A 55,789-nucleotide genomic window follows, 5' to 3' on the forward strand; every position below is an offset into this window, starting at 1 on the left:
TCGATACCGATCTTATCCGGCGTCTCGGCAACGAGGTCGTCAGTGAGATGATTGGGGCCAGTCCGCTCAAGCGGCTTGGGGCGGCGGAGGAGGTCGCGGCGCTGGTCCTCTGGCTCTGTTGCGATGCCTCGAGCTTCAATACCGGCGCGGTGTTCGACATGTCGGGCGGCAGGGCGCGGTATTGACGCACGCGCCTCAGGTGCTGACGGAGTTCGCCGCCCGCAAGCTGCAGCCGGTGATCTTGAAGCTGCCGTCCGGCTGCTGCTCCAGCGTGTAGACCGCCACGTAGTCCTTGCCGTCGGGTCCGACGATCAGCACCTGCTGGATGATCGAGACCGGCCCGGTCTGCTCGACCTTGCCGAAGGAATAGCTCTGCGGCTTGCGCACCGGCGCGTAGCCGTTGGTGACCATGTTCATGAAGGTGTCGACGGTCGGGAATATCCGTTTCACGTTCGGCGCCGCGAAACTGTAGGCGGTGGCGCCGTCATCGGCGAGGAAGGCTTTCAACTGGCTGTCTATGACTGTCTGCGCCGCCTTGACCTCAGCGTCGCCGGCAAATGCCGAAGAGGCCAGGAGCAGTGGAACGATTGCGAATGCGAATAACGCGCTGCGCATGGTCTGCCTCCGTTGTCCCTCAAAAATCGCTATCCGAAGACGCATCATACCATACGCCTCGAGACGCCTCGCGGTTTCAGCGATCGCAAACATTCGCCTGTCTGGCGAGACCGAGCCGAATTCCAACGCTTGAAAGCCCGCTCTCAGTCTGCGAGAAGGGCCGCTCATTCGAGCTGAGGCTAGGCAGGACCAGGCAATGAAGGCATTTTTCGTGCAGATAAAGTGCGATCTGGGCAAGGCCTACGACGTTGCCAGCGCCCTGGCCGATGCCGAGATCGCTTCGGAAATCTACTCGACAGCCGGAAATTACGACTTGCTCGCCAAATTCTATGTCGACGACGAGGAAGACATCGGCCACTTCGTCAACGAGAAAGTGCAGATTCTTCCCGGCATCAAGGACACGTTCACGGTCGTCACCTTTCGCGCGTTTTGATCCGCATCCGGCATCTGCCCGGACAGGAAGCAAAGCCTGACCACGGCCCTATCGGTACTGCCTTAATTTTAGGCAAGAGCGATATACTGATCGCCGGCGCCCACCAAATCACCGATTGCGCTTGATTTTCTCCAGCGAGGCCAGTGAAATGGCGTCACAGGGGAGTATGCGATTGGCAGCGTTCGACGAAATGCTACCGGAAGTTTCCGGGCTGAGAAAACCGTATTCGGCTTACGATCGCTGGCTGAAGGAACAGGACCCGGCCAGGCTTACCGAGAAGATGCAGGACGCCGAACGCGTCTTTCGCAAGACCGGCATCACTTTCGCCGTCTATGGCGAGCAGGAAGCATCGGAGCGGCTGATACCCTTCGACATCGTTCCGCGCATCATTTCGGGCAATGAATGGCGACGGCTAACGCAAGGCATCGAGCAGCGCGTTCAGGCGCTGAACGCCTTTCTCGATGACATCTACCATCGCCAGGAGATCTTGCGCGCCGGCCGGGTGCCGAAGGAGTTGATCGCCAAGAACGAGGCGTTCCTGCCCGAGATGATCGGGGTGCGGCCGCCGGCCGGCGTCTATACCCATATTATCGGCGTCGACATAGTGCGCATCAGCGAGAACGAGTTCTACGTGCTGGAGGACAACGCGCGCACGCCGTCCGGCGTCTCCTACATGCTGGAGAACCGCGAGACGATGATGCAGCTCTTTCCCGAGTTGTTCCAGCAGATCAAGGTGCGGCCGGTTGAGAATTATCCGCAGCTCTTGCGCCAGTCGCTGGCCGCAGTGCGGCCGCAAAGCACCAAGGGCGCGCCGACCATTGCCGTGCTGACGCCGGGCAGCTTCAACTCGGCCTATTTCGAACATGCTTTCCTTGCCGACCAGATGGGGGTGCAACTCGTCGAAGGGCAGGATCTGCGCGTCGTCGATGGCCATGTCGCGATGCGCACTACCGAGGGCTACAAGCAGATCGATGTGCTCTACCGGCGTGTCGACGACTCGTTCCTCGATCCGTTGACCTTCCGCCCCGATTCGGCACTTGGCGTGCCGGGCATTATGGACGTCTACCGCGCCGGCAATATCACGATCGCCAATGCGCCGGGAACCGGCATCGCCGACGACAAGGCGATCTATTCCTACATGCCCGAGATCGTCGAATTCTACACCGGCCGCAAGGCGATGCTCGGCAACATCCCGACCTGGCGCTGCTCGGAGCCGGACAGCCTGAAATATGTGCTCGAACACATCGACGAATTGGTGATCAAGGAAGTCCACGGGTCCGGCGGTTACGGCATGCTGGTCGGCCCGGCGGCGACCAAGAAGGAATGCGAAGAGTTTTCCAAAAAGCTCGCGACAAAACCGTCGAACTACATCGCCCAGCCGACGCTGGCGCTGTCGACCTGCCCGATCCTGACGGACAAGGGGCTGGCGCCGCGCCACGTCGATCTGCGCCCCTATGTGCTGGTTTCCGACCGTATCCAGATCGTGCCCGGCGGGCTGACCCGAGTAGCGCTCAAGGAAGGCTCGCTGGTCGTCAATTCCTCGCAAGGCGGCGGCACGAAGGATACGTGGGTGTTGGATGATTAGAGAGTGAATAGTGAATAGTGAATAGTAAGGATATGTGTCGTTGATGTTGGTGAAATGCCCTGAAGTGAAGCACGCAGCATCGTGGCCCGGAATCTGGACAGTCACCAATCACTATTCACCATTCACTATTCACCGCAGGACCGCCTGACATGCTTCTCGGCCGCACCGCCAACGGGCTTTACTGGATGAACCGCTATATCGAGCGGGCGGAAAACATGGCGCGGCTGGTGGATGCCGGCCTGCGCATGGCGCTGACTCGTACTCAGAACGCTTCGGAGGAGTGGAATTCGGTGCTGCTCAGCGCCGGTTCGGACGCCGCCTTCACGCAGAAATATTCCGACTACACCGCAGCCAATGTCGCCGATTATCTGCTGCGCGATACATCGAACCCGTCGAGCACGATGTCGTCTATCGAAACGGCCCGTAACAATGCCCGCATGGTGCGTACCGCGTTGACGCGTGAAACCTGGGAAAGCATCAACGAAGCCTGGATGTCGCTGAAGCGGATGCTGGCCAAGCCGATCGACGAGCGCGACCTGCCCAACGCGCTCGACGCAATCAAACGCGAGACGGCGCTGATTCGCGGATCGTTCTACGGCACGATGCTGCGCAACGAGATTTTCGATTTTTCGCAACTCGGCACGTATGTCGAACGCGCCGACAACACCGCGCGCATCCTGGATGTGAAATACTACGTGCTGTTGCCGTCGATCTCCTGGGTCGGCTCGACGCTGGACAACTACCAGTGGGAATCGATCCTGCGCTCGGTGTCGGCGCATCGTTCCTATCGCTGGGTTTATGACGCCGACTACAAGCCGAGCAACATCGCCGATTATCTGATCCTCAACGTGCGCATGCCGCGCTCGCTGACCTTTTGCTACCGCTTCCTGACGGAGCATCTCAAATTCCTGGGTGACGACTATGGGGAGCGCCACGCCTGTCATGCGACGGCTGCCAAGACCCAGGCCATGCTGACGGCCGGGTCGATCAAGGATATTTTCGACGCCGGCCTGCATGAATTCCTGGCCAATTTCATCCGCGACAACACCAGGCTCGGCGACGAGATCGCGCAGGATTACAGGTTCTATTGAGCATGACGCCAAAAAGCGGAGACCGGTTTTCGGAAAAGCTCATGCTCCAGGGACGTGTGCGATGCGGCTGAAGATCACCCACCGGACCGAATACCGCTACGATGCGCCGGTGCATTATTTGTTGCAGCGTTTGCGGCTGCTCCCGGTGAACGGGCGCACCCAGACGGTACTGTCCTGGGCGCTGAAGATTGAAGGCGCACGCGAGGAAGTGCGTTTCACCGACCATTTCGGCAATGATACCCGGCTGTTGAGCGTCGAGGGCGAGCGCGACTTCATCACCGTCGAAGCTGCCGGCGAAGTGGTGACGCGCGACACTGCCGGCGTCTGCGGACCGCACCAGGGTTTCGCGCCGCTCTGGCTGTTCGGCCATGAAACGCCGCTGACGACGATCGGCAGCGGCATTCGCGAGCTTGCTGCCTCGGTCGGCAAGGGCACCGACATTGAGAGGCTGCACCGGCTAATGGCCGTAATCGGCGAGCGTGTCGCTTATACACCCGGCACCACCAACGCGACGACGCCGGCCGAAGAGGCCCTGGCGCTCAAGACCGGCGTTTGCCAGGACCACAGCCACATCTTCGTTGCCGCGGCGCGCGCCATGGATTTTCCGGCGCGCTACGTCAGCGGCTATCTGATGATGGATGCGGCGATCGAGCAGGCGGCAAGCCACGCCTGGGCCGAGGCGCATGTCTCGGGCCTCGGCTGGGTCGCCTTCGACGTAGCCAACGGCATTTCTCCAGACGAGCGCTATGTGAAGGTGGCGACCGGCCGCGATTATCGCGACGCCACGCCGGTGTCGGGAATTCGGCAGGGACAGGCGGAAGAACAGCTTGCGGTCACCGTCACCGTGGAGCAGTAATCCCCGGCAAGATTGTTGCCAAAGAGATTCGATGACCTATTGCGTCGGCCTGAAGATCGATCGCGGGCTCGTGTTCATGTCGGACACGCGCACCAATGCCGGCATGGATTCGATCTCGACCTTCAGGAAGATGCATGTCTGGGAAGAGCCGGGCGAGCGCGTCATCGTTTTGATGTCGGCCGGCAATCTGGCGACGACCCAGGCCGTGGTCAGCCTGCTCGACGAACGCACCAAGGCAGTGGCCGAGCGCCGTGCCACGCTGCTCGAAACGCCTTCCATGTACCAGACAGTGCGGTTGGTCGGAGACACCGTCAAGGAGGTCATCGCCAGCTCGTCGCCGGCTGGCGAAAAGGCGGATTCCTACTTCAACGCCTCCTTCATCCTCGGTGGTCAGATCAAGGGCAGCGCGCCGCGCCTGTTCATGATCTATCCGGAAGGCAATTTCATCGAATCCACCGACGACACGCCGTTCTTCCAGATCGGTGAGACCAAATACGGCAAGCCGATCATTATCCGCGCTTATGAAAAGACGATGAGTTTCGCCGAGACGGTGAAGTTGCTGTTGGTGTCGTTCGACTCGACGCTGAAGTCCAACCTGTCGGTCGGCCTGCCGCTCGACCTGCTGTTCTATGAAAAGGACACTTTCAAGGTCGGCCTCAAAAAGCGAATAACCCAGGACGATCAATATTATCGCACGATCTCGGATAGCTGGTCGAACGCGCTGAAGACCGCCTTTGCCAGTTTGCCTGATTTTCCCGAATGAAAACCTACGTTTTTCGTGCTCTTTGATGGCGGCTCGATGAGGCGCTACGGAGGCGAAGATGAATAGGGACGAATTCCGCGAATGGTCGCTGCGAGCGGCTGAATGGGGCGTCGACTACAGAAACAGCCTTCGGGAGAGACCGGTGCGGCCGCTTGTCGAGCCCGGCGAAATCTTCAAAAGCATCGATACCGCGCCGCCGGAAGACGGTGAAACGATGCAGGCAATCTTCGCCGATTTCGAGCAAAAGATCCTGCCTGGCATGACGCACTGGCAGCATCCGCGTTTCTTCGCCTATTTTCCGGCTAACGCGGCACCGGCATCCGTCGTGGCCGAGTATCTGGTTTCCGCGATGGCCGCGCAATGCATGCTCTGGCAGACCTCGCCGGCGGCAACCGAGCTCGAGATGCGGGTCGTCGACTGGATGCGGCAGGCGCTTGGTTTGCCGGAGGGATTTTCCGGCGTCATGCAGGATTCGGCTTCATCGGCGACGCTTGCCGCCGTGCTGACCATGCGCGAGCGCGCGCTCGACTGGCAAGGCAACAAGAGCGGCCTGCAGGGCCAGCCGGTCGTGCGGGTCTATTCTTCCGACCAGGTCCATACTTCCATCGACCGGGCGATCTGGGTGTCGGGCATCGGCGAGGCGAACCTCGTGCGCATTCCGGTCGCCGGACGCTTCCGCACCATGCGGACGGCGGCTCTGGAAGCAGCTATCGTCACCGACCGCGAAAACGGCATGCTGCCGGCCGGCATTATCGCCAGCGTCGGCGGCACCAGTACCGGCGGCACCGACGATGTCGCGGCTGTTGCCGCTGTGGCGAAGCGGCACGGGCTCTACCTGCATGTCGATGCCGCATGGGCCGGCTCGGCCATGATCTGCCCCGAGTTCCGGCATTTCTGGGCCGGCGCCGAAAGTGCCGATTCCATCGTCTTCAACCCGCATAAATGGCTGGGCGCACAGTTCGATTGCTCGATGCAGTTCATCCGCCAGCCGGAGGACCTCGTGCGCACGCTGGCGATCAAGCCCGAATTCCTCAAGACGCATGGCCGCGACGGGGTCATCAACTACTCCGAATGGTCGGTGCCGCTCGGCCGAAGGTTCCGCGCGCTGAAACTTTGGTTCCTGCTGCGTGCGCATGGCTTGGAAAATCTGCGGAACATGATCCGCAACCATGTCGCCTGGAGCGAGCGCCTCGTCGCCTGGCTGTCTCGGGAGCCGGATTTCGAGATCGTCACGGAACCGATGCTGTCGCTGTTCTCATTCCGCCATCTCGCGGCTGCGGGAATCGACCTTGACGAGCACAATTTGCGGCTGGTCAACGCGATCAACGATGACGGCCGCATTTACCTGACGCAGACCCGGGTGGACGGGCAGGTGGCGATCCGCTTTCAGGTCGGGCAGTTCGAAACGACTGCGGCGGACGTCGATACTGCTTTCGAGGTCATCACTGAGATCGCGCGGGGCCTGAGTTGATAGCCTCGTCGAGTTTGCGCCGGAGCTTTTCTCTCTGCAGTTGCCCGATTTTCATTAGCCGGCTCATACCTGTTCATGGCTTTCGTTTTCAGCTATAGACGAGAAAAACGAAAATGAGAGGTTGCTAGATGTACCTGTCGCCGCGTCATTCCGAAATCATCCAGATGGCCAAGGACCATGGCCGCGTACTGGTCGAGGAGCTGGCGACGCATTTCAACGTGACGCCGCAAACGATCCGCAAGGATCTCAACGATCTCTGCGACCAGCGGCTTTTGTCCCGCATTCATGGCGGGGCGTTGTTCCCGTCCGGCATCGAGAACATGGAATATGAGGCTCGGCGTAAGATCGCCGCCGAGGAGAAGGAGGCGATCGGCCGCGCAGCAGCCCGGCTGATCCCCGACAACGCGTCTCTGTTCATCAATATCGGGACAACGACGGAAGCTGTCAGCAAGTCGCTGCTCGATCACAGCGGCCTGATGGTCATCACCAATAACATCAATGTTGCCAACAGGATGCGCATATATCCTTCGATCGAGGTGGTGATCGCCGGCGGTGTCGTGCGCGGTTCCGACGGCGGTGTGGTCGGCGAGGCAGCGGTCGATTTCATCAGGCAGTTCAAAGTCGATTTTGCGGTAATCGGCGCCTCGGCCATCGACCATGACGGCGCACTGCTCGACTTCGATTTTCGCGAGGTGAAGGTGGCCCAGGCGATCATCGCCAACGCCCGGCATGTGATCCTGGTGTCGGACCAGACCAAATTCGAGCGCACCGCGCCCGTCCGCATTGGCCATCTGTCGCAGGTCAACACCTTTATCACCGATCGTTGCGACATCCCGTCGGTGCGCAAGATCTGTCAGGAGGCAGAAGTTCAGCTGATCGAAACGTCGCTCTCCTAGAGATGCCGTAGCGGCATCTTCCGCCTATTATTATTTCGTTTGACATTCGTTATCATTTCGAAATAATTCCCCTACGGTTTCGCAAGAACCCAAAAATGCTGCAATGCGAAATCGAGGGAGGATTCTTTTGAGCGCATCACCGATTCATGACATTTTCGTCATCGGTGGCGGCATCAATGGCTGCGGCATCGCCCGCGATGCCGTTGGACGTGGCTTTTCGGTCTTTCTTGCCGAGATGAACGATCTGGCCAGCGGGACCTCTTCCGGCTCGACCAAACTGATCCATGGCGGCTTGCGCTATCTCGAGTTCTACGAATTCCGCCTGGTACGCGAAGCGCTGATGGAACGTGAGGTCCTGTGGAGGAACGCGCCGCACATCATCTGGCCGATGCGCTTCGTGCTGCCATACGCCAAGGGGCTGCGTCCGGCCTGGCTAATCCGGCTCGGGCTTTTCCTCTACGACCATATTGGCGGGCGCAAATTGCTGCCGCCGACGAAAACGCTGGACATGGCCAAGGATCCGGCCGGCAAGCCGCTGAAGCCGCTGTTTCGAAAGGCGTTCGAATATTCGGACGGTTGGGTCAACGATGCCCGGCTGGTTGTGTTGAACGCCCGTGACGCTGCCGAGCGCGGCGCAACCGTTAGAACCCGAACAAAGGTCGTCAGCGCACGCCGCGAAGGCAATCTCTGGACGGTCAGGCTTGAAAATGTGCGGACCGGCGATACCGAGGAGGTCAAGGCGCGGCTGCTGGTCAATGCCGCCGGCCCGTGGGTCGACCAGGTGCTGTCGGCCACCGTCGGCTTGAACGACGTGCACAATGTCCGCCTCGTACAAGGCAGCCACATCGTCGTTGGCAAGAAATTCGACGACCCACGCGCATATTTCTTTCAGAACAAGGACGGGCGCATCATTTTCGCCATCCCTTACGAGGACGAATTCACGCTCATCGGCACCACCGATCGGGACTATCCCGGCGATCCGCACAACGTCAGGATCAGTGACGCCGAGATCGACTATCTCTGCGCTGCGGCAAGCGAATATTTCGCGCAGCCGGTCAAGCCGTCGGATATCGTCTGGACCTATTCCGCGGTGCGGCCGCTCTACGACGATGGCGCCTCAAAGGCGCAGGAAGCCACCCGAGACTATGTGCTGAAGGCCGATGGAGGCGAGGGTGCCGCCCCGATCGTCAACGCCTTTGGCGGCAAGATCACCACCTACCGCAGATTGTCGGAATCGATGCTTGAGAAGATCGAGGGTTTTCTCGGCAAGCGCGGCAAATCATGGACGGCAAACGCGCCGCTGCCCGGCGGTGACTTTGCCGTCACCGGCTTCGATGCCGAGGTGGCGAAACTGAAGACGGCGTACCCGTTCCTCGACGCGCGGCTGGCCCGCCGGTTGACCCGGCTCTACGGCACCCGCGCAAGGAAGCTGCTGGGCCTCGCCAAGTCGAACGTCGATCTTGGCCGCAACTTCGGCGCCGATCTCTTCGAAGCCGAGGTGCGCTACCTCGTCGAAAACGAATGGGCGATGACTGCCGAGGATGTATTGTGGCGCCGGACCAAGCGCGGCCTGCGTCTCAGCCGTGAGCAGGCGGCAGTGCTCGACGAGTTCATGCGCGGAATAAGCCGGCAGCACGTAGCGGCTGCCGAATAGGGACGGCCGACTGATGCAGAAAGCCTGGGAGGAGGCATCATGCTTGAACTGAGAAACGTGACGAAGAAGGTGGGTGCGGCGGAACATATCCGCGACGTCTCGCTGACGTTTCAGCACGGCTCGCTCAACGTCCTGCTCGGGCCGACGCTCTCCGGCAAGACCAGCCTGATGCGGCTGATGGCGGGCCTCGACGTGCCGACCTTCGGCTCGGTCTGGTTCGATGGCAAGGATGTCACTGGCATGCCGGTGCAAAAGCGCAACGTCGCCATGGTCTACCAGCAATTCATCAATTATCCGGCGATGACGGTCTACGAGAACATCGCCTCGCCGCTGCGGGTGGCCGGCACGGATCAGGCAACGGTCGACAGGGAGGTGCGCAATGCCGCCGCCCTTCTCAAACTCACGCCCTATCTCGATCGGACGCCTCTCAGTCTGTCGGGCGGCCAGCAGCAGCGCACCGCGCTGGCCCGCGCCATCGTCAAGAATGCCAGCCTCGTGCTGCTCGACGAGCCGCTCGCCAATCTCGACTACAAGCTGCGCGAAGAATTACGCGCGGAACTGCCGAAGGTCTTCGCGGCCGCCGGCACAATCTTCGTTTATGCCACGACCGAGCCGCACGAGGCCTTGCTGCTCGGCGGCAACACGGCAACGCTTTCCGAGGGCAGCATCACCCAGTTCGGGCCGACCATCGAAGTGTTCCGCAAGCCGGTCGATCTGGTGACGGCGAGAACCTTCGCCGATCCGCCGCTCAACACCATCGTGCTTGCCAAGAAGGGCCTGGATTTCCTGCTCGAGGGCGGCGTGAAATTGCCGGTGCCGGCCGAGCTCTTCGGCATTGCCGATGCGATCTATACGATAGGCTTCCAGCCCCATCATCTTTCCCTCGATCGGCCCAACGCCGCCGCAGTGCCGGTGCGCGCAAAGGTGACGATCACCGAGATCACGGGATCGGAAAGCTTCATCCATCTCGATTTTGCCGATGCGCGCTGGGTCATGCTGACCCACGGCATTCGCGACTTCGAGCCGGACGAGGAGGTCGAGGTGTTCATCGACCCGCGCCACATCATGGTCTTCGACGAGCACGGCCGCGCCGTGGCCGCGCCGAAGCTGGCGGCTTAGGAGGAAGCGATGGCGCGCATCGATGTCAATCATATCCGCCACACCTATCTGCAGAACCCGCGCACGGATGCCGATTTCGCCCTGAAGGAAGTGCACCACACGTTCGAGGATGGCGGCGCTTATGCGCTGCTCGGCCCATCGGGCTGCGGCAAGACCACGCTGCTCAACATCATTTCGGGATTGCTGCATCCCTCGCATGGCCAGCTGCTGTTCAACGGCAGGAACGTGACCAATCTGTCGACCCAAGAGCGCAACATTGCCCAGGTCTTCCAGTTCCCGGTGATCTACGACACGATGACCGTCTACGACAATCTGGCATTCCCGCTGCGCAATCGCGGCGTGCCGGAGGCCGACGTCGACCGCAAGGTGCGCGAGACGCTCGAGATGACCGGGCTGGCCGACATGGCCAAACGAAAGGCGCGCGGACTGACCGCCGACCAGAAGCAGAAAATCTCGCTCGGACGCGGGCTGGTGCGCTCCGACGTCAATGCCATCCTGTTCGACGAGCCGTTGACCGTCATCGACCCGCATATGAAATGGGTGCTGCGCTCGCAGTTGAAGCAGCTTCACCGCCGCTTCGGCTACACCATGGTCTATGTCACGCACGACCAGACCGAGGCGTTGACCTTCGCCGACAGGGTGGTCGTCATGTATGACGGCGAAATCGTGCAGATCGGCACACCGGCGGAGCTGTTCGAGCGCCCGCGCCACACCTTTGTCGGCTATTTCATCGGCTCGCCCGGCATGAATGTCATGCCGGTGGCGATCGACGGCAAGACCGCGAAGCTGGGCTCGCAGCAGATCGAACTGCCGGGCGTGCCCAAGGCGGGTGGCGGCGCCATCGAGCTCGGCATCCGTCCCGAATATGTGCGCCTGGGCAGCCAGGGCATGGCCGTCCGGGTGAGCAAGATCGAGGACGTCGGCCGCCACAAGGTGGTCCGTGCCAATCTCGAAGGGCGCGAGATCGCCGCCGTCATCGGCGAGGACGAGACAGTGCCGGCCGATCCGAAGGTGCAGTTCGACCCGGCCGGCATCAACATCTATGCCGATTCCTGGCGCGTCGAGATGGGAGCCTGAAGTGGAAAAGACCTGGAACAACAGAGCCTGGTTCCTGGTGCTGCCGGTGCTGCTGCTGGTGGCGTTCTCGGCGGTCATACCGCTGATGACGGTCGTCAATTATTCGGTACAGGACACTTTCGGCAACAACGTCTTCTTCTGGGCCGGCACCGAGTGGTTCGAGGAACTGCTTTCCTCCAGCCGCTTCTGGCAGGCAATGATCCGCAACCTTGTCTTCTCCTTCATTATCCTGGCGATCGAAGTGCCGCTCGGCATCTTCATTGCGCTCAATATGCCGAAGAAGGGTTGGGGCGTGCCTGTTTGCCTTGTTTTGATGGCGTTGCCGCTGCTGATCCCGTGGAACGTCGTCGGCACCATCTGGCAGGTGTTCGGGCGCAACGACATTGGCCTGCTCGGCTATTACGTCAACGCGCTCGGCATCGACTATAATTATGTGCAAGACCCTTACGACGCCTGGGTCACGGTTATCATCATGGACGTCTGGCATTGGACCAGCCTCGTCGTTCTGCTCTGCTATGCCGGCCTGGTCTCGATCCCCGATGCCTTTTATCAGGCGGCCAAGATCGACGGTGCCTCGCGCTGGGCGGTGTTCCGTTACATCCAGCTGCCGAAGATGAACCGCGTGCTGCTGATCGCCGTGCTGCTGCGCTTCATGGATAGCTTCATGATCTACACGGAGCCGTTCGTGGTCACCGGTGGCGGCCCCGGCAACTCGACGACTTTTCTTTCGATCGATCTCGTCAAGACCGCGCTCGGCCAGTTCGACCTCGGCCCGGCGGCGGCGATGTCGCTGGTCTACTTCCTTATCGTCCTGCTGTTGTCGTGGGTGTTCTACACCGTGATGACCAATTACGACGCGGAGCGTTGAGATGAGCCGCACCGAAGAGAGAGCCGATAGGGTGAGTGAGACGACAGCTTCGGAAGGGCTCGCCAGCACGCTACGGCAGGACGAGATCGCACGGCTGATGCGCCGTCGCGGCGAGGAGTCGCGCTGGTGGTGGATCGTGCCGACGCTCTACATCGTCGTTCTGCTTTTGCCGATCTACTGGCTCATCAATATGAGCTTCAAGACCAATGGCGAGATCGTCTCGTCGCTGACGCTCTACCCGCACGCGCCGACATTGGCGAATTACCGCACCATCTTCACCGACGCGTCCTGGTATTCGGGCTACATCAACTCGATCACCTATGTGGTTATGAACATGGTGATTTCCGTGGCTGCGGCACTGCCTGCTGCCTATGCCTTTTCGCGCTATCGCTTCCTCGGCGACAAGCATCTGTTCTTCTGGCTGCTGACCAACCGCATGGCGCCGCCGGCGGTGTTCGCGCTGCCATTCTTCCAGCTTTATTCGGCCTTCGGCCTTATCGACACCCATATCGCAGTGGCTCTGGCGCATTGCCTTTTCAACGTGCCGCTGGCGGTGTGGATCCTCGAAGGCTTCATGTCGGGCGTGCCGAAGGAGATCGATGAGACCGCCTATATCGACGGCTATTCGTTCCCGCGCTTCTTCATCAAGATCTTCATGCCGCTGATTGCGAGCGGCATCGGCGTGGCGTGCTTCTTCTGCTTCATGTTCTCGTGGGTCGAGCTGCTGATCGCCCGGACGCTGACGACCACGGACGCCAAGCCGATCGCCGCGACCATGACCCGCACCGTTTCGGCCGCCGGCATGGATTGGGGGCTGCTTGCCGCAGCCGGCGTGCTGACGCTGATCCCTGGCGCGCTCGTCATCTGGTTTGTGCGCAACTACATCGCCAAGGGCTTTGCCCTGGGGAGGGTATGATGGAACAGGTCGATAGAAGGCCGTGGTGGTGGGCCGTGCTGTTTCTCGCCCTGGTCGTTGTGGCCTGGGTGGCCCTTCAAATCGATTTCGTGGCAATAACGGTAGGTTTCAGCGATCCGACAAATATCCGCCTGTGGGGATTTAACCTCTCGTCCAACCTCGATTTTTCGTGGATGGCCTGGACGTGGCCGACCGCGGCCTTCTTTGGAACCATCTTTCTGCTGCTTTGCGGCATGGCGGTGTGGGAATACGTCTCGCCGGGCGGCAATCCGCGCGTCGGCGTGCTGCGCTTCGAAACGACGCGCGGCGACCGCCTGTTCCTGTCGCTGCTTGGCAGCGCCTTTATCCATCTCGCTTGGCTGGGTCTAGTCGGACCCAATCTGTGGTGGGCTCTCGCTCTCTCCGTGGTCTACGCCGTCGGCGTGTTCCGCTACGTATAGAGGGGGAAACTGTTGGAACGGCGGCGTGCCGGCCGCCGATCCAGATCGCACTTTGAACTTTAACAGTGGAGGAAATACATGCGACGGCAATTTTTGACATCAACAACTGCGCTTGTCCTGTTGCTCGGGGCAAGCAATGCCTATGCCGGAATGGACGAAGCCAAGGCCTTCCTCGATAAGGAAATCGGGCCCCTTTCGACGCTTTCGCGCGCCGACCAGGAAGCCGAAATGCAATGGTTCATCGATGCCGCGAAACCTTTCGCCGGCATGGACATCAAGGTAGTTTCCGAAACCATCGCCACGCATCAGTATGAATCGCAGGTGCTGGCGCCGGCCTTTACGGCCATCACAGGCATCAAGGTTACGCATGACGTCATTCAGGAAGGCGACGTCGTCGAGAAGATCCAGACCCAGATGCAGACCGGCCAGAACCTCTATGACGGCTGGGTCAACGATTCCGATCTGATCGGCACGCACTGGCGCTACCAGCAGGTGCGCAACCTGACCGACTGGATGGCAGGCGACGGCAAAGATGTCACCAACCCGAATCTCGACCTGAAGGATTTCATCGGCACCTCGTTCACCACCGCGCCCGACAAGAAGCTCTACCAGCTTCCCGACCAGCAGTTCGCGAACCTCTACTGGTTCCGTTACGACTGGTTCAACGACGAGAAGAACAAGGCGGACTTCAAGGCCAAATACGGCTACGACCTCGGCGTGCCGGTGAATTGGTCGGCCTATGAGGACATTGCAGCCTTCTTCACCGGTCGCGAGATCGACGGCAAGAAGGTCTACGGCCATATGGACTATGGCAAGAAGGACCCGTCGCTCGGCTGGCGGTTCACCGACGCCTGGCTGTCGATGGCCGGCAATGGCGACAAGGGCATTCCGAACGGTCTGCCCGTCGACGAATGGGGCATCAAGGTCGACGAGAATTCGCGTCCGGTCGGTTCCTGCACGGCGCGCGGCGGCGACACCAATGGTCCGGCTTCCGTCTACGCCATCCAGAAGTATCTCGATTGGCTGAAGGCCTATGCACCGGCGGAAGCCCAGGGCATGACCTTCTCCGAATCGGGGCCAGTCCCGGCGCAGGGCGCGGTTGCCCAGCAGATCTTCTGGTACACCGCCTTCACCGCCAGCATGGTCGACGCCAGCGCCAAGGCGGTGCTGAACGACGACGGCACGCCGAAGTGGCGCATGGCGCCGTCGCCGCATGGCGTCTACTGGAAGGACGGCATGAAGCTCGGCTATCAGGACGTCGGTTCCTGGACGCTGATGAAGTCGACGCCGACCGACCGCGCCAAGGCCGCCTGGCTCTACGCGCAGTTCGTCACCTCGAAGACGGTCGACGTGAAGAAGAGCCATGTCGGCCTGACCTTCATCCGCGAGAGCACGATCCACGACAAGAGCTTCACCGAACGTGCGCCAAAGCTCGGCGGCTTGATCGAGTTCTACCGCTCGCCGGCGCGCGTCCAGTGGTCGCCGACCGGCACCAACGTGCCGGACTATCCGAAGCTGGCACAGCTCTGGTGGCAGGCGATCGGCGATGCTTCGTCGGGTGCCAAGAGCGCGCAGGAAGCGATGGACTCGCTCTGCGCCGAGCAGGAAAAGGTGATGAGCCGCATCGAGAAGTCGGGCGTCCAGGGCGATATCGGCCCGAAGATGGCCGAAGAGCATGACCTCGCCCACTGGAACGCGGACGCGGTCAAGAAGGGCAATCTCGCTCCTCAGCTCAAGATCGAGAACGAGAAGGAAAAGCCGGTCACCATCAACTACGACGAGCTGGTGAAGAGCTGGCAGCAATAGGGATATTTGATGCGGGCGTCCGCGCCCGCATCGCCACACTCAGGGGAGGCGGCATGTTGCCGTCTCCCCTGTTTGCGTGAACGGCTCCGCGCCATCTGGCTTCGGGACACCGTAGCACCTTGAATTCGCTTCGACGGGAGAGAGAATGACCGGATATATCCTTGCAATCGACCAGGGGACGACATCGAGCCGGGCGATCCTGTTCGACGACAAGATGAAGGTCGTCGGTAGCGGGCAAAAGGAATTCACCCAATACTATCCGGCCTCCGGCTGGGTCGAGCACGATCCCGAGGAGATCTGGGCAAGCGTGGTGGAAACGGTAAAGGCCGCGCTGAAGACAGCCGGCCGCAACGCGGCGGAAGTCGCCGCGATCGGCATCACCAACCAGCGCGAAACCGTCGTCATCTGGGACAAAGAGACCGGCAAGCCGATCCACAACGCGATTGTCTGGCAGGACCGCCGCACCGCGCCGCTATGCCAGAAACTGAAGAAGCTGGGGCTGGAGAAGAAATTCACGAAAAAGACCGGCCTGCTGCTCGATCCCTATTTCTCCGGCACCAAGATCGCCTGGATGCTGGACAAGGTGAAGGGCGCCAGAAAACGCGCCGAGAAGTGCGAACTGCTGGCCGGCACCATCGACAGCTTTCTGATTTGGCGCCTGACTGGCGGCAAGGTCCACGCCACTGACGCCACCAACGCCTCGCGCACACTGGTCTACAACATCGAACAAAACGCCTGGGACGACGAGCTGCTGGCCATTCTTGGCATACCTGCAAGAATGCTGCCGCAGGTGAAAGATTGTGCCGATGATTTTGGAATCACCGACAAAAGCCTGTTTGGTGCACAGATCAGAATCCTCGGTGTGGCCGGCGACCAGCATGCGGCGGCGATCGGCCAGGCCTGTTTCGAGCCAGGCATGATGAAATCCACCTACGGTACCGGTTGTTTCGCACTGCTCAACACCGGCAGCGATCTAGTGCGTTCGAAGAACCGGCTTTTGACCACCATCGCCTACAGGCTGAACGGCAAGACCACCTATGCACTGGAGGGCTCGATCTTTATCGCCGGCGCCGCCGTGCAGTGGCTGCGGGACGGCATCAAGGTGATCGGCAAGGCCGAGCAGAGCGGCAAATTGGCGGCGGACGCCGATCCGACGCAGAACGTCTATCTGGTGCCGGCTTTCGTCGGGCTCGGCGCACCGCACTGGGATGCCGAGGCGCGCGGCGCCATCTTCGGGCTGACCCGCAATTCGGGGCCGGCGGAATTTGCTCGCGCGGCACTGGAATCCGTTGCGTTCCAAACGCGCGATCTGCTTGACGCCATGCGGAAGGACTGGAAGGGCGCCTCGGTCAAGACCGTGCTCAGGGTCGATGGCGGCATGGTGGCGTCGGACTGGACCATGCAGCGGCTGGCCGACATTCTCGATGCGCCGGTCGACCGGCCGACAATTCTCGAGACGACCGCGCTTGGTGCGGCATGGCTGGCCGGCTCGAAGGCCGGTGTCTGGCCGAAGGCGCGGGAATTTGCCAGGAGTTGGGCGCTCGAGCGCCGGTTCAAGCCAGACATGGATGCTTCGACACGCGCCGCCAAGCTGGCCGGCTGGCGCCACGCTGTGCGCAGGACGCTAAGCGTGCAATAAGCAGGGATGGCAGCGGATTCGCACTCATGAAAAACCCGCGCCGTTTCGGCGCGGGCTTTGCAGCCTCTAATCAAACTCAGTAAGGCGACCGGCACTGCCGACGCGGACCGTAGTTCGGCTGATACGTATTGTCGGAGGCACGATAGCTTCGATAATGGTCGTAGCACCACTGCACGTGTGCATCGCCACGATAGACACGATTCTGGTTGACAATCGCGCCCGTAATCAGCGCTCCGGTGGCGAAGGCGGCCAGCGGGAACCAGTAGTCACCGTGACGGCGATAGCCGCGACGATATTCGCGATAGCCGCGATGGCCACGCCAGTACATGCCGTCGTCACGCGAAAAATTGCGACGGAAATCGCGACGCGAGAAATCGCGATTGAAATTCCGGTGCCTCCGCCACGGCTCGTACTGGACGGTCTGGACATTCGAGGTGAGCCCCAGGGCAGGGGGCGCATAGCTGGGCTGAGCGTTGACTGGCACGATCTCCGCGGCAGCGAATGAGATCGAAAGGGTGGTCGCCAGCAGGCCCGACATGATCCTATTCATGATCTTCTCCTTGAAACGCGTGTCCCTTGTCGCGGAAAAACGGGCAGGCTGCGCAAATTGTTCCGCTAAAAATCCCAAGTTGCTGATCTGCAAAGGTTCTCCCGATTCGCTGCTTGCGCTTATCCCGCAAAGCGCGAGCTTCGGCCTTGCGCGAGAGCGGGCAGTTCCGTCAACGCCGAAGCGCACCGCACGGCATGATGGCACGGCAGGAAAGTCCGGTTTGGGAGCTGTCTTTTTCCGGTTGACCGGCCGAGGCTCTCTCCCTATGTTCCGCGCAATTTCGAGGGCGGCCTTTCTGAGCCCGCGGGAGCGCGTAGCTCAGCCGGTAGAGCAACTGACTTTTAATCAGTAGGTCATGGGTTCGAATCCCATCGCGCTCACCAATCCAGATTTTGTACGGCCCGGAGACATAGGTAACAGTTTGTACCTAAGACATGGGTGACAACCTCGTGCCGAACGCATGCAGTGGCCTTAGCCGCCCGCCCCATCATCCATCATCGTGCCAGTGAGTGCCTCATAGGCTCTGCTGCATAGCTGTGAATGCGGACAATCCTTCACGATAAGCACTGGCAACACGGTGAGAACCGCTGCGGCAAGGATTTGCAGGCAAAGACCGACGGCGCTTACCTTCCTGTCGAACACGCCGGCCAGGAAGAAGTAGAGACCCTGGGCCATGCAGGCTGCCGTCAGAATGCCCAGAAGTGTGCTGGTCGCTCTTGCGAAGGGCGTTATGTAGCCGTCGGGAAAACCCAGCATGCCGAGATCCATCGACCATTGCAGCGCCAGCATGACGCTCAGCGCTGACCAGACAAGGGTCGTCGTACGAGCGAACAGCGTCTGCTTTGGTTTGTTGCTCGGATCGGCCATCGGGATCACAGCGGAATTGCTTGCCGGGACATGCAAAAGCTCTCGTCAAATCAGCGAGACGTTGCCGCCGGCATGGCGTTCGAGCCGGCCGGCTAGGTCGAGCTCCAGCAGCACCATGAACACTTGGGCGGGATGCAGGCCGGTGTGGCGGATGATCTCGTCCACTGCTACTGGCGTCGGGCCGAGCGCCTCAACGACGCGGTCGCGGTCGTCCTCGCGCGGCGGCGGTGTTGCCGAAAAGTCGGGCGGCTCTTCAAGCGGCAATGTCCTTGGCGCCCAGTCGCCGACCAGCGGCGCGATCGCACTGGTGACATCGGCGGCCTCGGTCACAAGGGTGGCGCCATCCTTGAGCAGGCCATTGGTGCCGGCGGCGCGCGGATCGAGCGGCGAACCGGGAACGGCGAAGACCAGGCGGCCCATCTCGCCCGCCAGCCGGGCGCTGATCAGCGAGCCGGAGCGCTGTGCGGCCTCGACCACCACCAATCCCAATGCAGCGCCGGCGACGAGCCGGTTGCGGCGCGGAAAATCCTGTGCGCGCGGCTGCCAGCCAAACGGCATTTCGGAGATGATGGCGCCACCGCGCTCGGCGATCTCGTCGCACAGGCCGGCATTTTCGGGCGGGTAGGGCAAATCGAGGCCGCCGGCGAGCACGCCGATCGTGCCGGTCGAAAGGCTGCCCTGGTGCGCGGCCGTATCGATGCCGCGCGCCAAACCGGAGACGATGCCATAGCCGTCACGGCCAAGGTCCGCCGCCAGCATCCGCGCCATCTTGATGCCGGCCAGCGATGCGTTGCGAGCGCCGACGATGGCGACCGCTGGCAAGCGGAACACCGCGCTATTGCCCTTGACCGCAAGCAGCGGCGGCGGATGATCCATGCTTTTCATCAGCGGCGGATAATCCGCCTCGCCGATGCCGACGAAACGGGCGCCGGCCCGCCGGGCCGTCTCCAGCTCGGCCTCGGCCTCCGCAATGGACGGGATGCGGACGATTTTTTTGGCGCCACCCGAAATCATCAGCTCGGGCAGCATCGATAACGCTGCTTCGGCCGAACCGAACCGGTTGATCAGGTCGCGAAAGGAAGCCGGGCCGACATTCGGCGTGCGGATTAGACGAAGCCAGCTCAGCCGCTGCCGGTCGCTGAGGCGCGGCCCGGCGTCGGGCTCGCTCACTCCTTGGCCCCGATCTTACCCTCGGTGCCGGCAAGCAGCCGAGCAATGTTGGCGCGGTGCTTTACGATGACGATGAGGCTCATCGCCGCGAAAAGCCCGGCAATCTGCTGCGTGCTCAGGAAATACAGGGCTACGGGCACGACCACCGCTGCGGTCAGTGCCGCAAGCGAGGAGAAACGGAACAGGAAGGCCACCGCCAGCCAGACGACGGCGAAGATCAGCGCCACCTGCCAGGCAAGGCCGATCAGCACGCCAAGGTAAGTGGCGACACCCTTGCCGCCCTTGAAGCCGAGCCAGATCGGAAAAAGATGACCTAAAAACGCGCCGAAGCCGGCCCAAAGTCCGAGCTCGGGCGCAAATCGGCCGGCGATCAGCACCGCCGCGGTGCCCTTCAGCGCATCGAGCAGAAGTGTGGCCGCGGCCAAGCTCTTGTTGCCGGTGCGCAGCACGTTGGTGGCGCCGATGTTGCCGGAGCCGATGTTGCGCACGTCGCCGAGGCCGGCGGCACGGGTGATCAGCAGGCCAAACGGGATCGAGCCGAGAAGATAGCCGAACACCAATGCCAAGACGGGACTGTAAGCCATTGTTCCCCCGAACTTTCCTTGGCTGAGCGGATTTTAAGGCGTGACGCCTGTTTTCGTCCTACGCCGAAAACACTGTGCGGCCCGCCACTATCGTTTGCAAGACCTTGCCTTGCAGTCGCGCGCCTTCGAAACAGGTGTTTTTCGAGCGTGAGCGGATGCCGCTCTCGCTGACGACCCATGGTTCGTCCAGATCGACGAGCGCAAGGTCGGCCAATGCCCCCGGTTTCAGCGTGCCGCCGGGCAGGCCGAACAATCTTGCCGGCGCGGTCGACAGTGTCTCGACCAGCCGGAGCAGCGTCACGTCGCCATTGTGATAGAGCCGCAGCGCTGCGCCCAATAATGTTTCCAGCCCGATGGCGCCTGCCGCGGCATCGGCGAAGGGCAGGCGCTTGGTGTCGACGTCCTGCGGGTCGTGCGAGGAGACGATGAGGTCGATGGTGCCGTCCTTGATCGCCTCGATCATCGCCAGCCGGTCTTCCTCGGCGCGCAGCGGCGGCGTCAGCCGGAAGAAGGTGCGGTACTCGCCGACATCGTTCTCGTTGAGCGACAGATTGTGGATCGACACGCCTGAGGTGACGTTGGCGCCATCGGCCTTTGCGCGCGCTACCGCGTTTGCCGCCATAGCCGTCGAAATCTTGGCAGCGTGATAGGCGCCGCCGGTCAGGCGAGCCAACGCGAGATCGCGCTCCAGGGGGATCGATTCGGCTTCGCGCGGAATGCCGGCAAGGCCAAGCCAGCTTGCGTAAAGGCCTTCGTTCATCACACCGGCCGAAGCGAGGTCGGCGTCTTGGGTTTCATGCGCGATGACGCCACCGAAATCGCGCGCATAGGTCAGCGCGCGGCGCATCACCAGCGCGCTGGCGATAGAATGCCGGCCGTCGGTGAAGGCGACCGCGCCGGCCTCGCGCAGCAGGCCGAATTCGGTCATCTCGCGGCCTTCCAGCCCCTTGGTGATCGCTGCTGCCGGAAAGATGTTGACGATTGCGGTGTCCTTGGCGGTGCGCAGCACGAACTCGACCAATGCGACGTTGTCGATCACCGGGTCGGTATCGGGCATCATGACGACTGAGGTGACACCGCCGGCCGCCGCAGCGATGCTCGCCGAAGCGATGGTTTCGCGGTGTTCGCCGCCCGGTTCGCCGATGAAGACACGCGCATCGATCAGGCCGGGGAGGATGGTCTTGCCGGCGCAGTCGATGATCGTGGCGCCTTCGGGCGCGCCCTGGTTCAAGGCCGCCTTGCCGGCCGCAACGATTCTGCGGCCTTCGACGATGACGGTGCCGACCTCATCGATGCCGCGCGACGGGTCGACGATGCGGGCTCGGCTGAAGACCGTTATGCCCATCAGCCGCGGCCCTCGTGGTTTCGACGGGGGTCGAGCAGCGCTTCCATCACCGCCATACGCACGGCGACGCCCATCTCAACCTGTTCCTGGATGACGCTTTGCGGGCCGTCGGCGATCGCCGAGGCGATCTCGACGCCGCGGTTCATCGGGCCGGGATGCATGACCAGCGCACCGTCCTTGGCCGCCTTCAGCTTCTCGGCGTCGAGGCCGAAATAGCGGAAATATTCGCGCACCGACGGTACGAAAGCGCCTTCCATGCGTTCGCGCTGCAGGCGCAGCATCATCACCACGTCGGCGTCCTTCAGACCCTCGGCCATCGAGCGGGTAACGATGACGCCCATCTTCTCGATGCCGGCGGGCAAAAGTGTCGAAGGGGCTACGACCCGGACCTGGGCACCAAGCGCGTTGAGCAGGATGATGTTGGAGCGGGCCACGCGCGAATGCAGGATGTCGCCGCAGATCGCCACGATCAGCTTCGACAGCGGACCCTTGGCGCGGCGGATGGTCAGTGCGTCGAGCAGCGCCTGGGTAGGGTGCTCATGGGCGCCGTCGCCGGCGTTGACCACCGAGCAGCCGACCTTTTGGGCAAGAAGTGCTGCCGCGCCGGCCGATTGATGGCGGATGATCAATATGTCGGGACGCATGGCGTTCAGCGTCATCGCCGTATCGATCAGCGTCTCGCCCTTTTTCACCGAAGAGCTCGCTACGGACATGTTCATGACGTCGGCGCCGAGCCGTTTGCCGGCCAGCTCGAATGACGATTGCGTACGGGTCGAGGCTTCGTAGAAGAGATTGATCTGGGTGCGGCCGCGCAGCGTCGATGTCTTCTTGTCAGACTGCCGCGAGATGGCAACGGCCCGGTCCGCCCGGTCGAGCAGTAGCTCGATATCGGCGGGGGAAAGATCGCGGATGCCCAGAAGATGGCGGTGGGGATAAAGTGGCAGGGACGATGCGTCGGTCATCTCAAGTCGCTGCTATAGGGGGGAGGCCTCGCGGCTGCAAGCACCGGCTTGGGATTGGATTGGTTCTCCCCGGTATTTTCGTCGCGCGCCGCTGGCCATAGGCTATAAACCGCCTTGGCTTTGGATTCGCAGCCTTCAGGTGATAAGGACGAAGCGTGACTGACGACGTGACCAACCAGCCGCCGCCGCTGGCCGGCGGCAACGCCTGGCGGGGCGATCCGTTGCTGATCCAGCTTGCCGAGCGCTTTTCCGATCCGGTCCGCAAGGACCTCGACGGGCTTGGTCGTTTCGTTCTGACCCATGAGGCGCAGGAACTGGCCCGTCTTGCCAATGTCGAGACGCCGAAGCTCAGGACCCATGACCGCCAGGGCCGGCGCATCGACCAGGTCGAGTTCCATCCCGCCTATCACGCGCTCATGCGCCGCTCTGTTGCCAACGGGCTGCATTCATCGGTCTGGGAGAATGGCGACGCCGAGATCGGCCGCCGCCACCAGGTGCGCGCTGCACGCTTTTACCTCACGGCTGAGCTCGAGACCGGACATCTCTGCCCGATCACGATGACCAGCGCTTCGCTGGCAGCGCTGATGGCCAGCCCGAAGCTGTTTCGCGAATGGGCGCCTCGGGTGACGACGCGCAAATACGATCAAAGCCAAAAGCCTCCGGTCGAAAAAGCCGGGCTGACACTCGGCATGGGCATGACCGAGAAGCAAGGCGGCACCGATGTCCGTGCCAACGTCACCAGGGCCGAGCGCGCCGGCAGCGGGTTTTATCGCCTGACCGGCCACAAATGGTTCATGTCGGCGCCGATGTCGGATGCTTTCCTGGTGCTCGGACAGGTGCCGGAGGGACTGTCATGCTTTCTCGTGCCCCGCTTGCTCGGCGACGGATCCGGCAACGGCTTCCGTTTTCAACGGCTGAAGGACAAGCTCGGCAATCGATCCAACGCCTCGTCGGAGGTGGAATTCGTCAATGCCATCGGCGAGATGGTCGGCGAGCCCGGCGCCGGCGTGAAGACGATCATGGACATGGTAACCCTGACGCGGCTCGACTGTGCCATCGCCTCGTCGGCGATCATGCGGGCCGGACTGGCCGAGGCCGTCCACCACACGCGCCACCGCAAGGTGTTTGGAACCAATCTGATCGAGCAGCCGCTGATGCAGCGTGTGCTGGCCGATATGGCGCTCGACGTTGCCGCCGCTACCGCGCTGTCGTTCCGGCTGGCGCGCTCCTTCGACGAGGCGGCCGGCGACCGCGGCGAGGCGGCCTTCGCCCGCGCCATGACGCCGGTGGTCAAATACTGGGTCTGCAAGATTGCGCCGCCGCTGCTCTATGAAGCGATGGAGTGCCTCGGCGGCAATGGCTATGTCGAGGAGGGACCGCTCGCCCGCTACTATCGCGAAGCTCCGGTCAACGCGATCTGGGAAGGTTCAGGCAATGTCATGGCGCTCGACGTGTTGCGCGTGCTCGGCCGCGCGCCAGGCCTGTTCGACGACGTGTTGGCCGGCATCGACCGCGATCTCGGCGCCGGCGGACGCGGCACCGTCGGCGTGCTCAAGGCGGCAATGCAGGTCGCAGCAACCGACGAGGGCTCGGCGCGGCTCTTGACCGAGCAATTGGCATTGTCGGCGGCGGCGGCAGAGCTTCGCAGGCTGGGGGCAGGGCGGATCGCCGACGCCTTCGTCGAAACGCGCCTCGCCGGCCAGTGGCGCAATACCTATGGCATGATCGATTCGCGCCATGATGCGCGCATGATCATCGATACGCTCTACCCGCCGATCAACTAAGGGCCGTCGCCCTATTCGCTGCCGCTCTCGCGACCCTGTGGATGGCCGTTAACCTTAACGAATGGTTTCCATTGCGGCGGCCGGTGGCAAAGCCCACTGTTATGGTTAAGGCAAGGATTGTTCAGCTTGAGCGGCTTTGCCCTGCGAAGCAGGAGCGTCATGCGGCATATTCTGAGCTCTTTTCTGGCATTGCATTGGGCGGCCGTTTTCGCCCTGCTGGCGTTCATCTGCATCGACGGGAATCGAGGCGTGGCGACTGCCCTTGGCGTGCTGGGCGTTCCCGTCCAGAACACTCGATTTGCCGATCTCGAAAACGCCGTCGTCGTGGCGCCGCTCGCCGTGGCACTGCTTGTCGTCGCGGTGCTGTTCTGCTGGGCCTTTGTTGAAGCACTGACCAGCGACACGACCAACTCGGATCCGGCCGACAGCGTCGTGCGGATCGCCTTCATCTCCGCCTTGGGCGTGCTGTCGCTGATAGTCATCGGCGGCGCCGCGCAAGGCATCAATGGGCTGTTCATGGTTGTCGCGGTGCAATTGGCGGCACTTCTGGCGTCCTATGTCGCGATGCTCGCCGAGCGGCGGTCGGCCGTTGCCGCGGCAGTTCCCGGAACCGGCGAAATCCGAGCGGCCGCGCATGTCATGGCCAAGGCAGCGGCGCATAATTCCTCGCTTGCCCGCATTTCCGGCCGGCTGGATTCGAGGGATGACCGCTGATGCGCACCTTGTTCGCGCTGTGGGCGGCTCCGCTCCTCTTGTTTTGGGGCTGGTTCTTTCTGTCGCTCAACGACATCAATTTCGGCTATGTCATGCTGAGCCGCCAATTGCACGATCTCGTCTTCCAACTCTATGGACAGATGTTGGGCGTCGATCCGGCGCTTATTCCGGGCATGGTGGCGCAAGCTTGCGTATTCGACGGGCTGCTGCTGATGGCGTTCTGGGCATTTCGCCGCCGCAAGGCAATTGGCGGCTGGATCACGGCGATGCGCAACCGCTATTTCGACCAGGCATCGACGCCGAGCGCCTGAAGGCGGTCGAGAACGCCCTGCAGGATAAATGCGGCTGCCGCCGAATCGATCTTGCCGGCGCGTTTCTTGCGGGAAAAATCCATCTCGATCAGCGTCCGCTCGGCCGCCACCGTCGACAGCCTTTCGTCCCAAAAGAGGAAGGGCAGATCGGTCAATCCAGCCATGTTGCGGACGAAAGCGCGGGATTTTTGGGCGCGCGGGCCTTCCGAGCCGTCCATGTTGATGGGGAGGCCGATCACCACGGCGCCGGCATTTTCCTTCTGTAGCAGAGCGAGCAGCACTGCGGCATCGAGCGAGAATTTTCTGCGCATGATGACAGGGCGCGGGTGCGCGAAGGACAAGCCGCGGTCGGAAACCGCGACGCCGATCGTCTTGTCGCCGAGGTCGAGACCGGCCAGGGTCTTGCCGCCGCCGAGCCGGGCCGGCAACTCTTCGATGGTGATGATGCCCAACGGCTTTTCCTTTGACCGCGACACCGCACGTCCTATACGCGCAAAGCGTGCGTGGCACTTTAATTTCGCCGTCGGCGTTCTATCCTCTACCGAAGCAAAAATCGAGGAAAGCATTGATGAAACTGACCTGGTACGGACATTCGGCATTCCGAATTGAAATCGAAGGCGCGAAAATCCTCATTGACCCCTATCTGGTCGGCAATCCGTCATGGACAGGCGGCTGGGAAGGGCCGGCCGAAGGGGTCACGCACGTGTTGCTCACCCATGGCCACAGCGACCACATCAGCGGCGCCATCGAAGTGCTCAAGAAGACCGGCGCGATGCTGGTCGCCAATTTCGAGATTTGCATGTACCTGGTCGGCAAGGGCGTCGGTGACAAGCAGATCAATCCCGGCAATATCGGCGGTACGGTCGATTGCGGCGGCTTCACCACCACCTTCGTTCAGGCCCTGCACTCATCGTCCTTTTCGGGCGAGGGCGGCCAGAATACCTATCTCGGCAATCCGGGTGGGCTCGTCCTGCACTTCCCCGAGGACCAGACGCTTTATCATATGGGCGACACCGACATTTTTTCCGACATGGCGCTGATCAACGAATTGCATGAACCGAAGATCGGCATCGTGCCGATCGGCGACCGCTTCACCATGGGTGGGGCGGTAGCAGCCCTTGCCTGCCAGCGTTTCTTCAAGTTCGAGACCGTCGTTCCCGCCCACTTCGGCACGTTTCCGATGATCGACCAGACCGCCGACAAATTCGTGGCCGGGCTGGACGGATCGGGCGTGAAAGTGGCGTTGCCGAAGATCGGCGAGACGATTACGCTGTAAAGAAAGCTGATCCGGAACGATACGATGCGCTTGAGAAATTCTCTTTGCATTTCCATGCTGGTTGCCGCGTCGCCGGCGCTGGCGGCGGAGGATTTCATCGAGGGCATCTATCTGCAATCGGAGGACCTCTGCGCGCAGGCCAAAAAGGATACGCTGCAGACGGTGATCGAGGGCGGCAATATCGTGCTGTCGGCAAATGGCCTGGAAAGCATCGAATATAATTGTGAATTCCTGCAAATCACCAAAGCGACACGTTCACCAAGCTGGGCGGTGACCGCCATATGCCAGGAGCCGGGCTACGTCTTTCCGGATGTGCTCTCACTGACACAGATGAGCCCGAAGCAGATCGACCTGGTATCGGTTCGGCCTGCCACCGACGAAGGCGAGCAGAGCGGCAACGGCGGCAGTTATTTCCTCTGCGATGGCGTCGCGATGCCATAGGGCAGTTGTCGGCACGATGCATGTTGCGCGGCACGCGCTGCGCCGCTATAGCGCTGGTTTTCCCCGAGGCACGAACATGTCCGTTGATATTAAAACCGTGAAGCGCGTCGCGCATCTTGCCCGTATTGCGGTGAGCGAGGAGGATGCAGAGCGCATGACCGGCGAATTGAACGCCATTTTGGGCTTTGTCGAGCAGTTGAACGAGGTCGATGTTTCCGGCGTCGAGCCGATGACCTCGGTCACGCCGATGGCAATGAAAAAGCGCCAGGACGTCGTTACCGACGGCGGCAAGGCAGCCGACATCGTCGCCAACGCGCCGGCGACCGAAGAGAATTTCTTCCTTGTGCCGAAGGTCGTGGAGTAGCTGGCCGATGGCAATCGAGATCGCCGCGGAGACGCCGCTGCAGGACGATGTGCGCGGGCTGGTCGAGGAGCTCAATGCCACATTGCTGGAGCTGACGCCGCCGGAGCATTGCTACCATTTGACAGTCGAGCAGATGGCGGACCGCGACACGACCGTCTTCATCGCCCGCGACAACGGCCTTGCCATCGGTTGCGGCGCACTGAAGCGCCACGATGCCGTCGTAGGCGAGGTCAAGCGCATGTATACGCGACCTTCGCATCGCGGCTGCAAGATCGGCGCGAAGATTGTCGAGCGTATCGAGGCGCTGGCGCGCCAAGAAGGGCTTAAGCGTCTGGTGCTGGAGACGGGCGACCGTCATCCCGCCGCCTGGACCGTCTACGAACGCGCCGGTTTTTCGCGCTGCGGCCCGGTACTGGATTATCCCGATTCCGAGTGGTCGGTGTTTTACGAAAAGAGCCTTGCCTGATGAGCGACCTGACCCAGCTGACGATTTCGCAGGCCCGCGCCAAATTGCGTTCCAGGGAGATCACCGCCACCGAAATCACCGAAGCATATCTATCGGCGATCGAGCGAGCCAATCCGGCGCTCAATGCCTACGTCGTGGTTACCGACGACAAGGCGCGCGACATGGCCAAGGCCTCCGACGCGAAACTGGCCAAGGGCGAGGGCGGGTCGCTCGAGGGTATCCCGCTCGGCATCAAGGATTTGTTCGGCACCGAAGGTGTCCACACCCAAGCCTGCAGCCATGTGCTGGATGGCTTCAAGCCGCGCTATGAATCGACTATCACCGCCAACCTGTGGGCGGATGGCGCCGTCATGCTCGGCAAGCTCAACATGGACGAGTTTGCCATGGGCTCGTCCAACGAGACCTCGTATTACGGGCCCGTCATCAACCCGTGGCGGCGTTCGCGCCTCGACACGGTGGTGATGCCGACGACGCATCAGGGCGAGGGCGGCTTCGTTTCGGCGGGCGGCACCAGGACCGCGCGCACGTTGGACAATGCCCAACTGGTGCCGGGCGGTTCGTCCGGTGGCTCTGCATCAGCGGTCTCGGCCTTCCTGTGCGCAGGCGCCACCGCCACCGACACCGGCGGCTCGATCCGCCAGCCCGCCGCCTTCACCGGCACGGTCGGCATCAAGCCGACCTATGGCCGCTGTTCGCGCTGGGGCATCGTTGCCTTCGCCTCGTCGCTCGACCAGGCCGGGCCGATCGCGCGCGACGTACGCGACGCCGCGATCCTGTTGAAGTCGATGGCTTCGGTCGACCCGAAGGATACGACGTCCGTCGACCTGCGAGTGCCGGACTACGAGGCGGCGATCGGCCGCCCGATCAAAGGCATGAAGGTCGGCATTCCAAAGGAATATCGTGTCGACGACATGCCCGCGGAGATCGAGGCGCTGTGGCAGAAAGGCATTGCCTGGCTGAGGGATGCCGGTGCCGAGATCGTCGATATCTCGCTGCCGCACACGAAATACGCGCTGCCGGCCTATTACATCGTGGCGCCGGCCGAAGCCTCGTCCAACCTCGCCCGTTACGACGGCGTCCGCTATGGCTTGCGCGTGCCCGGCAAGGACATTGTCGACATGTATGAAAAGACCCGCGCTGCCGGCTTCGGGCGCGAGGTCAAGCGCCGCATCATGATCGGCACCTATGTGCTTTCCGCCGGGTACTACGATGCCTACTATCTGCAGGCGCAGAAGGTTCGAACCCTGATCAAGCGTGATTTCGAAAATGTGTTTGCCGCAGGCGTCGACGTCATCCTGACGCCGGCAACTCCGTCCGCCGCCTTCGGCATCGCCGACGAGGACATGGCCGCCGACCCGGTCAAGATGTATCTCAACGACATCTTTACGGTGACGGTGAACATGGCCGGCCTGCCCGGCATAGCGGTTCCGGCCGGGCTCGACGCCAAGGGGCTGCCGCTCGGCCTGCAGCTGATCGGCCGGCCCTTCGACGAGGGAACGCTGTTCCAGACCGCCCATGTCATCGAACAGGCGGCCGGCACATTTCAGCCGGAAAAATGGTGGTAGGATCGTTTCTCATCGGAGGGGGTGAGGGATGTTCTTCTATGTCTCCAAGGTTCTCGGGTTCTTCGTCGAGCCGTTGAATCTCGCGATCTTTCTGCTGCTGGCGGGGCTGGTCGCGGCGATGTTCGGGCGGCGACGGTTGGCGACCGCCGGCAGCACTCTTGCGTTCCTCATCCTTGTTGTTTCGACATGGAGCCCGCTCGGACCCATGATGCTCAATCCGCTGGAGGAGCGCTTCCCCAGGCCGCCGCTGCCGGAAAAGGTTGACGGTATCATCGTGCTTGGCGGCAGTCTGGATGGCGCCGTCAATCTGGTGCGTGGCGGCTATGAAATGAACGCCAGCGGCGACCGGATGGTCGAGGCTGCCGTGCTGGCGCGGCGGTTTCCGACAGCGAAAGTCGTTATCTCCGGTGGCAGCATCGAAACGTTCCGCGGCGGCGAAGGCGATGCAGATACCGCGCCGCGTCTTTTTGCCGCTTTCGGGGTGGCGGCCGATCGGCTGATCCTCGAGAACAAATCCCGCAACACCTACGAGAATGCTGTCTTCACCAGGGAACTGGTGACGCCGAAACCGGGCGAGACCTGGTTGCTGGTGACCTCGGCCTTCCATATGCCACGCGCCAAGGCGCTGTTCGACAAAGCCGGCTTTTCGACCGTTCCGTGGCCGGTCGACTATCGCACCTCCGGCAGGGAAAGCATCGGCACCTTGCCCTATCCCGGCGACTGGCTGGAGGTCACCACTGTTGCGATCCGCGAATGGATTGGGCTCACCGCCTATTGGCTGTCGGGCCGCATCGATCGGCCTTTTCCCGGACCGGGCGGCTGACCGAGCACCGCCTGCCGCGCCGCCGAAAAAAACTGGCGGCGCACCAGTACCGCCAGAAGCAGCAGCGTCGAAAGCACGAAGACAGTGGGATCGACGAACCAACCGAGATAGCCGATCGAGAAGAACACGCCGCGCAGGCCGGAATTGAAATGCTTTCCGGCCAGCATGTTCATCCGCGCGGCACGCCACACCGCCGTTTCGGTGACCGAATTGCGCGACGCCTCGCCATGTGGGATCGGCACGGCGCCGATCAGGATCGAGCAATAGTTGAACAGCCGGTAAGCCCAGCCAAACTTGAAGAAGGAAAAGGCCAGGATCAGCACCAGCCCGAACACCTTCGTCTGGAAGGCCGCGCGTGAGGACGTGGCGCCAAACGGCAGGTCGCTCAGCACGGTCAGAACCTGATCGGAGGCGCCGAGCAGGGCAAAACAGCCGCCGATCGCAATCAGCGAACTGGAGGCAAAGAAGGCGGTCCCCTGTTGCAGGCCGCTCATGATAGCGGTGTCGACGATGCGGATCTCGCGTTCGGCCATGGTCCGCATCCAGGTCTCGCGCTGCGCGTTCATCGCCCTCGTCAGCGACATGCGGCTGACCAGCATTCCGTCGGCGGCGAGCGTATGCAGTACCCACGCGGCAAGGAAGAACCCCAGCGCCGCAAGGTCGGCCGTCGATAGATGAAAGGAATCGCTCATGCATTGCTTTTACCACAGGCGGCGGTAACGCTTCGATGGCCGAAGCTGGAATGTCGCTGCCGGAGCAAACAAGGTCGGCAGGCGCAGCGCCGCGGTCCTTAAAACAGCGGAAAACATCATGGGAATTCCTATATGTAGACCTCAACAGGGTCCCAGGAGAAAACGCCCACGTGTTCCTTTCGGTTTTCGACTTGTTCAAGATCGGCATCGGCCCATCGAGTTCGCACACGATGGGGCCGATGACGGCTGCGCGGCGGTTTCTCGACGAGATTGCGGGAGACGACTGGCCGCGCCCGGCCGGCGCCAAGGTCGACCGGATCGCGGCCAGCCTGCATGGCTCGCTCGCCTATACCGGCATCGGCCATGGCTCCGATCGTGCCGTGGTGCTCGGCCTCGCCGGCCAGACGCCGCAGACGGTGGATCCCGACCAGGCGGACGGCATCGTCGCTCGCATCGCCGCCGAGAAGCGGATTTCGCCGCCCGGCCATCCGTCCTATCGTTTCGACCCGGCAACGGATCTTGTGCTGGATCGCAAGACGCCGCTGCCGGGTCACGCCAACGGCATGGCCTTCTCGGCCTATGATGCCGGCGATCGGTTGCTGCTGAGGCGCGTCTATTATTCGATCGGCGGCGGCTTCGTAGTGTCCGAGGAGGAACTGCAGCGGATGAAAGCAAGGGGCTCGGCGACAACCGAAGGCAAGAAGGTTCCGTATCCGTTCAAGAATGCCGTCGAAATGCTATCGATGGCAGCAAAAAGCGGGCTTTCCATTGCCGAGATGAAGCGCGTCAACGAGGAGAAGCAGATGTCGCGCGAGGAGCTCGACGCCGGCCTCGACGGCATCTGGAGCGCCATGAAGGGCTGCATCGAGCGTGGCCTGTCGCAAGACGGCATCATGCCGGGCGGACTGAAGGTGCGCCGCCGCGCCCGGATGCTGCACGACAAGCTGCAGGAGCAATGGCAGCAGAATCGGCCCAACCCGCTGCTCGCCAATGACTGGCTGTCGATCTATGCGATGGCGGTCAATGAGGAGAACGCCGCCGGCGGCCGTGTGGTCACCGCGCCAACCAATGGGGCGGCCGGCACTCTGCCCGCAGTGCTGCGCTACTGGTTGCATTTCCATCCCGAAGCCGACCAGCCCAGCATTCGCGATTTCCTGCTGACGGCGGCGGCCGTCGGCGGCATCATCAAAACCAATGCTTCGATCTCGGGGGCGGAAGTCGGCTGCCAGGGCGAGGTCGGTTCGGCTTCGGCAATGGCTGCGGCGGGATTGTGCGCCGTCATGGGCGGCACGCCCGAGCAGGTCGAGAACGCTGCCGAGATCGCGTTGGAACATCATCTCGGCATGACCTGCGATCCGGTCGGCGGCCTGGTGCAGGTACCGTGTATCGAGCGCAACGCGCTTGGTGCCGTCAAGGCGGTGACCGCCGCTTCGCTGGCGATCAAGGGCGACGGCGTTCATTTCGTGCCGCTCGATGCCGCGATCGAGACGATGCGCCAGACCGGGCTCGACATGAACGAAAAGTACAAGGAAACCAGCCTTGGCGGATTGGCCGTCAATGTCGTGGAGTGCTGAGCGCCAATCTGGGGCCCGGACCACCACTGTGGAGAAGTCGATCAGGCCGTTGACGCGTTCGCGTGCTGGACTAAACCTTAAACGATGTCTCTCAATCTCATAAAGCTTTGCGTCGGCTGTGACAGCGTCGAGGATCTGGAAGAGTGGATTGCCTTCCGTCTCGACGAGCGGCGCCGCGCCGGCGAACCGGCCGAGCACTACCACACCACCCGCATGGTGCCGACACGCGGCGCCGAGATTACCGACGGCGGCTCGCTCTACTGGGTGATCAAGGGCAATGTCCAATGCCGCCAGCTGATCACCGAAATCCGGCCCTTCACCGATGACGAGGGCATCGGCCGTTGCCATCTGATCCTCGATCCCGAGGTCGTGCGCACTGACTGGCAACCGCGCCGTGCATTCCAGGGGTGGCGCTACCTGAAGCAGGCGGACGCGCCGGCCGATCTCGGCAAGGGCAAAGCCGGGCTGATCGAGATGCCGCCGAAGCTCAGGCGTGAGCTTGCCGATCTCGGCCTGCTCTGACGCCAAGAAACGCAACGCCAAGACCACCAGCCGAAGCGCTTGTCCGCAGTTGCCATCATCACCGGTCCTCCAGGTCGCCTCATCTGGGCTTGCAAGCCGGGGAACAACGCCACATCTTGAATGTCATGAGCGACAAGAAGCAGCCCGTGCCTGCAAAGGCCAATCCTGCGCCGGTCGAGTCTCAATCGAGCACCGGCGAGATCGACGCGTTTCTCCGTCAGGCAAGGACGCTCGCTGCATCCGCCACCGGTTCAGGCAGGCTGATCCTGTCGCTTGACGCGACGATGAGCCGCCAGCCGACCTGGGATCTCGCCTGTGCGCTGCAGGCCGAGATGTTCGACGCCGTCGGCAAGGCCGGGGCGCTCAAGGTTCAACTTGTCTATTTTCGCGGCCTTGGCGAGTGCCGCTCCTCCGCATTCGTTACCGATACCGAAGCTCTGAAACAGTTGATGACGCGCATCGACTGCCGCAGCGGCCATACCCAGATCGGCAAGGTGCTCGCCCATGCGCTGAAACAGACGGCGGCGGCCAAGGTCAACGCGCTGGTCTATATCGGCGACGCGATGGAAGAAAGCATAGATGATCTGGCCGAAAAGGCCGGCAGCCTCGGTCTGCACGGCGTTCCTGTCTTCGTCTTTCAGGAGGGTCATGATGCCGCTGCGGAAAAGGCGTTCAAGGAAATTGCGCGGCTGTCGAAAGGGGCCTGGTTCCGGTTCGATCGACGGGCTGCCGCAACCTTGGCCGGCCTGCTTTCGTCCGTCGCCGTGTTTGCGACCGGCGGGCTGAAAGCACTGGAGGCCCGGGGCAGGCCGGAGGACCGGCTGATGATCGAGCATATGCGGGGCGGCGGAAACTGATGGGCGCAATTATCGCTTTTGTAGCATTGCTTCTAGTGCTTCTCGGCACGCTCACCATCTTCCTGCGCGCCGATCCGGCGAAGCTTGCAGGCGGCATGAGAACGCTTGGACCTGTGCTGCTCGGGCTGGTCGGCGTCGCCGTGCTGCTGGTCGGGCGCGAGGGCATCGGCGGCTTGATCCTGTCGGCTGCGCTCGCCTGGTACGGCTCCATGCGCATGAATCGGCCGGCAGCCAAACTGGCACCAGGCAAGCGTTCGACAGTTCGTACCGCGGCGCTTGAGATGGAACTCGATCACGATACCGGCGGCCTCGAAGGCCTTGTGCTGGCCGGGCGCCATGAAGGCAAGATGCTTGGCTCGATGGGGCTTGCCGAATTGCAGCAACTGTATCGCGAACTCTCCGGCGATCCGGAGAGCCGCCAATTGCTAGAGACGTATCTTGACGGCAGATTTCCCATCTGGCGCAAAGACGCTGATGCGAATGGTGGCGAAGGGCTGGGTGTTGCGCCAGGTTCTGGCGCCATGACTAAGGAGGAGGCCTACAAGATCCTTGGTCTTGAAGCGGGGGCTGCCGCGGCGGATGTCCGCAAGGCGCACCGCCGCCTGATGCAGCGCCTGCACCCCGATATCGGTGGCACGTCTTTCCTGGCGGCGCGGATCAATGAAGCCAAGGACGTCTTGCTCTCCAATCACAACTAGTCTCCTTCGACGCAGAACTTTCGGGAAAGATATCGTTTTTCGCGCGCCGCTTACTGCTGGACGGCGTAGCACTCGATCTTCTTCTTTTTCAAAGCGTTGCAGGCCTTCCAGGCAGCGGTCTTCGAACCGAAACCACCGAACCGGGCGCGGTAGTAGGTGACGCCGTCCTTGTCGAAGGCGACGGTGAAACCGGAGGCATCGGCCAGAACGGAGGGCGCCTGCTTCGTCGCCTTGTCGAGGAAAGCCTTCGCTTCGGCCTGTTTTGGCGAAGAGGCGACCTGTATTGCCCAGCCGGATGGCACCGATGCCGTGCTGACCGGATCGACCTCTGGCGCCGGTTCGGCATAGGCTGCGGCGACCCGGGCTGTCGCCACATCGTCCACTGTCGCCACGGCCGTCGTCTTGACCCTCTTGGCCTGAACGACCGGAGTGGTTTCTTCAACGACGGGCGCATTTTCCTCGACAAGGGAGGCAACGGCATCGTCGTCCGGCTTACTGTCCGGTGTCGGAGCGTCATGCTTCGGTAAAAGCACCTTGGCCAAGGCTGAAATCGGATTGCCGCCGCTAGCCTTGGCAATCAGCACGCCGCCGCCGCGCGACGACGCCTTCGGCATGTAGGCATTGATCAACCCGGCCATCTGGCTGTCGCGGCTGCCGCCGGACCTGCCGCCCATGACCACCGCTACGATGCGCCGATCGCCATCCGAGACCGAGGAGACCAGATTGTAACCGGAGGCGCGGGTGTAACCGGTCTTGATGCCGTCGACGCCCTTGATGCGTCCGAGCAGCCGGTTGTGGCCGTTGATACGCTGCCGCCCATAAAGAAAGGAGCGCTGCGAGAAATAGCCGTAATATTGCGGAAAATGCTCTCTCAGGGCGATGCCGAGCATCGCCATGTCGCGCGCGGTCGTGAACTGGCCGGGATCAGGCAAGCCGTTGGCGTTGCGGAAAACGGTTCCCCTCATGCCCAGCGCCCGCGCCTTGGCGGTCATCATGCGGGCGAAATTGGCTTCGTTGCCGCCGAGCATCTCGCCAAGCGCCGTTGCGGAATCGTTTGCCGATTTGGTCACCATCGACAGGATCGCGGTCTCGACCGTGACCGAGCCGCCCCGCTTGACGCCGAGCTTCGTGGGCGGTTCGGCTGCGGCATTGGCCGAGAACACGACCGGGGAATTCTTGCTGATCCTGCCCTTCGCCAACGCCTCGAACGTCAGATAGAGCGTCATCATCTTAGTAAGCGAAGCCGGATAGCGCCGGCCATCGGCATCCGACGAATAAAGCACCTTGCCGGTCTTGGCATCGATGACAATGGCCGCCGACTTGGCCGCCATGGATGAGGCCGCGTCCGCGATGACGAAGCTCATCGCCAAAGCGAGGACCATGATCGTTTTGAGGGGGGACGCGGATTTGGAAACGAAGCCCGACAACGCCTTACGCACTGATAGTTCCTTTGAATTTCCGTTGCCTGGAGGCGGCAAAGGTCCTGCCTCACCTCCGGCCACGCTAACGCGGGCAGCGTTACCAATCCGTTTATGGTAACCGCCGCGTTCACCATTTTCTGCGGGATTGAGCTTCTCTTTATTCGAATCTTAGCGATTGCCGGCAGCTCACGATGCGCATTGCCGCGGGAATCTTGACTTTTTGTGCACTGCACAATATATTTATACGCATTGCACAACGCGACCCGGACAAGGCGCGTCTATCGTCCAAGGCAACCGTTCAAGGGAATGCGTGAAATGACCCAGACCTATGAAGATTTCAGCAAATACGGCAAGGAATTTGCCGACACCGGATTGAAGAGCTTTGCATCGCTGTCCAAGGGTGCGCAGGCCATCGCCACCGAGGCGGGCGAGTACACCAAGAAAAGTTTCGAGGCCGGCAGCGCCGTTGTCGAGAAGCTCTTCTCCGCCAAGTCGCTGGATAAGGCGATCGAAATCCAGTCCGACTACGCCAAGCAGTCCTATGAGAGCTTCGTTACCGAGGCCACCAAGCTTGGCGATCTCTATGCCGAACTCGCCAAGGAAGCCTACAAGCCGTTCGAATCGATCGTCGCCAAGGCGAAGTAAATTCGACGAACGTTCCGAGCCGGCCCCTGGGCTTGCAAAGACAGACCCGGTCGCGAACGCGCGGCCGGGTTTTTTCATGCCAGCTCGAAATCGGGGGCCTGCGGTCTTCACGATTTGGAAAATCGGTCAAGTTTGGCCACCTAGCCATATTGTCAGCTAAACAGAAGGGCTTAAAATCGTCCATCGAACACCTACATGTCGAGGATGCATGAGGATTCGAAAAAGGCAGGACTACGTGACTACAGGTTTGACTGCCACGAGCTACGTGGTGCGAATGCAGAACGGCAGCAACGGCAATGAGGCCGGTCGCGGCACGGCCGTCATCACGCGCACAAAAACCAAGACCAAGAAGCCCAGTCTGTATCGGGTCCTCATTCTTAACGACGACTACACACCCATGGAATTCGTGGTCCACGTGCTGGAGCGCTTTTTCCAGAAGGACCGCGAAGCCGCCACACGCATAATGCTTCATGTTCACAATCATGGGGTGGGCGAGTGCGGGGTCTATACATTCGAGGTGGCCGAGACCAAAGTGTCTCAGGTCATGGATTTCGCCCGACAGAATCAGCATCCGCTGCAATGCGTGATGGAGAAGAAGTGAGGTAACATGCCGGCTTTCTCCCAAGGCCTGGAAAAGGCGCTTCACCAAGCGCTGACGCTCGCCAATGAGCGACACCATGAATATGCAACCCTTGAACATTTGCTGCTCGCCCTGATCGACGATACCGAGGCGGCCGCCGTCATGCGTGCCTGCAACGTCGATCTCGACGAATTGAAGCATACGGTCCTCACCTATATCGACACCGAGCTCGACAATCTGGTCACCGGCTACGATGAAGATTCCAAGCCGACTGCCGGTTTCCAGCGCGTCATCCAGCGCGCGGTGATCCATGTGCAGTCGTCAGGCCGCGAGGAAGTGTCCGGCGCCAACGTGCTTGTCGCCATCTTCGCTGAGCGTGAGAGCCACGCCGCTTACTTCCTGCAGGAACAGCAGATGACCCGCTACGACGCGGTCAACTACATCTCGCATGGCATCGCCAAGCGCCCCGGCGCTTCCGAGACGCGGACCCCGCGCGGCGCCGACGACGAGCAAGGCAGCCAGAGCGGGGCCGAGCCGCAAGAGGAAGGCGGCAAGAAGAAGCAGCAGCAGGACGCGCTGACTGCCTATTGCGTCAACCTGAACAACAAGGCCAAGGCCGGCAAGATCGATCCATTGATCGGTCGCGAGAGCGAGATCAACCGGACCATCCAGGTGCTGTGCCGCCGCTCCAAGAACAACCCGCTCTATGTCGGTGATCCCGGCGTCGGCAAGACGGCGATCGCCGAGGGCCTCGCCAAGCGCATCGTCGAGGGCGACGTTCCCGAAGTGCTGCACAATGCCACCATCTTCGCGCTCGACATGGGCACGCTGCTGGCCGGCACCCGCTATCGCGGCGATTTCGAGGAGCGGCTGAAGCAGGTCGTCAAGGAGCTCGAGGACTATCCCGGCGCCGTGCTGTTCATCGATGAAATCCACACCGTGATCGGGGCTGGGGCGACCTCCGGCGGCGCCATGGATGCATCGAACCTGTTGAAACCCGCACTGTCGTCAGGCGCCATCCGCTGCATCGGCTCGACCACCTACAAGGAGTTCCGTCAGTTCTTCGAGAAGGACCGCGCGCTGGTGCGGCGCTTCCAGAAGATCGACGTCAACGAGCCGACCGTCGAGGACGCCATCGAGATCATGAAGGGCCTCAAGCCCTATTTCGAGGAGTTCCACAAAGTCCGCTACACGAGCGAGGCGATCAAGGCTTCGGTCGAACTCTCGGCGCGTTACATCAACGACCGCAAGCTGCCGGACAAGGCGATCGACGTGATCGACGAGACCGGCGCCTCGCAGATGCTGGTGCCGGAAGCCAAGCGCAAGAAGACCATCGGCATCAAGGAGATCGAAGCGACGATCGCCACCATGGCGCGCATCCCGCCAAAGACGGTTTCCGCCGACGACGAGAAGGTGCTGCAAGGCCTCGACATCGAGTTGAAGCGCGTCGTTTACGGCCAGGACACCGCGATCACAGCGCTGACCTCGGCCATCAAGCTGGCGCGGGCCGGCCTGCGCGAACCGGAAAAGCCGATCGGCTCGTACCTGTTCTCGGGCCCGACTGGCGTCGGCAAGACGGAAGTGGCCAAGCAGCTCGCCGCCTCGCTCGGCGTGGAACTGATCCGCTTCGACATGTCGGAATATATGGAACGCCACACCGTTTCGCGGCTGATCGGCGCGCCTCCCGGCTATGTCGGCTTCGACCAGGGCGGGCTTCTGACCGATGGCGTCGACCAGCATCCGCATTGCGTGCTGTTGCTGGACGAAGTCGAGAAGGCGCATCCGGACCTGTTCAACATCCTGTTGCAGGTCATGGACCACGGCAAGCTGACCGACCATAACGGCAAGCAGATCGACTTCCGCAATGTCATCCTGATCATGACCACCAATGCGGGCGCGTCCGATGCGCAGCGCGCGGCCATCGGGTTCGGTTCGACCAAGCGCGAAGGCGACGATGTCGAGGCGATCAACCGGCTGTTCACGCCGGAGTTCCGCAACCGCCTCGATGCGATTATTCCGTTCGGCTCGCTGCCGGTGCCGGTCATCCATCAGGTGGTGCAGAAGTTCGTCATGCAGCTGGAAGCGCAGCTTTCCGAGCGTGGCGTGACCTTCGACTTGTCGCAGGATGCAATCGCATGGCTGGCCGACAAAGGCTACGACGAGCGCATGGGCGCCAGGCCGCTTGGCCGTGTCATCCAGGAGCACATCAAGAAGCCGCTGGCCGACGAGGTCCTGTTCGGCAAGCTCAAGAAGGGCGGCACGGTGCGTGTCACCGTCGAGAAGAAGGAAACCGGCGAGACCGGCCTGAAGCTCGAATCGCTCGCCGACGAGGCGCCGGTGAAGCCGAAGAAGGAAGAGCCGGACGACGTGCCGAAGGCCAAGAAGGCCGTGGCGAAGAAGCCCGCCGCGAAAAAGGCGGTGGCGCAGAAGCCGGAGCCGAAAGGCAAGGATGGCGGCAAGCGCAGCCTTGTGCCGCAACTGCCGCGCAAGAACTGACGAACCAGCCAGTAAAAAAAGCCCCGGAAACGGGGCTTTTTTTATGACACCTTCCGGTTATGCACCCGGCGCCCGCCGGAGCGGTTTGCGCCGGTTCAGCTTGCCAGCGCCATCCGTATCTTGCCGGCGTTCTCGGCCAGGACTTCAGGCTTTTCCATCTGTCCGCTGTGCGGCTTCAAGGGAATGCCCTCGAAGCGCGGAATGACATGGACATGGAGGTGGAAAACGGTCTGCCCCGAGGCTGGTTCATTGAACTGCATAACCGTGACGCCATCGGCATCGAAGGCCTTCTTTACGGCCCGCGCAACTTTCTGGACGTGAGCGAAGAGCGGGCCAAGCACCGCCGGATCCGCGTCGAGCAGGTTGCGTGACGGGGCTTTCGGCACCACTAGCGTGTGACCCTGTCCTTGCGGCATCACATCCATGAAGACCATGACCGCGTCATCCTCGTAGACGCGGTGCGAAGGGATTTCTCCGCGCAGGATTTTTGCGAAGATGTTGCTGCTGTCGTAGGTTGCTTCGGCCATGGCGCGCTCCGGTTCTTGGCTCGCTGTCTCGTGTAGCGAAGCTGTTCCGGGCGGGCAAGACGATCGATCGACATCGGCCGTGCCGGCCCGCTCGGCTGAGCGATTGGGGCTCGCTACTCTAGTCCGCCATGTCCTTGCGGAACGGCGTGTGCTCTTCCAGATATTCGCTCATCCGCTCGACTTCGCGCCGCTCGCGCTGGAGGTAGTCGGCCACTGCATTGCGCAGGCCTGGATGGGCGATGTAGTGCGCCGAATGCATCGTCACGGGCCGGTAGCCGCGCGCCAGCTTGTGCTCGCCCTGCGCACCGGCTTCAACCACCTTCAGCTTGCGCGAGATGGCGAAATCGATTGCCTGATGGTAGCAGACCTCGAAATGCAGGAATGGGTGGTCTTCGATGCAGCCCCAATTGCGGCCGTAGAGCGCGTCTGAACCGACGAAGTTGATGGCACCTGCAATGTAGCGCCCGTTGCGTTTGGCCATGACCAGCAGGATGTCGTCGGCCATGCGCTCGCCGATCAGCGAGAAGAAATCGCGGTTGAGGTAGGGCCGGCCCCATTTCCTGCTGCCGGTATCCATGTAGAACGCGAAAAAGTCGTCCCAGGCCTTTTCGGTCAGATCCTTGCCGGTCAGCCAGTCGATCGAGATGCCGTCGGCAAGCGCCTCGCGCCGCTCTTTCTTCATTGCCTTGCGCTTGCGCGAGGCTAACGTCGCGAGAAAATCGTCGTAGCTCGAAAAGCCTTCGTTGAAGAAGTGAAACTGTTGGTCGGTGCGATGCAGGAAGCCGGCCGCCGCCAATATCTGGACGTCGTCCTCCGGCGCGAAGGTGACATGTGCGGAAGACACGCCGAGCTTATCCGTCACCGCCTTCAGGCCAGCCGCAAGACCGGCCTTGACGGTGGGGCTGTCCTCGCCCTTGGCGACCAGCAGGCGAGGGCCAGTGACGGGCGTGAACGGCACCGCACATTGCAGCTTCGGATAGTAGCGCCCGCCGGCGCGTTCGAACGCGTCCGACCAGCCATGGTCGAATACATATTCGCCCTGGCTGTGCGACTTCAGATAGCAGGGAACCGCACCGAGCAGCTTGCCTCGCGCGGTTTCCAGCCTGAGGTGATGGCCTTGCCAGCCGGTGCGCCGAACAGCGCAGCCCGAATCTTCCAGAGCGCTCAAAAAAGCGAATGAAACAAGCGGATTGTAGCCGTTTTCTGCATCGCCGCGTGTGGTGCCGCCGAGGCTGTCCCATTCAGCGCTGGTAAAGGCGCCAATGCCAGCGGCGATGCGGATCGACAGCTCCGCATTCGCCGTTTGTCTTTCGCAGTCGTCCCCTTGATCCATGAGGCTTACTTAAGCTCGCTGCGGACCCATACAAGCCCGCTCAGGCAAGCCGTACCAGATCGGGCTCGAATCCTTCGAACGTCATCTGGTCGGCATATTTGAAGGTCAGATCGACGGCAGGCTGGTCGTGCACGGTCCAGGTGATCACCGGCATGCCGAGTCTTTCTCGCACGAAGGAGACGAACCGGTTCGGCAGGTCGCCGGCGGCGTAGGAGGTAAAGGCGATGTCATGCGCCAGCATGGCGAAATGCGCCTCGATCAGGTGGTTGTCGTTGCCGTAGGCGGTCAACCCGCCGGGTATGCCGGGTGCATGTTTCGCGAACTCGCGGATCAGCCAATGGTCGAACGACATGATCGCGGTCCTGCCCTTGTAATGTTTGAGCATCTTGCCGACGCTTTCGACCAGGCCTTCGTCGTGCCCGGCAGCGCCTTTCAGCTCGATAACCATCGGCACACGGCCGTCGACCAGATCAAGTGCCTGCTGCAGCGTCGGCAAATGGTCAGCGGTGCCGCCGACCGTCAGCGCCGTGATCTCGGCAGCGGTACGCTGCCAGACGAAGCCGTCCTTGCCGGTCAGCCGCCGCAGATCGCCATCGTGGATAATGACGGGGACGCCGTCGGATGACAGGTGCACGTCGCACTCGATCGCATAGCCGCGCTCGGCCGCCGCGGCAAAGGCGGAAAGCGTGTTCTCCCAGCGCGTCTTGTTCATGTCGTGGAGGCCGCGATGGGCGACGGGCCGGGCGGTCAGCCAGGAAAGATCAGTCATGGTCGCAGTCCCGGTCATTCGACTTCGAAGATCGCTTCGATTTCCACTGCGGCATTAAGCGGCAGGGAGGCGGTGCCGACGGCGGAGCGGGCGTGCTTGCCGCGCTCGCCGAGCACAGCGACGAGAAAATCCGAGGCGCCGTTGGCAACCAGATGCTGTTCGACAAAATCCGGTGCCGAGGCGACGAAGACGGTGATCTTCACCAAGCGGCAGATTTTCTCGAGATCGCCAAGTGCCGCCCGGGCCTGCGCCAATATGTTGATCGCACAGTATTTTGCGGCTTCCTTGCCGGTCGCGGTGTCGACATCGCGGCCAAGCAGTCCGCTGGCCTGGAGCTTGCCTTCCTTGAGCGGCAACTGCCCGGCGGTGAACAGCAGATTGCCGGTCCGGCAATAGGGCACGTAATTGGCGGCGGGCGCGGCGGCGGCCGGCAGCGTCACGCCGAGATCGCTTAGCCGCTTTTCGATTGTTTCGCTCATGCTATTTCCCTATTGCTTGAAGGTGCCGCGCAGGCCGGGCCGAAATTGCTATTTTTGCCTCGCTTCCGCCACGACTTTTTTTAAGCTGGACCATCTTTCCATGCGGCCTGCCATTAGCCGCGATGATCGGAGCACCCCATGCGCGCAACGCGCCTCGCATTCAACGCCGTTCTCTTGACAGCGGCTTCCTGGGCGGCTCCCGCTTTTGCGGTGCCGGCACTGCAGGCGCATCGTGCTGTTTACGACATTTCACTCGACAAGGCCTCCGACCGCTCCGGCATTACCGGCATCACCGGCCGCATGGTCTACGAGTTCAACGGCTCGCCTTGCGAGGGCTATACGGTAAAGTTCCGTCTGGTGACCCAGATCGTAACCAGCGACAACACCAGGCTGACCGACCAGCAGATGACCACCTTCGAGGATGCCGAGGGCAAGACCTTCTCCTTCGTGAACAAATCCTTTGTCGACCAGAACCTCGACAAGGAGGTCAAGGGTACCGCAACCAAGGAAGCCAACGGTCTCAAGGTCGATATCGACAAGCCCGAGAAGAACAGCCTGGAACTCGCGCCGACCCAGTTCCCGACCCAGCAAATGGTCGAAATGATCGGCAAGGCGGAAAAGGGTGAGCGTTTCTACGAAACCAACCTGTTCGACGGCTCTGAGGATGCCAACAAGGTGGTGACCACTACCGTCGTCGTCGGCAAGCAAGCCGATGCCGACAACGCCGATCCGGAAGCGCCGGCGCTGGCCAAGCTCGCCACCGACAAATACTGGCCGGTCGACATCGCCTATTTCGATGATGCCGACAAAGGCGGCGAGGAGGTGCCGGAATACCGGATCAGCTTCAAGCTGCACAAGAACGGCATCACGCGCGATCTCGTCATGGACTATGGCGAGTTCTCGATGACCGGCAAATTGGTCAATCTGTCGCTGTTCGATCAGCCAAAGACCTGCCCGTCGAAATAGGCTCGAACCAACGACAAGCCGCCGGCCGCTATCCAGCGCTTGATCTTGCGGGGCATGTCGTATCGACTTGAGCATGCCGCAATTGCATATCAACGTTTTACGACGCTAAGCGCCGCGGGGAGCAGGTTGAGCAGGATCGACGTTTTTGTGGCGCCGCGGCCCAACGCGACGCTGATCAAGGCCATGACATTCGTCAACCGAATTGTCATGCTGCACGGCATTCCGGGGCTTCGCGACCTGTTGCCATTCAACCGCCTGGCCGGTTTGCGCGGCGTCGCCAATGTCCGCCACATCGATTTTCCGGAGGATGACCGGCAAAGGCTGAAGGCTTGTTGCGGCGCGGGCAAGGCGACGTTCATCACGCCCAACCATCCCGAATTCTTTACCGACTGGATGATCGACAAGGAGGTCGTCTCGCGGGTAAGCCCGCTGGCGGCATCGTGGGCCACGCATGGCGTCGTCAATGGGCTAGGCCGGCTGATGCAGAAATTCTGGTTGGCCAACAATCTGATCGCGCAAATCCCGGGCAACAGCGCGGCCGCCAAGGAACATTCGGTGGCCTGGGCGCTGAAAGGGCACGGCGTGCTCCTGCACCCCGAGGGCGGTGTCGGCTGGCATGCCAACATCATTGCCCCGCTGCTGCCGGGCGCGGTCGAGATGGGGTTCAAGGCGCTGAAGCGCGGCCGCCTGACGGATCCGGATTTCAAAGTTTGGATCGCGCCCGTGATCTGGAAGCTCGCTTTCACGGGGAATGTCGAGGCGGCGCTGGCAAAGGAATGCGCCTATGTCGAGCACAGCCTGAAGATCGAACGCCGTGCCGCCGATACGCTGCCGGAGCGCGTCCATCATATCTACGCGACGCTGCTATCGCGCGATGAGGCTGCGAATGGCCTGCGGTCCGACGAGCGGGCTTCGTATGACACACGTCAGAAGGACCTGCTGACCGAACTCGGCCGTCGCCTTGCTGAACTTGTTTCGCTCGACGCCGGCACGCTCGACAATGCCGAGCTTTTGCGCCGTTCGCGGCGCTGGCTGCGGGAAAACACGGACGGCACCGGAAGCCAGAAGCAGGTCCGAATGCTGGCGGATACAATCCAGCGCCTGCAGCGTGTCGGGCCGTGGGCGTCGGCCAATCCGCGCATCACGCAGGAGGAGATCGCCGAACATTTGAAGCGAATCCGCAACGATTATTGCAAGGGTACGCTGCGCGATACCATCAACCGTTTCGTGCCGCAGCCGGCAGGCCCGCGCCGCGCCTATGTCCGGGTACCGGAGCCGCTAGGCTTGCACGCCTATCAAGGCTCCGTCGAGGAGGCACTCGCCGAACTGCATGACCGCATGCAGGAGACCGTCACCAGGACGATGACGCAACTCGAGGCCGGCGGCGGCTTCATTTTCTATGCCAATCCCTTCTATCATCGTTAGCGGCGTGTTGGTCGGCGCAAGATGAAGGAGTGCGGCAAGCCTCATGGCGGTCTATGTCGATGCGGCGATCTGGAAATGGGTCGGCCACCGCTGGTGTCATCTGCTGGCAGACGACACCGACGAGCTGCATCGCTTTGCCGGGCAGCTCGGCATCAAGCGCTCGTCCTATCAAGGGCCGCCGAAGACATCGGCACCGCATTATGACATAACCGGGTTCGAGCGCGACCGCGCGGTGCGGTTAGGCGCCATCGAATGCAGCCGCGAGGAGATCGTCGCCGTTTTCCGGCGTGTGCGGGTGCCGAAGGCGAAGATGCGGCGATGACACCGGTGCGCTGATCGCCGCACGCTGAACCACAAGACGCCACAACGCTTGCGTTTGTCGCGCTTCCCCTCTATATGCGCGCTCATTCCACACACGGACTTTGGTGTCTGCCCGGGAGAAATCCGGCTGAAACCTCCGGTGGCGTTCGAGGACAAAGTCCAAAAATGCCTGTGTCCGTGGAGGCTAACCGGAAAGGAAATAAGAATGGCTCTGCCTGATTTCAGCATGCGCCAGCTATTGGAAGCTGGCATTCACTTCGGCCACCAGACCCACCGCTGGAACCCGAAAATGGCGCCCTATATCTACGGCGCCCGCAACAACATCCACATCATCGACCTCTCGCAGACGGTGCCTTTGCTGCACCAGGCGCTGAAGCAGGTTTCCGACACTGTTGCCAAGGGCGGCCGCGTGCTGTTCGTCGGCACCAAGCGCCAGGCCTCCGACATCGTCGCCGATGCCGCGCAGCGCTCGGCCCAGTACTATGTCAACTCGCGCTGGCTCGGCGGTATGCTGACAAACTGGAAGACGATCTCGAATTCCATCCAGCGCCTGCGCAAGCTCGACGAAATGCTGGCCGGCGAGGCTCAGGGCCTGACCAAGAAGGAGCGCCTCAACCTCGACCGCGAGCGTGAGAAGCTCGACAAGGCGCTGGGCGGCATCAAGGATATGGGTTCGACGCCCGATTTGATGTTCGTGATCGACACCAACAAGGAAGCGATCGCCATTCTCGAGGCCAAGCGTCTCGGCATCCCGGTCGTTGCCATCATCGATTCCAACTGCGACCCGGACAAGATCGACTTCCCGATCCCCGGCAACGACGACGCGGCCCGTGCCATCCAGCTCTATTGCGATCTGATTGCCAAGGCAGCCATCGACGGCATCGCCCGTCAGCAGGGCGCGCTCGGTGTCGATATCGGCGCATCGGTCGAGACTCCGGTCGAGCCGGCGCTCGATCAGACCCCGGCCGCCGAGAGCCCGGCAGCCCAGACCCCGGAAGCACAATAGCGAAGGCCGGCTGCGGCCTTCATCTTTCCAATATGTTGGCGCGGTAAGCGCTACCGGCACCAGGCGCATCATCGAAAATCGATGGTGCGTCGGTGCATTTAGACAAAGAGGCGACAATGAGCATTTCGGCTGCACAGGTCAAAGAACTCCGCGACTTGACCGGCGCGGGCATGATGGACTGCAAGGCGGCGTTGAACGAAACCAACGGCAACATGGAAGAGGCCATCGACTGGCTGCGCAAGAAGGGTATCTCCAAGGCAGACAAGAAGGCTGGCCGTACCGCTGCCGAAGGCCTGATCGGCGTCGATTCCGGCGTCCGCGAAGCAGCGATCGTCGAGGTCAATTCCGAGACGGACTTCGTTGCCCGCAATGCTGCGTTCCAGGAGATCGTCGCCAATGTCGCGAAGGTCGCGCTTGCCTATGGCGGCAAGACCGAGGCCGTTGCCGCCGCTCCCTATCCGGGCTCGGGCAAGTCGGTCGCCGAGACCATCAAGGACGCCGTCGGCACCATCGGCGAGAATCTGGGCTTCCGCCGCTCAGCCAAGCTCACCGTCGAGCACGGCGCTGTCGCAACCTACGTTCACAATGCGGTCGCCGACGGCCTTGGCAAGCTCGGCGTGCTGGTGGCCATCGAGACGACAGGCAACGCGCATGCCGCGAACGCCTTCGCCCGCCAGGTTGCCATGCATGTTGCTGCCACCAATCCGATGGCCTTGACCACCGAAGAGCTCGATCCGGCCGCGGTGGAACGCGAGAAGGCGATCTTCGCCGACCAGGCGCGCCAGTCCGGCAAGCCGGAAGCGATCATCGAGAAGATGGTCGAAGGCCGTTTGCGCAAGTTCTATGAAGAGGTCGTGCTGCTCAAGCAGGCTTTCGTGCTCAATCCCGACATTACCGTCGAGAAGGCGCTGAAGGATGCCGAAAGCGAAATCGGCGCGCCCGCCAAAATCGCTGCCTATCTGCGCTTCGCGCTCGGTGAGGGTATCGAGAAGGAAGAGACCGATTTCGCGGCGGAAGTCGCGGCAGCGGTCAAGAAGTAAACTATCCGCTCGAAAGGCTTTTTCGGCCGGGTGTCCGCGAGGATGCCCGGCCGATTTCTTGCGCGGTGTCGATGAAGGCGCGGAGCTTCGGGGCCATCGCGGCGCGGCGCGGGAAATAGAGGAACAGTCCCGGTTCCTCGATCGATGCCTCGCCAAGGATTTCGACCAGCCGGCCTGCTTCGATGTCGGGCTTGACAAGCGGCTCGAACAGATAGGCGAGGCCGATGCCGGCAAGCGCCATTTCCCTTGCCGACAGTGGATCGCTGACGACCACGCTGCCGCGTGTCTCGACGCTGATATCCTTGCCCTGATCGGACAGATCCCAGCGATAGAGCGCACGTGATCGCAACAGCCGATAGCCGATGCAGTTGCAGGTGGAGAGATCCGCAATTGTTCGCGGCTTTCCGTGGCGGCCGACATAGGCCGGAGAGGCGACAATGGTCGTCCGGAACGGCTGAGTCAGCCGCACCGTCACCATATCCTCTGCGATCATCTCGCCCAGCCGGATGCCAGCGTCGAAACCCTCGCCGACGATATCGCTCAGACGTTCGTCGGTGACGATCTCCACCGTCACGTCAGGGTAACGTTCCGCCATCACCGTCAGGATGGGCATCAGCGCCAGAGGCAGCGCCAAACGCGGCGCGTTGATCCTGAGCAGCCCGCTTGCCCGGCCCTTGACAGAGCGGATACGTTCGATCCGGTCGGCAATGTCCTCCAGTGCCGGCTCCGCCGCAGCGACAAGCGCGGTGCCAGCCTCGGTCAGCGAGACGCTGCGCGTGGTGCGGGCAAACAACGGCTGGCCGATCCGCTCTTCCACCAGCCGAACCGCATGGCTGACCGCTGACGGGCTCATGCCGAGCTCGGCGGCTGCCAGCGCGAAGCCGGCACGCCGCGCGACGGCAACGATTATAGGTAGGTGGCTAAGCAGATCGCGGTCCATTCATGCATGATATCGCATAGTGCATTCGGATAATGCAATCTTATCCGCGGGGAAAGGAGGGCGCATCTTTTGGCTGCATCACACGACAATCGCCGAGCAGCCAAGGAGACGTCTAATGACCGACCTCGATTCCGAACGAATCCGTAATCTCGAGACCGCGCGTAAATTCTTTGATCTGATGCACCGCAAGGACATTGAGGCATGGGGCGACCTTTGGGCTGAAGATGGTCGTATCCTTGTCTTCTACCCGCCGGCAGGATTTGGAAACAGCATCGATGGCAAGGCCGCGATCCTGGCGGCCTTCCGAGGCCTCTTCGGTAATTTCGAATCCTTCGATTCGCAGCTGACAGCCATCTATCCGGCAGCGGATTCGGACGCGATCGTTGTTGAGTACAAGAACCGCGCGGTGCTGATCGGTGGCACTGAATACACCAACAGCAATATCGCGATTTTCCGCTTCAAGAGCGGTCTGATCAGCGCCTACCACGACTATTTCGATCCGCGCCGGTTCCAGGTGGTGGTCGATGCGCTGGCCAAGGCCTGACTCCGTATCCCAGGCAAGACCTCAATCCCGCTTTTCAAACTTCAGGAGAAAATCCATGACCATGTCCTACTACACGCTCGGCAACAGCGGGCTGCGTGTCACCCGCCTGGCGCTCGGCACCATGACGTTCGGCACAGAATGGGGCTGGGGCGCGGAGAAGGAAACCGCGCGCGGCTTGGTTGATGCCTATGTCGAAGCCGGTGGCAATTTCTTCGATACCGCCGATCTCTATACCGGTGGCACGGCCGAAACCTGGCTCGGCGAATTCATCGCTGAGCGTGGGCTGCGCGATAAGGCGGTGATCAGTACCAAATTCACCTACAACGCCGAACCGGGCAACCCGAACGCCGGCGGCAACGGCCGCAAGAACATCCTGCGGGCGGTAGACGGTTCGCTAAAGCGGCTCGGCACCGACTACATCGACCTCTACATCCTCCATACCTGGGACAGGCTGACACCACCGGAGGAGGTGATGCGGACGCTGGACGATCTGGTGCGCGCCGGAAAGATCCGGCATGTCGGTCTGTCCGACGTGCCGGCCTGGTACGCAAGCCGGGCGCAGGCGGTCGCCGAGCAGCGCGGCTATGAACCGGTTTCGGCGCTTCAGCTCGAATATTCGCTGGCCGAGCGCAACATCGAGCACGAGTTCGTGCCGTTCGGCACGCGCTATGGCGCCGGAATCATGGTCTGGAGTCCATTGGCCAGCGGCCTGCTCAGCGGAAAATACCGTTTCGATACAATCGTCAAGGATGGTGGCCGGCTGGAGACAATGCGTGGTTCGCCCAATCCCGGTTTCCAGAAATTCACCGACCGCAACTGGCAAATCGTCGCTGAACTGGAGACGGTTGCCGGCCAGCTCGGCCGCAGCATGGCCCAGGTCGCCCTGAACTGGACGGCAAACAGGCCAGGCATTGCGTCCGTCATCGTTGGCGCCACCAGGCTTAACCAGCTCAAGGACAATCTCGGCGCGCTTGATTTCGATATTCCCGAAGATCTTCGGGCACGGCTCGATGAGGTGAGCCGGCCGGTCACGCCCTTTCCGTATTCGTTCTTCGGCCCTGAAATACAAGGCGGCCTGACCGGTGGGCAGGCGGTGGGCGGTAAGCCGGCAAGTTATCTGCCGGACCTGCTCATGCAAGGCACTTTTGCCGGCGTGAGCTGACGGTTATCCCGGTCGACGATCTCAACTTTCCGGCTCGGGCGCCGCGTGACATAGCAGCGCCCTTCGTGTATCGGAACGCCCAGTGTTTCGGGGCGCACCGAAACGCGTCACACGCACGATGACGAGGACCAGATGACGGTGAAGCCCCTCTACCGACGTGTCTTGCTGAAAGCATCGGGCGAAGCGTTGATGGGCGAGCAGCATTTCGGCATCGACGTATCGGTGGTCGACCGCATCGCCGCCGACATCGCCGAGGCCCGCGCACTGGGCATCGAAGTCGGTGTCGTCATCGGCGGCGGCAACATCTTCCGTGGCGTCGCGGTTGCCTCGAAGGGCGGCGACCGCGTTACCGGCGACCATATGGGCATGCTAGCCACTGTCATCAACTCGCTGGCGCTGCGCACCTCGCTCAACAAGATCGGCGTCGACGCCGTTGTGCTGTCGGCGATCGCCATGCCCGAGCTTTGCGAAAGTTTTTCGCAGCGTCAGGCGACCGCCTACATGAACCAGGGCAAGGTCGTTATCTTCGCCGGCGGCACCGGCAATCCGTTCTTCACCACCGATTCGGCTGCAGCCCTTCGCGCCGCCGAGATCGGGGCCGATGCTCTGTTCAAGGGCACCCAGGTCGACGGTGTCTATTCGGCTGATCCCAAGAAGGACCCGCACGCGACACGTTTCGAGCGGATCAGCCATGACGAAGTCATCAAACGCGGGCTTTCGATCATGGATACGGCGGCGATTGCACTTGCGCGCGAAAACAACATTCCGATAATCGTCTATTCGATCCACGAGAAGGGTGGTTTCGGCGATATCCTGAGGGGCGGCGGCCGTTGCACGGTTGTCGCAGACGATTGACCGAACCATGAACCCGAAAGGGACCGGTTGCGGATGAGGCTCGAACAGGGCCTAAGCAGTGAACCCGGGTTAACGGGTCGAGGAGACGATGATGAGTGGCGAATACGACGATCTCAAACGGCGCATGGACGGGGCGATCGCCGCGTTCAAGCATGATCTGGCTTCGCTGCGCACCGGCCGTGCGTCGAGCAACCTGCTCGATGCCGTCCAGGTGCAGGCCTATGGCACCACCATGCCGATCAACCAGGTGGCAACAGTGTCGGTGCCGGAACCGCGCATGATTTCGGTTTCGGTCTGGGACAAGTCGATGGTCAGCGCAGTCGACCGCGCCATCCGTGAAGCCAATCTCGGCTTCAATCCTATCGTCGACGGTACCAATCTCAGGATTCCGCTGCCCGAGCTCAACGAACAGCGCCGCAAGGAGCTGGTCAAGATCTCGCACGGTTATGCCGAGAATGCCCGCGTCGCCGCACGCCACGTTCGTCGGGACGGCATGGACTTTCTGAAAAAGGCGGAAAAGGACGGCGACATCAGTGAGGACGACCATCGCAAACGGGCCGACCAGGTTCAGAAACTGACCGACGAGACAATCAGCACCATCGACCACCTGCTTTCCGACAAGGAAGCGGAAATCATGCAGGTCTAGGGTCTGGCCACGCCTGGCCCGGAAGCGAGAATATGGCAACGCCCGCGCATGTCGCGATCATCATGGACGGAAACGGACGCTGGGCCAAGGCGCGCGGCTTGCCGCGGCTGGCCGGTCACCGCGCCGGCGTCGAGGCGCTGCGCAAGACAGTGCGGGCCGCCCCCGGCCTCGGCATCTCCTTCCTGACCGTCTACGCTTTTTCGTCGGAAAACTGGTCACGGCCGAAATCCGAAGTCAGCGACCTCATGGGCCTGCTGAAGCTTTTCATCCGACGTGACCTCGCCGAGCTGCACCAGAGTGGGGTGCGGATCAGGGTCATCGGTGACAGGGCAGGGCTGCAGCCCGACATAAGGGGGCTGCTCGAGGAAGCCGAAACGCTCACTCTCCGCAACGAGGCGCTGACACTGGTCATTGCCTTCAATTACGGCGGGCGCGATGAGATCGTGCGCACCGCGCGCAAGCTCGCAGCGGCGGTGGCGCGCGGTGAGATGGAGAGCGAGGCGATCACGGCCGATTCCTTTGCCAGCTCGCTCGATACAGAGGGCATTCCGGACCCGGAACTGGTCATCCGCACCAGCGGCGAGCTTCGGCTGTCCAACTTCCTGTTATGGCAGGCCGCCTATAGCGAACTCGTTTTCCTGCCTTGCTACTGGCCCGACTTCAGTCGCGAGCACCTGTCCGACGCACTGCGCGATTTCGCCGGCCGCGAGCGCCGCTTCGGCGGACTTGCCGCCCAAGATGTCGCCTCAGGCTGAGGAATGAGCAACCTCCAACTCCGGGTCATTTCGGCGGTCGTGCTTGGCATCGTCACGCTTGCCCTGACCTGGCTCGGCGGACTGTCCTTCCGGTTGCTTTGCGCCGCCATGGCGGCGGTGATCTTTTACGAGTGGACGCGGATGAGCCGCCCCGTTGCTCCGGCAGGTGCTAGTGCTACGGCAGGTCTCGGCTTTCTGCCGGAGGCGCTGATCGTGGTCTTTATTGGTGCCCTCGTCGCCGGCCTGCCTGCATCTTTGCTGCTGCCGCTCGTCGCGGCTCTGGTGGCTATCACTGCCGTCGCTTCCTCCATGCGCAGGGCAGGACCGTGGGAAGCATCCGGCCTTGCCTATGCGGCCGTGTCCGGCTTGTCGCTGGCCTTCTTGCGTGACGGCGACCATTCAGGGCTGCTGGCCATTCTGTTCCTATTCGCCGTGGTTTGGGCGACCGATATCTTTGCCTATTTCGTCGGCCGCTCCGTCGGCGGCCCAAGGCTGGCGCCGTCGATCTCGCCGGGCAAGACGCGGAGCGGGGCGCTCGGTGGGGTGGTCGGCGGCGTAGTGGCCGGGCTGCTTCTGGCCGCCGTAGCCGGAACGGGCAACCTCGTCGTGCTTGGCGTGGTCGCACTGGTGCTTTCGATCGTCGCGCAGGCCGGCGACCTGTTCGAATCATGGGTCAAGCGACGCCACGGCCGTAAAGATTCCGGCACGCTGATACCCGGCCATGGCGGCATCATGGATCGGGTCGACGGGCTTGTCGCGGCGGCTTTCGCCCTATACGTCATCGGCTGGATTTCCGCGACCGCCGATCATCCGGCACAGGGGCTGTTTCCGGTTTGAGCGGCATCGTCGGTGGGCCGGCGCGGGGCTGCGCCATGGATTCGCCCGGATTGATGTCACAGTCGCGGCGTGATCTGTGCCGTGAATGAATTTGAGGGCATGAGTTGAACGAGATTCTTCACGCGGTTTTCAGCACAGAGGGCTTTGTCCTCGGCACGCTGGTGCCTTTCCTGTTCGTGCTGACCGTGGTCGTTTTCGTCCACGAAATGGGCCACTACCTCGTCGGCCGCTGGTGCGGTATCGGCGCAAAAGCCTTTTCGATCGGTTTCGGCCCTGAGATCATAGGCTTCAACGACAGCCGCGGCACGCGCTGGAAGCTTTGCGCCATACCGCTTGGCGGCTACGTCAAGTTCGTCGGCGACATGAACGCGACGTCGAGCCAGCCCAGCTCGGAGGAGATCGAGGCGCTTAGCGACGAGGAACGCAAGGTCGCCTTCCACACGCAGCCGATCTGGAAGCGTGTGGCGACCGTCGTGGCGGGGCCGCTGTTCAACTTCCTGCTGACGATCGCCGTCTTTGCCGTGCTGTTTTCCGTCCATGGCCGGCCCGTGCTGGAGCCGATGGTGGCCGAGGTCACCGTCGGCAGTCCGGCCGCCGCGGCCGGCATCATGCCCGGCGACCGATTCGTCAGCGTCGACGGCAGCAAGGTCGAGACCTTTGCCGACGTCCAGCGTCTGGTCTCTGGCCGCGCCGGCGACAGCATCACCTTCGTCATGCTACGCGGCGGCAAGGAAATCACCGTCACGGCGACGCCGCGCTTGATGGAACAACAAGACGCGCTGGGCAACAAGGTCCAGGTGGCCGTGATCGGCGTCGTCAATAATAAGGAACTCGGCCAGCCGCGGCTGATCACCTACAGTCCGGCCGGGGCGGTCGGGGCAGCGGTCCAGGAAACCGGGCACGTCATCCAGCGCACCGGCCAGTTCCTGCAACGTTTCGTTGTCGGTCGCGAGGACAAGTGCCAGCTGGGCGGCCCCATCAAGATCGCCAAGATGTCGGGTCAGGCGGCAAAGCTCGGCTTTGAATGGCTCGTGCAGCTTGTTGCATTCCTGTCAGTCGGGATAGGGATTCTGAACCTATTGCCGATTCCCCCCCTCGACGGAGGGCATCTTCTGTTCTACGGCGTGGAGGCTGTCATCCGGCGGCCGGTGTCCGAACGGATGATGGAAATGGCTTACCGAAGCGGCCTCATATTGGTGCTCGGCTTCATGGGCTTTGTTTTCTGGAACGATCTGTTTGGGTGCTGAAATCATGAAGGAATTTGGCTTCGGCACAAGCAATGTTGAGACGCCGTTTACCATGCGTGGGGATATGCGTGACGCGAAAGCCACGCCGCAGGGTTAAGTAAATACAAATTAACCAGAAGCCTTGCGTGTAGGGAAAATCCGGTTAATACGGTAGGGGAAATTACCGCACGTCCGGTTTTCTCGCCGTGGGGACTTCGAGAAAAGGTACAAAAGCCCGATGAAGGCAGCATCCAAGTTTCTGAGCGCCGCGTCCGCGGTGGCTATGTCCGCCGCTCTGGTTGTACCAGGCGCGCTCGCAGTGCAGTTCGTTGCCACATCGGCCGCCGAGGCGGCTGTCGTCTCCAGAGTCGAAGTCACCGGCAATCAGCGCGTCGACGCGGACACCATCCGCAATTACGTGACGATCAAACCCGGCAAGGCGTTTTCAAGTTCGGATATCGACGATGCGGTCAAGGCGCTGTTTGGCACCGGGCTGTTTTCGGACGTGCAGATCAACCAGGTCGGATCGACGCTGGTCATCAAGGTTTCTGAATACCAGGTCGTCAACCAGGTCCTGTTCCAGGGCAACAAGAAGCTCAAGGACAACGCGCTTGAAGCCGCGGTGCAATTGAAGCCGCGCGGCACCTTCTCGCAACAGCAGCTCGACGCCGATGTCGAGGCGGTCAAGGCCGCATACCGGCGTATCGGCCGCGACGATGCCGCCGTGACCACCCAAATCATGGATCTCGGCGACAACCGCGTAAACGTGGTCTTCAACATCAACGAAGGCGGCCGCACCCAGATCGCAGCGATCAATTTCGTCGGCAACAGTGCCTATTCGAGCCGCCGGCTGTCGGACATCATCTCCACCAAACGCTCGTCCTTCCTTTCGTTCGTGCTGCGCGACGACGTCTATGACGAGGACAAGCTGCGCGCCGACCAGGAGCTGCTGCGCCGCTTCTATTACAATCACGGCTATGCCGACTTCCAGGTCGTCTCGGCTGTCGGCGAACTCGACGACA

The 55,789-nt window shown here is 61.9% G+C and carries 60 protein-coding genes and 1 tRNA gene (2 of these 61 cut by a window edge); 46 read left to right on the forward strand and 15 right to left on the reverse strand.

From position 1 onward, the window contains the following. On the forward strand, positions 1-185 hold the 3' end of the coding sequence (locus tag AC0L2X_RS15085) for an SDR family NAD(P)-dependent oxidoreductase (protein ID WP_473559788.1). Its footprint begins 538 nt before the window's first position; only the last 185 of its 723 coding nucleotides appear in the window; its start codon lies beyond the left edge, outside the window; its stop codon occupies positions 183-185. A 10-nt stretch (positions 186-195) separates the two neighbouring features. Here AC0L2X_RS15085 and AC0L2X_RS15090 read toward each other — a convergent pair whose 3' ends face one another. Beyond that, positions 196-615, reverse strand: coding sequence for a DUF4864 domain-containing protein (locus tag AC0L2X_RS15090; RefSeq protein ID WP_473559790.1), 420 nt, complete (start codon positions 613-615; stop codon positions 196-198). Between the two features lie 196 nt (positions 616-811). On the opposite strand from AC0L2X_RS15090, the gene AC0L2X_RS15095 reads away from it, so the two are divergent. From AC0L2X_RS15095 to glpK, 15 genes are all read left to right on the forward strand, one after another. Continuing rightward, positions 812-1,048, forward strand: a complete 237-nt coding sequence (locus tag AC0L2X_RS15095; RefSeq protein WP_023674883.1) for an Lrp/AsnC ligand binding domain-containing protein — start codon at positions 812-814, stop codon at positions 1,046-1,048. A gap of 172 nt (positions 1,049-1,220) precedes the next feature. Then, positions 1,221-2,633, forward strand: coding sequence for a circularly permuted type 2 ATP-grasp protein (locus AC0L2X_RS15100; protein WP_473559792.1), 1,413 nt, complete (start codon positions 1,221-1,223; stop codon positions 2,631-2,633). Between the two features lie 149 nt (positions 2,634-2,782). Then, complete coding sequence (locus tag AC0L2X_RS15105; protein ID WP_352491567.1) at positions 2,783-3,724, forward strand: alpha-E domain-containing protein; 942 nt, start codon at positions 2,783-2,785, stop codon at positions 3,722-3,724. 61 nt (positions 3,725-3,785) lie between these two features. Next, positions 3,786-4,580 (forward strand): transglutaminase family protein, encoded by a 795-nt coding sequence (locus AC0L2X_RS15110; protein ID WP_473559794.1) that lies wholly within the window; start codon positions 3,786-3,788, stop codon positions 4,578-4,580. 31 nt (positions 4,581-4,611) lie between these two features. Next, the gene (locus AC0L2X_RS15115) at positions 4,612-5,343 is read left to right on the forward strand and encodes a proteasome-type protease (RefSeq protein WP_352448780.1); all 732 of its coding nucleotides are present in this window, start codon (positions 4,612-4,614) and stop codon (positions 5,341-5,343) included. A gap of 58 nt (positions 5,344-5,401) precedes the next feature. Further along, positions 5,402-6,814, forward strand: a complete 1,413-nt coding sequence (locus AC0L2X_RS15120; protein WP_473559796.1) for a pyridoxal phosphate-dependent decarboxylase family protein — start codon at positions 5,402-5,404, stop codon at positions 6,812-6,814. Positions 6,815-6,942: 128 nt separating this feature from the next. Then, positions 6,943-7,710: a DeoR/GlpR family DNA-binding transcription regulator gene (locus tag AC0L2X_RS15125; RefSeq protein WP_023674889.1), complete on the forward strand. Its 768-nt coding sequence runs from the start codon at positions 6,943-6,945 to the stop codon at positions 7,708-7,710. A gap of 127 nt (positions 7,711-7,837) precedes the next feature. Further along, positions 7,838-9,364: a glycerol-3-phosphate dehydrogenase gene (gene glpD, locus AC0L2X_RS15130; RefSeq protein WP_352565349.1), complete on the forward strand. Its 1,527-nt coding sequence runs from the start codon at positions 7,838-7,840 to the stop codon at positions 9,362-9,364. 39 nt (positions 9,365-9,403) lie between these two features. Continuing rightward, complete coding sequence (locus AC0L2X_RS15135) at positions 9,404-10,483, forward strand: ABC transporter ATP-binding protein (RefSeq protein WP_473559798.1); 1,080 nt, start codon at positions 9,404-9,406, stop codon at positions 10,481-10,483. A gap of 9 nt (positions 10,484-10,492) precedes the next feature. Then, positions 10,493-11,560 (forward strand): ABC transporter ATP-binding protein, encoded by a 1,068-nt coding sequence (locus AC0L2X_RS15140; protein ID WP_473559800.1) that lies wholly within the window; start codon positions 10,493-10,495, stop codon positions 11,558-11,560. 1 nt (position 11,561) lies between these two features. Further along, the gene (locus tag AC0L2X_RS15145; RefSeq protein ID WP_023674893.1) at positions 11,562-12,428 is read left to right on the forward strand and encodes a carbohydrate ABC transporter permease; all 867 of its coding nucleotides are present in this window, start codon (positions 11,562-11,564) and stop codon (positions 12,426-12,428) included. Position 12,429: 1 nt separating this feature from the next. Further along, positions 12,430-13,344, forward strand: coding sequence for a carbohydrate ABC transporter permease (locus tag AC0L2X_RS15150; protein WP_352478954.1), 915 nt, complete (start codon positions 12,430-12,432; stop codon positions 13,342-13,344). Between the two features lie 173 nt (positions 13,345-13,517). After that, the gene (locus AC0L2X_RS15155) at positions 13,518-13,784 is read left to right on the forward strand and encodes a DUF2160 domain-containing protein (protein ID WP_031193610.1); all 267 of its coding nucleotides are present in this window, start codon (positions 13,518-13,520) and stop codon (positions 13,782-13,784) included. A 78-nt stretch (positions 13,785-13,862) separates the two neighbouring features. Continuing rightward, complete coding sequence (locus AC0L2X_RS15160; protein WP_473559802.1) at positions 13,863-15,590, forward strand: ABC transporter substrate-binding protein; 1,728 nt, start codon at positions 13,863-13,865, stop codon at positions 15,588-15,590. A gap of 145 nt (positions 15,591-15,735) precedes the next feature. Beyond that, positions 15,736-17,229 (forward strand): glycerol kinase GlpK, encoded by a 1,494-nt coding sequence (gene glpK, locus AC0L2X_RS15165; RefSeq protein WP_473559804.1) that lies wholly within the window; start codon positions 15,736-15,738, stop codon positions 17,227-17,229. Between the two features lie 76 nt (positions 17,230-17,305). Here the strand turns inward: glpK and AC0L2X_RS15170 are convergent, their stop codons facing one another. Next, positions 17,306-17,779 (reverse strand): BA14K family protein, encoded by a 474-nt coding sequence (locus AC0L2X_RS15170; RefSeq protein WP_352491639.1) that lies wholly within the window; start codon positions 17,777-17,779, stop codon positions 17,306-17,308. Between the two features lie 307 nt (positions 17,780-18,086). On the opposite strand from AC0L2X_RS15170, the gene AC0L2X_RS15175 reads away from it, so the two are divergent. Beyond that, a tRNA-Lys gene (locus AC0L2X_RS15175) sits at positions 18,087-18,162 on the forward strand. Between the two features lie 88 nt (positions 18,163-18,250). On the opposite strand, the gene AC0L2X_RS15180 is transcribed toward AC0L2X_RS15175, so the two are convergent. Genes AC0L2X_RS15180 through AC0L2X_RS15200 form a run of 5 tightly spaced genes read right to left on the reverse strand, consistent with a single transcriptional unit; the run spans position 18,251 to position 22,707 of the window. Continuing rightward, positions 18,251-18,646, reverse strand: coding sequence for a hypothetical protein (locus tag AC0L2X_RS15180; RefSeq protein ID WP_352491558.1), 396 nt, complete (start codon positions 18,644-18,646; stop codon positions 18,251-18,253). Between the two features lie 45 nt (positions 18,647-18,691). Continuing rightward, positions 18,692-19,816, reverse strand: coding sequence for a DNA-processing protein DprA (dprA, locus tag AC0L2X_RS15185; RefSeq protein ID WP_473555734.1), 1,125 nt, complete (start codon positions 19,814-19,816; stop codon positions 18,692-18,694). Then, a complete protein-coding gene (gene plsY, locus AC0L2X_RS15190; protein ID WP_352491556.1) occupies positions 19,813-20,400 on the reverse strand; it encodes a glycerol-3-phosphate 1-O-acyltransferase PlsY in 588 nt (195 codons plus the stop codon). Before plsY ends, dprA begins: the two co-directional genes overlap by 4 nt. Before the next feature lie 58 nt (positions 20,401-20,458). Further along, on the reverse strand, positions 20,459-21,745 hold the full coding sequence (locus AC0L2X_RS15195) for a dihydroorotase (RefSeq protein WP_473555732.1): 1,287 nt from the start codon (positions 21,743-21,745) through the stop codon (positions 20,459-20,461). After that, on the reverse strand, positions 21,745-22,707 hold the full coding sequence (locus AC0L2X_RS15200) for an aspartate carbamoyltransferase catalytic subunit (RefSeq protein WP_473555730.1): 963 nt from the start codon (positions 22,705-22,707) through the stop codon (positions 21,745-21,747). The genes AC0L2X_RS15195 and AC0L2X_RS15200 overlap by 1 nt, the downstream gene beginning before the upstream one ends. 155 nt (positions 22,708-22,862) lie before the next feature. Between AC0L2X_RS15200 and AC0L2X_RS15205 the strand changes: the two genes are divergently transcribed. From AC0L2X_RS15205 to AC0L2X_RS15215, 3 genes are all read left to right on the forward strand, one after another. Next, complete coding sequence (locus AC0L2X_RS15205; protein ID WP_473555729.1) at positions 22,863-24,491, forward strand: DNA alkylation response protein; 1,629 nt, start codon at positions 22,863-22,865, stop codon at positions 24,489-24,491. 159 nt (positions 24,492-24,650) lie between these two features. Then, positions 24,651-25,205 carry a hypothetical protein gene (locus tag AC0L2X_RS15210; protein ID WP_473555727.1) on the forward strand — a complete coding sequence of 185 codons (555 nt, stop codon included), beginning with the start codon at positions 24,651-24,653 and terminating at the stop codon, positions 25,203-25,205. Next, positions 25,205-25,516: a DUF6105 family protein gene (locus tag AC0L2X_RS15215; protein ID WP_473555724.1), complete on the forward strand. Its 312-nt coding sequence runs from the start codon at positions 25,205-25,207 to the stop codon at positions 25,514-25,516. The genes AC0L2X_RS15210 and AC0L2X_RS15215 overlap by 1 nt, the downstream gene beginning before the upstream one ends. Here AC0L2X_RS15215 and ruvX read toward each other — a convergent pair. Further along, positions 25,483-25,968, reverse strand: coding sequence for a Holliday junction resolvase RuvX (gene ruvX, locus AC0L2X_RS15220; protein ID WP_023674907.1), 486 nt, complete (start codon positions 25,966-25,968; stop codon positions 25,483-25,485). The two genes, AC0L2X_RS15215 and ruvX, sit on opposite strands and share 34 nt — an antisense overlap. Positions 25,969-26,084: 116 nt before the next feature. Between ruvX and AC0L2X_RS15225 the strand changes: the two genes are divergently transcribed. The 6 genes from AC0L2X_RS15225 to AC0L2X_RS15250 all read left to right on the forward strand — a co-directional run bounded on the left by AC0L2X_RS15225 (position 26,085) and on the right by AC0L2X_RS15250 (position 30,451). Next, positions 26,085-26,792 carry a metal-dependent hydrolase gene (locus AC0L2X_RS15225; protein WP_352666573.1) on the forward strand — a complete coding sequence of 236 codons (708 nt, stop codon included), beginning with the start codon at positions 26,085-26,087 and terminating at the stop codon, positions 26,790-26,792. Between the two features lie 24 nt (positions 26,793-26,816). After that, entirely contained in the window at positions 26,817-27,233 is a 417-nt protein-coding gene (locus AC0L2X_RS15230; protein WP_352666575.1) for a hypothetical protein, read from the forward strand. Between the two features lie 76 nt (positions 27,234-27,309). Next, on the forward strand, positions 27,310-27,597 hold the full coding sequence (gene gatC / locus AC0L2X_RS15235; protein WP_023674910.1) for an Asp-tRNA(Asn)/Glu-tRNA(Gln) amidotransferase subunit GatC: 288 nt from the start codon (positions 27,310-27,312) through the stop codon (positions 27,595-27,597). A gap of 7 nt (positions 27,598-27,604) precedes the next feature. Next, entirely contained in the window at positions 27,605-28,063 is a 459-nt protein-coding gene (locus AC0L2X_RS15240) for a GNAT family N-acetyltransferase (RefSeq protein WP_473555722.1), read from the forward strand. Next, the gene (locus AC0L2X_RS15245) at positions 28,063-29,628 is read left to right on the forward strand and encodes an amidase (RefSeq protein WP_352491547.1); all 1,566 of its coding nucleotides are present in this window, start codon (positions 28,063-28,065) and stop codon (positions 29,626-29,628) included. Before AC0L2X_RS15240 ends, AC0L2X_RS15245 begins: the two co-directional genes overlap by 1 nt. A gap of 28 nt (positions 29,629-29,656) precedes the next feature. After that, complete coding sequence (locus AC0L2X_RS15250) at positions 29,657-30,451, forward strand: YdcF family protein (RefSeq protein ID WP_352491546.1); 795 nt, start codon at positions 29,657-29,659, stop codon at positions 30,449-30,451. On the opposite strand, the gene AC0L2X_RS15255 is transcribed toward AC0L2X_RS15250, so the two are convergent. Continuing rightward, on the reverse strand, positions 30,400-31,143 hold the full coding sequence (locus AC0L2X_RS15255) for a DUF599 domain-containing protein (RefSeq protein WP_352491545.1): 744 nt from the start codon (positions 31,141-31,143) through the stop codon (positions 30,400-30,402). The two genes, AC0L2X_RS15250 and AC0L2X_RS15255, sit on opposite strands and share 52 nt — an antisense overlap. Positions 31,144-31,313: 170 nt before the next feature. On the opposite strand from AC0L2X_RS15255, the gene AC0L2X_RS15260 reads away from it, so the two are divergent. The 4 genes from AC0L2X_RS15260 to AC0L2X_RS15275 all read left to right on the forward strand — a co-directional run bounded on the left by AC0L2X_RS15260 (position 31,314) and on the right by AC0L2X_RS15275 (position 34,794). After that, positions 31,314-32,717: an L-serine ammonia-lyase gene (locus tag AC0L2X_RS15260; protein WP_473555719.1), complete on the forward strand. Its 1,404-nt coding sequence runs from the start codon at positions 31,314-31,316 to the stop codon at positions 32,715-32,717. 84 nt (positions 32,718-32,801) lie between these two features. After that, entirely contained in the window at positions 32,802-33,239 is a 438-nt protein-coding gene (locus AC0L2X_RS15265) for a DUF1489 family protein (protein WP_352491543.1), read from the forward strand. Positions 33,240-33,364: 125 nt separating this feature from the next. Beyond that, positions 33,365-34,096: a vWA domain-containing protein gene (locus AC0L2X_RS15270; protein ID WP_473555717.1), complete on the forward strand. Its 732-nt coding sequence runs from the start codon at positions 33,365-33,367 to the stop codon at positions 34,094-34,096. Further along, positions 34,096-34,794 (forward strand): DnaJ domain-containing protein, encoded by a 699-nt coding sequence (locus AC0L2X_RS15275; protein WP_352491541.1) that lies wholly within the window; start codon positions 34,096-34,098, stop codon positions 34,792-34,794. Before AC0L2X_RS15270 ends, AC0L2X_RS15275 begins: the two co-directional genes overlap by 1 nt. 50 nt (positions 34,795-34,844) lie before the next feature. On the opposite strand, the gene AC0L2X_RS15280 is transcribed toward AC0L2X_RS15275, so the two are convergent. After that, positions 34,845-36,233, reverse strand: a complete 1,389-nt coding sequence (locus AC0L2X_RS15280; protein ID WP_352491540.1) for a D-alanyl-D-alanine carboxypeptidase family protein — start codon at positions 36,231-36,233, stop codon at positions 34,845-34,847. A 297-nt stretch (positions 36,234-36,530) separates the two neighbouring features. Between AC0L2X_RS15280 and AC0L2X_RS15285 the strand changes: the two genes are divergently transcribed. The 3 genes from AC0L2X_RS15285 (at position 36,531) to clpA (ending at position 39,936) form a co-directional block, all read left to right on the forward strand. After that, positions 36,531-36,860, forward strand: coding sequence for a phasin family protein (locus AC0L2X_RS15285; protein ID WP_023717745.1), 330 nt, complete (start codon positions 36,531-36,533; stop codon positions 36,858-36,860). 274 nt (positions 36,861-37,134) lie between these two features. Then, on the forward strand, positions 37,135-37,461 hold the full coding sequence (clpS, locus tag AC0L2X_RS15290; protein WP_023717744.1) for an ATP-dependent Clp protease adapter ClpS: 327 nt from the start codon (positions 37,135-37,137) through the stop codon (positions 37,459-37,461). Positions 37,462-37,467: 6 nt separating this feature from the next. Further along, entirely contained in the window at positions 37,468-39,936 is a 2,469-nt protein-coding gene (gene clpA, locus AC0L2X_RS15295; protein ID WP_023674922.1) for an ATP-dependent Clp protease ATP-binding subunit ClpA, read from the forward strand. Positions 39,937-40,031: 95 nt separating this feature from the next. Here clpA and AC0L2X_RS15300 read toward each other — a convergent pair whose 3' ends face one another. The 4 genes from AC0L2X_RS15300 to AC0L2X_RS15315 all read right to left on the reverse strand — a co-directional run bounded on the left by AC0L2X_RS15300 (position 40,032) and on the right by AC0L2X_RS15315 (position 43,044). Continuing rightward, a complete protein-coding gene (locus AC0L2X_RS15300; protein WP_352666592.1) occupies positions 40,032-40,463 on the reverse strand; it encodes an HIT family protein in 432 nt (143 codons plus the stop codon). 118 nt (positions 40,464-40,581) lie between these two features. After that, positions 40,582-41,796, reverse strand: a complete 1,215-nt coding sequence (locus AC0L2X_RS15305) for a GNAT family N-acetyltransferase (RefSeq protein WP_473555713.1) — start codon at positions 41,794-41,796, stop codon at positions 40,582-40,584. Between the two features lie 40 nt (positions 41,797-41,836). Beyond that, positions 41,837-42,565, reverse strand: a complete 729-nt coding sequence (locus AC0L2X_RS15310) for a glycerophosphodiester phosphodiesterase (protein ID WP_352666596.1) — start codon at positions 42,563-42,565, stop codon at positions 41,837-41,839. A 14-nt stretch (positions 42,566-42,579) separates the two neighbouring features. Beyond that, positions 42,580-43,044 carry a RidA family protein gene (locus tag AC0L2X_RS15315; RefSeq protein ID WP_473555710.1) on the reverse strand — a complete coding sequence of 155 codons (465 nt, stop codon included), beginning with the start codon at positions 43,042-43,044 and terminating at the stop codon, positions 42,580-42,582. A 138-nt stretch (positions 43,045-43,182) separates the two neighbouring features. Here AC0L2X_RS15315 and AC0L2X_RS15320 point away from each other — a divergent pair, with 138 nt between their 5' ends. The 5 genes from AC0L2X_RS15320 to tsf all read left to right on the forward strand — a co-directional run bounded on the left by AC0L2X_RS15320 (position 43,183) and on the right by tsf (position 47,802). Then, on the forward strand, positions 43,183-44,010 hold the full coding sequence (locus AC0L2X_RS15320; RefSeq protein ID WP_023674927.1) for a cell envelope integrity EipB family protein: 828 nt from the start codon (positions 43,183-43,185) through the stop codon (positions 44,008-44,010). A gap of 126 nt (positions 44,011-44,136) precedes the next feature. Beyond that, the gene (locus tag AC0L2X_RS15325; RefSeq protein WP_473555708.1) at positions 44,137-45,435 is read left to right on the forward strand and encodes a lysophospholipid acyltransferase family protein; all 1,299 of its coding nucleotides are present in this window, start codon (positions 44,137-44,139) and stop codon (positions 45,433-45,435) included. Between the two features lie 43 nt (positions 45,436-45,478). Next, on the forward strand, positions 45,479-45,757 hold the full coding sequence (locus AC0L2X_RS15330) for a DUF4031 domain-containing protein (protein ID WP_352491532.1): 279 nt from the start codon (positions 45,479-45,481) through the stop codon (positions 45,755-45,757). Positions 45,758-45,961: 204 nt separating this feature from the next. Beyond that, positions 45,962-46,762: a 30S ribosomal protein S2 gene (rpsB, locus tag AC0L2X_RS15335; RefSeq protein ID WP_473555705.1), complete on the forward strand. Its 801-nt coding sequence runs from the start codon at positions 45,962-45,964 to the stop codon at positions 46,760-46,762. A 116-nt stretch (positions 46,763-46,878) separates the two neighbouring features. Further along, entirely contained in the window at positions 46,879-47,802 is a 924-nt protein-coding gene (gene tsf / locus AC0L2X_RS15340) for a translation elongation factor Ts (protein ID WP_352471655.1), read from the forward strand. A 1-nt stretch (position 47,803) separates the two neighbouring features. Here tsf and AC0L2X_RS15345 read toward each other — a convergent pair whose 3' ends face one another. After that, positions 47,804-48,742, reverse strand: a complete 939-nt coding sequence (locus AC0L2X_RS15345; RefSeq protein ID WP_473555703.1) for a LysR family transcriptional regulator — start codon at positions 48,740-48,742, stop codon at positions 47,804-47,806. 115 nt (positions 48,743-48,857) lie between these two features. Here AC0L2X_RS15345 and AC0L2X_RS15350 point away from each other — a divergent pair, with 115 nt between their 5' ends. From AC0L2X_RS15350 to bamA, 8 genes are all read left to right on the forward strand, one after another. Further along, positions 48,858-49,286 carry a nuclear transport factor 2 family protein gene (locus AC0L2X_RS15350; RefSeq protein ID WP_473555701.1) on the forward strand — a complete coding sequence of 143 codons (429 nt, stop codon included), beginning with the start codon at positions 48,858-48,860 and terminating at the stop codon, positions 49,284-49,286. Between the two features lie 55 nt (positions 49,287-49,341). Beyond that, positions 49,342-50,448, forward strand: coding sequence for an aldo/keto reductase (locus AC0L2X_RS15355; RefSeq protein ID WP_473555700.1), 1,107 nt, complete (start codon positions 49,342-49,344; stop codon positions 50,446-50,448). Positions 50,449-50,580: 132 nt separating this feature from the next. Next, positions 50,581-51,303 (forward strand): UMP kinase, encoded by a 723-nt coding sequence (gene pyrH / locus AC0L2X_RS15360; RefSeq protein WP_023674934.1) that lies wholly within the window; start codon positions 50,581-50,583, stop codon positions 51,301-51,303. Between the two features lie 91 nt (positions 51,304-51,394). Further along, positions 51,395-51,949 (forward strand): ribosome recycling factor, encoded by a 555-nt coding sequence (gene frr / locus AC0L2X_RS15365; RefSeq protein ID WP_084640965.1) that lies wholly within the window; start codon positions 51,395-51,397, stop codon positions 51,947-51,949. A 32-nt stretch (positions 51,950-51,981) separates the two neighbouring features. Beyond that, positions 51,982-52,704, forward strand: a complete 723-nt coding sequence (locus AC0L2X_RS15370) for an isoprenyl transferase (RefSeq protein WP_352492017.1) — start codon at positions 51,982-51,984, stop codon at positions 52,702-52,704. 3 nt (positions 52,705-52,707) lie between these two features. Then, entirely contained in the window at positions 52,708-53,541 is an 834-nt protein-coding gene (locus tag AC0L2X_RS15375; protein WP_352492016.1) for a phosphatidate cytidylyltransferase, read from the forward strand. Positions 53,542-53,645: 104 nt separating this feature from the next. Next, complete coding sequence (rseP, locus tag AC0L2X_RS15380) at positions 53,646-54,788, forward strand: RIP metalloprotease RseP (protein ID WP_473555697.1); 1,143 nt, start codon at positions 53,646-53,648, stop codon at positions 54,786-54,788. 217 nt (positions 54,789-55,005) lie between these two features. Beyond that, positions 55,006-55,789: the 5' end (the start) of an outer membrane protein assembly factor BamA gene (gene bamA / locus AC0L2X_RS15385; RefSeq protein ID WP_473555695.1), read on the forward strand. Its footprint extends 1,571 nt past the window's final position; only the first 784 of its 2,355 coding nucleotides appear in the window; its start codon is at positions 55,006-55,008; the stop codon falls past the right edge of the window.

The organism is Mesorhizobium sp. WSM4828, from assembly GCF_055811175.1.

Coding starts and splice junctions, on each gene's coding strand:
- AC0L2X_RS15090 (WP_473559790.1), bottom strand. CDS start 615: ATGCGCAGCGCGTTATTCGCATTCGCAATCGTTCCACTGCTCCTGGCC.
- AC0L2X_RS15095 (WP_023674883.1), top strand. CDS start 812: ATGAAGGCATTTTTCGTGCAGATAAAGTGCGATCTGGGCAAGGCCTAC.
- AC0L2X_RS15105 (WP_352491567.1), top strand. CDS start 2,783: ATGCTTCTCGGCCGCACCGCCAACGGGCTTTACTGGATGAACCGCTAT.
- AC0L2X_RS15110 (WP_473559794.1), top strand. CDS start 3,786: ATGCGGCTGAAGATCACCCACCGGACCGAATACCGCTACGATGCGCCG.
- AC0L2X_RS15115 (WP_352448780.1), top strand. CDS start 4,612: ATGACCTATTGCGTCGGCCTGAAGATCGATCGCGGGCTCGTGTTCATG.
- AC0L2X_RS15120 (WP_473559796.1), top strand. CDS start 5,402: ATGAATAGGGACGAATTCCGCGAATGGTCGCTGCGAGCGGCTGAATGG.
- AC0L2X_RS15125 (WP_023674889.1), top strand. CDS start 6,943: ATGTACCTGTCGCCGCGTCATTCCGAAATCATCCAGATGGCCAAGGAC.
- AC0L2X_RS15135 (WP_473559798.1), top strand. CDS start 9,404: ATGCTTGAACTGAGAAACGTGACGAAGAAGGTGGGTGCGGCGGAACAT.
- AC0L2X_RS15140 (WP_473559800.1), top strand. CDS start 10,493: ATGGCGCGCATCGATGTCAATCATATCCGCCACACCTATCTGCAGAAC.
- AC0L2X_RS15150 (WP_352478954.1), top strand. CDS start 12,430: ATGAGCCGCACCGAAGAGAGAGCCGATAGGGTGAGTGAGACGACAGCT.
- AC0L2X_RS15155 (WP_031193610.1), top strand. CDS start 13,518: ATGGCCTGGACGTGGCCGACCGCGGCCTTCTTTGGAACCATCTTTCTG.
- AC0L2X_RS15160 (WP_473559802.1), top strand. CDS start 13,863: ATGCGACGGCAATTTTTGACATCAACAACTGCGCTTGTCCTGTTGCTC.
- glpK (WP_473559804.1), top strand. CDS start 15,736: ATGACCGGATATATCCTTGCAATCGACCAGGGGACGACATCGAGCCGG.
- AC0L2X_RS15170 (WP_352491639.1), bottom strand. CDS start 17,779: ATGAATAGGATCATGTCGGGCCTGCTGGCGACCACCCTTTCGATCTCA.
- AC0L2X_RS15180 (WP_352491558.1), bottom strand. CDS start 18,646: ATGGCCGATCCGAGCAACAAACCAAAGCAGACGCTGTTCGCTCGTACG.
- plsY (WP_352491556.1), bottom strand. CDS start 20,400: ATGGCTTACAGTCCCGTCTTGGCATTGGTGTTCGGCTATCTTCTCGGC.
- AC0L2X_RS15195 (WP_473555732.1), bottom strand. CDS start 21,745: ATGGGCATAACGGTCTTCAGCCGAGCCCGCATCGTCGACCCGTCGCGC.
- AC0L2X_RS15200 (WP_473555730.1), bottom strand. CDS start 22,707: ATGACCGACGCATCGTCCCTGCCACTTTATCCCCACCGCCATCTTCTG.
- AC0L2X_RS15210 (WP_473555727.1), top strand. CDS start 24,651: ATGCGGCATATTCTGAGCTCTTTTCTGGCATTGCATTGGGCGGCCGTT.
- AC0L2X_RS15215 (WP_473555724.1), top strand. CDS start 25,205: ATGCGCACCTTGTTCGCGCTGTGGGCGGCTCCGCTCCTCTTGTTTTGG.
- AC0L2X_RS15225 (WP_352666573.1), top strand. CDS start 26,085: ATGAAACTGACCTGGTACGGACATTCGGCATTCCGAATTGAAATCGAA.
- AC0L2X_RS15230 (WP_352666575.1), top strand. CDS start 26,817: ATGCGCTTGAGAAATTCTCTTTGCATTTCCATGCTGGTTGCCGCGTCG.
- gatC (WP_023674910.1), top strand. CDS start 27,310: ATGTCCGTTGATATTAAAACCGTGAAGCGCGTCGCGCATCTTGCCCGT.
- AC0L2X_RS15240 (WP_473555722.1), top strand. CDS start 27,605: ATGGCAATCGAGATCGCCGCGGAGACGCCGCTGCAGGACGATGTGCGC.
- AC0L2X_RS15245 (WP_352491547.1), top strand. CDS start 28,063: ATGAGCGACCTGACCCAGCTGACGATTTCGCAGGCCCGCGCCAAATTG.
- AC0L2X_RS15250 (WP_352491546.1), top strand. CDS start 29,657: ATGTTCTTCTATGTCTCCAAGGTTCTCGGGTTCTTCGTCGAGCCGTTG.
- AC0L2X_RS15255 (WP_352491545.1), bottom strand. CDS start 31,143: ATGAGCGATTCCTTTCATCTATCGACGGCCGACCTTGCGGCGCTGGGG.
- AC0L2X_RS15265 (WP_352491543.1), top strand. CDS start 32,802: ATGTCTCTCAATCTCATAAAGCTTTGCGTCGGCTGTGACAGCGTCGAG.
- AC0L2X_RS15270 (WP_473555717.1), top strand. CDS start 33,365: ATGAGCGACAAGAAGCAGCCCGTGCCTGCAAAGGCCAATCCTGCGCCG.
- AC0L2X_RS15275 (WP_352491541.1), top strand. CDS start 34,096: ATGGGCGCAATTATCGCTTTTGTAGCATTGCTTCTAGTGCTTCTCGGC.
- AC0L2X_RS15285 (WP_023717745.1), top strand. CDS start 36,531: ATGACCCAGACCTATGAAGATTTCAGCAAATACGGCAAGGAATTTGCC.
- clpS (WP_023717744.1), top strand. CDS start 37,135: ATGCAGAACGGCAGCAACGGCAATGAGGCCGGTCGCGGCACGGCCGTC.
- clpA (WP_023674922.1), top strand. CDS start 37,468: ATGCCGGCTTTCTCCCAAGGCCTGGAAAAGGCGCTTCACCAAGCGCTG.
- AC0L2X_RS15300 (WP_352666592.1), bottom strand. CDS start 40,463: ATGGCCGAAGCAACCTACGACAGCAGCAACATCTTCGCAAAAATCCTG.
- AC0L2X_RS15305 (WP_473555713.1), bottom strand. CDS start 41,796: ATGGATCAAGGGGACGACTGCGAAAGACAAACGGCGAATGCGGAGCTG.
- AC0L2X_RS15310 (WP_352666596.1), bottom strand. CDS start 42,565: ATGACTGATCTTTCCTGGCTGACCGCCCGGCCCGTCGCCCATCGCGGC.
- AC0L2X_RS15315 (WP_473555710.1), bottom strand. CDS start 43,044: ATGAGCGAAACAATCGAAAAGCGGCTAAGCGATCTCGGCGTGACGCTG.
- AC0L2X_RS15320 (WP_023674927.1), top strand. CDS start 43,183: ATGCGCGCAACGCGCCTCGCATTCAACGCCGTTCTCTTGACAGCGGCT.
- AC0L2X_RS15330 (WP_352491532.1), top strand. CDS start 45,479: ATGGCGGTCTATGTCGATGCGGCGATCTGGAAATGGGTCGGCCACCGC.
- rpsB (WP_473555705.1), top strand. CDS start 45,962: ATGGCTCTGCCTGATTTCAGCATGCGCCAGCTATTGGAAGCTGGCATT.
- tsf (WP_352471655.1), top strand. CDS start 46,879: ATGAGCATTTCGGCTGCACAGGTCAAAGAACTCCGCGACTTGACCGGC.
- AC0L2X_RS15345 (WP_473555703.1), bottom strand. CDS start 48,742: ATGGACCGCGATCTGCTTAGCCACCTACCTATAATCGTTGCCGTCGCG.
- AC0L2X_RS15350 (WP_473555701.1), top strand. CDS start 48,858: ATGACCGACCTCGATTCCGAACGAATCCGTAATCTCGAGACCGCGCGT.
- AC0L2X_RS15355 (WP_473555700.1), top strand. CDS start 49,342: ATGACCATGTCCTACTACACGCTCGGCAACAGCGGGCTGCGTGTCACC.
- pyrH (WP_023674934.1), top strand. CDS start 50,581: ATGACGGTGAAGCCCCTCTACCGACGTGTCTTGCTGAAAGCATCGGGC.
- frr (WP_084640965.1), top strand. CDS start 51,395: ATGAGTGGCGAATACGACGATCTCAAACGGCGCATGGACGGGGCGATC.
- AC0L2X_RS15370 (WP_352492017.1), top strand. CDS start 51,982: ATGGCAACGCCCGCGCATGTCGCGATCATCATGGACGGAAACGGACGC.
- AC0L2X_RS15375 (WP_352492016.1), top strand. CDS start 52,708: ATGAGCAACCTCCAACTCCGGGTCATTTCGGCGGTCGTGCTTGGCATC.